Source organism: Nitratidesulfovibrio termitidis HI1, from assembly GCF_000504305.1.
Lineage (GTDB): Bacteria > Desulfobacterota > Desulfovibrionia > Desulfovibrionales > Desulfovibrionaceae > Cupidesulfovibrio > Cupidesulfovibrio termitidis.
Map to the genome: position 1 here is coordinate 803,760 of NZ_KI632512.1, position 57,671 is coordinate 861,430.

A 57,671-nucleotide genomic window follows, 5' to 3' on the forward strand; every position below is an offset into this window, starting at 1 on the left:
CCACCACCAGCGTGGGGCGTCCCATCGCGTTCCACCCGTCGCGCAGTTCCTCGGCGGCGGCAGCGGCCAGGTCGTCGCGCCCGGCCCACAGCGCGGGCGCGCCGCAACAGCGCAGGGCAATGCCCGTGCCGCCGGGCAACCGGTCGTCCAACAAGGACCACGCCTGCGCGACTCTGTCCGGGGCGGACGCCGCAAGCTGGCAGCCGGGCAGGAACAGCCAGGCGCAGGTCGTGGCCCCCGCCGGGGCGCGCAGCAGCGCGGCATGCGGCCCGTTGCTGAAGGCCATGTCGTCCAGCGCGAATTCGTGGGTGGACGGGGGCATCTTGCCGTCATGCACCAGGGTGCGCCGCGCCTCGTGGCACAGCGGAGCCATGTCGAACCCGGTGGGGCACACCGTGCCGCACAGCCCGCACAGGCTGCACGAATTGATGAACCGGTTGGCCTGATGCACGCCCTTGACGATGGCCAGGTTGTTGTAGATGCGCCGGGCGTGCTTCTTGGGGTAGTCACCGTACTTTTCCAGATACGGGCACACCTTGACGCATTCCAGACACTGGCATTGCAGACAGCGGGCCGCTTCGGCCCTGTATGGGGTGTCAGCGGCGACGGCATCGGGCGCAAGATTGCCCCCGCCGTTGCCGTTACCTGTCGCCACCCCCTCTCCTGCGGACGGCAGCGCGGGCAATGCCACGGGCGGCATGGCCTCCACACCTTCAAGGCTGGTGAACAAGCGCGTTTCGAACGGCCCCTGCCGTTCGCGGGCCGCCGCGAGCGACACGCCGGTCAGGTGACGGTCCATGGATGTGGCGGCATGACGGCCATCGGCGGCCTCGTCGATGCAGCGCGGTACACCTTCCACGGGCCAGCCGCCGCAGAACACGCCGGGCAGATCGGGGTGGGCCAGGGTCAGCGCATCGCACCGGTCGCGGTCCGGCAGGCCCAACGCGCTGGCAGCAGCCGGGCTCCACGCCAGAAACACCGCCCCGTGCGCGGCGCGCATCTCTTCCAGCACCGCCGCCGTGGGGGCCACGGGCGCGGCAAAGCGCACCTTGAGCCCGGCCAGCCGGTCCAGTTCCCTGCGCAGGGCATCCGGCGGCAGCACGTCCTGGGGGATGGCTGCAAGACGGCCAGCAGCGGCCATCCTGGCGGCACCTTCCGCACCACCTTCGCCCCCACGCTCTCCTCCGTCATCCAGCCACCCGGCCAGGGTCACCGCGTGGCCCTTCTTCGCCAGATCCCAGGCCACGGTCAGCGCGGCCAGCCCGCCGCCCAGCACGGCGGCGCGCAGCCCCCGCCCCGGCAAGGGGCGTGGGTCTGCCGCCGGAACGGTCAGCGCGGCGCAGGCCCGCTCCAGCGCGCCCACGGCAATGGTTCCACCCGCTTCATCACGCAGGCAGGCCGCCTGACAGGGGGCCTCGCACAGCCGGGCCAGCACGCCGGGCAGGGGCATGGTGCGTTCCAGCACGCCGCGCGCCTCGCGCCAGCGGCCTTGCGCCACATGGTCCAGAAAGGCACGCGCATCTACATGCAGCGGGCACGCCGCCTGACAGCGGGGCGGTTCTTCCTGTATGCAGCGCGACTCCCAGTCGCGTAACGGAGTCTGGTCCATGCCATACCTCCCCTTTCCGGCCCTGTCGGCAAACCGGACGGAGCGTACGGCACAACCCCACGCCCCGAAAAATGATGCCCCGGGGCGGAGCGCGTCCACCCCGGGGCCGTGTTCATCGTCTTACGCGCCCTTCAGGCCCGCCAGCACCTTTTCAGGCAGGGCGGGCAGGTGGCGGATGCGCACGCCGCAGGCGTGATAGATGCCGTTGATGATGGACGCGTGCGGCGCGCTGAGCGGCAGCTCGCCCACGCCCGACGCGCCGAACGGACCGTCGCCGCGCGGCGTTTCCACGTAGATCAGTTCGATGTTGTCGGGAATGTCCTTGATGTACGGAACGCCCGCGCCCGCCATGGTGGCGTGCTTCTTGAGGTCCTCGTAATCTTCGGACAGGGCCAGGCCCACGCCCTGGGCCAGGCCGCCGTACAACTGGCCGTCGGTGACCAGCTTGTTGCAGACCTTGCCGATGTCGGCCACCAGGGTCAGCTTGTCCACCGTGGTCTTGCCGGTGGCCAGTTCCACGGCCACTTCAGCCATGAACACGCCGTACATGTACGAGGTGAAGGGCTTGCCCTGCCCGTTCTCGTCGCAGTGGGTGCCCGCCGCCGTCCACGCGCCGCGATGCTTGGTGGCGATCTTTTCGTCCACCATCTCCTGGTAGGTGCGGAAGCCGCCGGGCTTGCGCATGGCTTCCACCAGGTTCTCGCAGGCCACGCGCACGGCGTTGCCGGTGACGTACTGCGACCGGCTGCCGCCCGCCGGACCGCTGTTGGGGGCCTTGCTGGTGTCGTTGAGCACCAGGCGGATGTTCTGCGGGGCGATGCCCAGCGGGCGCAGCGCCTCGTGGGCGGTGCCCAGCGAACCCATGTCTGCGCCCTGGCCGTGGTCTTCCCAGCAGTTGTAGATGGTCACGGTGCCGTCGGGATTCAGTTCGGCGTCGGCTTCCGAGGTGTCCGGCCCGTCAAGGCCGCAGCCGTACACGCCCACGGCAACGCCCACGCCCTTCTTGACCGCCGCCGTGGAACCGGCCTTGGCCGCATCCAGCGCCGCCTTGTACTTGGGCCGCAGGATATCGATCATTTCCGGCAGGCTGTACACTTCCGGGTCCTGCCCGGTGGGGTTGGTGTCGCCCTTGCGGTACACGTTGATGTAGCGCAGTTCCAGCGGGTCCATGCCCATCTTTTCGGCCAGTTCGTCCATCAGCACTTCGGTCGGGAACTCGATTTCCGGCGCGCCGTAGCCCCGGAAGGCGGCCCCCCAGGCGTGGTTGGTGCACACCGTGCGGCCCTGGCCCCGGATGTTGGCGATGCCGTAGCCCGCGCCGCCGAACTGTGCGCCGCGCAGGGTCAGCAGGTCGCCGAACTCGGAATACGGGCCGTGGTCCACGGTCCAGTCGGTTTCCAAGGCCATGATCTTGCCGGTCTTGTCGGCGGCGTAGCGCGCGTTGACGAAGAACGGCGAACGCTTGCCGGTGTAGTTCTGCTGCTGGCGGTAGTTGTAGCGCAGGTGCACCGGACGGCCGGTGGCCATGGCCGCCACGCCCACCAGGGCTTCCATGGTGGGGCTGAACTTGTAGCCGAAGGTGCCGCCCGCGGGGTTCTGCACCATGACGATCTTTTCCGGCTCAAGGCCAAGGCCGGGGGCGATCATGTACAGGTGCAGGTGCAGGCCGATGGACTTGGAGTGGATGACCAGACGCCCTTCGCCGTCGGTGTAGGCGAAGCCCACGTCCGGCTCGATGGGCAGGTGCGGCTGGCGGCTCACGTAGTAGTCGCCTTCCACCACCACGTCGGCGCCGTCGAAGATGGGCTTGGTGTCCGCGCCCTTGGCGATGTTCTGGGTGAAGTACACATTGGGCGTGCCGGGATGGATCTCGATGGCGTCCTCGGCCATGGCCGCCGGGGCGCTCATGTAGGCGGGCAGTTCTTCCAGCTGCACCTTCACCTTTTCGGCGGCGGCGCGGGCGTTCTTTTCGCTGTCGGCGCAGACGATGGCGATGGCGTCACCGTACTGGAACACCTTCTCGTCGCACAGGATGGGCCGGTCCCAGCCGTCACCCTTGTTGGAGGGGAAGGTGATCAGGCCGGTGATGCGGTTCTTGCCCTTGACGTCCTTGTGGGTAAGCACGCTGTGCACGCCGGGCATCTTCAACGCTTCTGCGGTGTCGATGGACAGGATGTTCGCATGCGACACTTCCGCCTGCACCAACGCAAGGTGCAGCGCATTGGAGGGCATCTTCAGGCCCAGGTCCGCACCGTAGTCGCAGGTGCCCGTTACCTTGGCAATGGCGGAGGGGCGGGGGTACTTCGATCCCCAGATGCGGCCATCGGCGGGGATCTTGAAGCAGAGTTCGTCGGCGCTCATTTCGCCGCGCAGCACCTTGGCGGCATCCATCACGGCATCGACCAGAGGCTTGTAGCCGGTGCAGCGGCAGACGTTGCGGTGTTTCTGGAACCAGTCGCGCACATCGCTGCGGCTGGGGTTCTTGTTTTCTTCCAGCAACTGCCTGGCCGAGACGATGAACCCGGGCGTGCAGAAGCCGCACTGCGCACCGCCGTGGGCCGTCCACGCCAGTTGCAGCGGGTGCAGGCAGTCGGGGCTGCCCACGCCCTCGATGGTGGTCACCGAAGCCCCGTCGGGCAGACGGCGCATCTTGTACGCGCACGAACGCACCACCTTGCCGTCAAGGATGACGCTGCACGCGCCGCACTGGCCTTCGCCGCAGCCCACCTTGACGCCGGTGAGCAGCAGTTGTTCGCGCAGCACGTCCGCCAGCGTCGCTTCCGGATCGACGACAAGGTTGCGGGGTATGCCGTTGACGATGAAATGCTTGTTGATCATGAGCCTGGCCTCCGTGGATCTGTCCGTTGCATGTTGCGCGGGCGGGCATGCCGCCCTTTCCGTCGCGGGCGGATGATTCGCCCTTTCCTGCACGGGCGGCGTGCGCCGCCCCTCCCGTTATGCCGGCCCGGCTGGGCTACGCGCCCTTGCCGAACGGGCAGGCGGGATACCGGCATTCCTGGCAGCCGAGGCACAGGCCGCCATGACCGAGCGCGGTGATGTCCTCCCGCGTGACGGCAAGCCCGGCCAGCAGCCGGGGCGCCACGAGGTCGAATATCGACGCCCGGTGATACATGACACACCCGGGAAGCCCCATGACGGGCACTTCGCCGAGATACGCCAGCATGAACATGGAGCCCGGCAGCACCGGAGCCCCGTATGCGACGACGCGCGCCCCCGCGGCCCTGATGCCCGCCGGGGTCTGGTCGTCCGGGTCCACGGACATGCCGCCGGTGACGACGATCATGTCCGCCCCTTCGTCCACCAGTTCGCGGATGGCCCGTGCCGTGGCGTCACGGTCGTCGGCCACCAGCACCTGGCGCACCACCTCGCTGCCGAGGTCGGCGAACTTGCGGCGCACCACCGGGCCGAACTTGTCCTGGATGCGGCCGTGGAACACCTCGCTGCCCGTGGTCACCATGCCAACACGGGCATGGCGGAAGGGCAGCACGGAGACCACCGGCGCGCCGTCAAGGGCGCGTTCGGCCTGGTGCAGCAGTTGTTCGTGAACGATGAGGGGGATGACGCGCATGCCCGCCACCATCTGGCCCGTGCGCACCGCGCTCAGGCCGTGCAGCGTGGACACGGCGAGTTCGCCCAGGCCGTTCAGGCGGCCAAGGGCGGGAACATCGACGTGCAACAGCCCGTCGTGTTCGGCGACAAGGTTGACCCGCCCCTCGCACCTGGCTTCCGGGGCCACGCCCGCACCGCCGACGGCGCGCGCCAGACGCATGGCGGCATCGTCTTCGTGCAGTTGGCCCGCGCCAAGGCGCAGGGCGTAGACATGCTCCTTCCCCATTTGCAGAAGGAGGGGGATGTCCGCGGGGGCGATGATGTGCCCCTTGCGAAACCCCGGCCCCTTTTCGACGCCGGGGATGATGCGCGTCATGTCGTGACACAGCATCATGCCCACGGCTTCGTGGACCGGGACGATCGAAAGACCGTGCTCGTGACCTTGCATGTGCTTCTGCTCCCGTGAAGGGACAGGCAGCATTCCGGCGTTGCCGCAGTCATGTGTGGTGCCCTCTCGGACGCAAAGAGAAGGGCATGGCCGGACTGGGTATGCAGGCACTCCTAGTGTGCATATGTATCAGCCCCGACAGGTCACGGTCAACGTACAACGCGTGTTAATTCAAGCATGACGCCATGTTACAATGAGTGCTCGCTCAACCCGCCACCAACAGTACGAAGTGAATGCGTATTTTTACGGGGCATTCGCTCATGGAAAGATATTTGCTGGTAATCATTGGGTCTGCCACACCCTGATTTGGGACAAGAACCAACCAGAACATGCCAAACATGATGATTTTCGACTTAAAAATTACCATAAGCGACCATAACAAACAGCCACATATTCCCCCCTGTGACAAAGCCCACCTATATGCTTCATTTAACCTACCGTTTTCTATTGATAAATTCTTGCATGCGCCACAAACTGTGCTACTATGCCATGAAAGACATGATGGTTGCTGGCCCCTGCGCCAGTTCCCCGCAGCCCCAGGGTCGTACCGGGCGCGCGGCGCCAGCAGGCGCCCGTGTCCGCCCAACTGCCTGCGGAGCCGCGACGGCGCCCATTCCCGCGCACGCCCGGCGGCATCGTGTCGTTTCTCCTTCCCGCAGCGAAGGGGGCGCGCACCGCGCGCATGGTTTCGCGGGTACAGAACAAGGTCCACAGGACTTCCGGTCCTGTGAAGGGCTTTAACAAGGAGTGGAACATGAAAACTACGCGGCGGAGTTTTCTCAAGCTCATGGGCGTGAGCGCTGTCGGCCTCTCGCTCTGTCAGCTTGGGTTCGATCTTGAAGAAGCGCAGGCGTATGCCAGCAAGCTCAAGATCGAGGGCGCGAAGGAAGTGGGCAGCGTCTGCCCCTTCTGTTCCGTCTGTTGTCAGGTCATCGCCTACGTGCGCAACGGCAAGCTCGTTTCGACCGAAGGCGACCCCGACTTTCCGGTCAACGAAGGCGCCCTGTGCGCCAAGGGCGCGGCCCTGTTCTCCATGTACACCAACCCGCACCGCCTGACGAAGCCGCTGTACCGCGCTCCGCACAGCGACAAGTGGGTGGAAAAGGACTGGGACTGGACCCTGAACCAGATCGCGCGCCGCGTTAAGGACGCCCGCGACAAGGACATGATCCTCAAGAACGCCAAGGGTCAGACCGTCAACCGATTCGAATCCATTTTCATGATGGGCACCTCGCACGCCTCCAACGAGGAATGCGCCGTCATCCATCAAGCCATGCGCGGCCTGGGTGTTGTCCATATGGACCACCAGGCCCGGGTCTGACACAGTCCCACTGTTGCGGCTCTGGCAGAGTCGTTCGGTCGAGGGGCTATGACGAACCACTGGATTGATATCAAGAATACCAATGCAGTGCTCATTATCGGCAGCAATGCCGCAGAACACCATCCTGTCGCCTTCAAGTGGATCATGCGGGCCAAGGACAACGGCGCGGCCCTCATGCATGTGGACCCCAAGTTCTCCCGCACGTCCGCCCGCTGCGACTTCCACGTGCCCCTGCGTTCGGGCACGGACATCGCCTTCCTGGGCGGCATGGTGAAGCACATCCTTGATAACGAACTCTACTTCAAGGATTACGTCTTCAACTACACCAACGCCGCCTTTGTCGTCGGCAAGGATTACGCCTTCAACGACGGCATCTTCAGCGGGTACGACCCCAAGACCCGCAAGTACGACCAGTCCAAGTGGGCCTTCGAGAAGGGTCCCGACGGCGGCCCGGTCATCGACGAAACCCTCAAGAACGAGCGGTGCGTCTTCAACCTGATGAAGAAGCACTACGACCGCTACTCGCTGAAGAACGTCTCCGACGTCACCGGCGTGACCGAAGACAACCTGCGGCGCGTCTACGACATCTTCTGCGCCACCGGCACCCCGGACAAGGCGGGCACCATCCTGTACGCACTGGGCTGGACCCAGCACACCGTGGGCGTGCAGAACATCCGCACCTCCACGCTCATCCAGCTGCTGCTGGGCAACATCGGCGTGGCGGGCGGCGGCATCAACGCCCTGCGCGGCGAACCCAACGTGCAGGGTTCCACCGACCACGCGCTGCTGTACCACATCCTGCCCGGCTACAACCCCATGCCGTCGGCGCCGCTGCAGACCCTGGCCGAGTACCAGAAGGCCAACACCCCGGTCACCACGCTGAAAAACAGCGCCAACTGGTGGAGCAACCGCCCCAAGTACGTGGTCAGCCAGCTGAAGGGCTGGTACGGCGATGCCGCCACGCCGGAAAACGACTTCTGCTACGAATACCTGCCGAAGCTCGAACCCGGCGAGGACTACTCGTACATGTACGCCATGGACCGCATGTACCAGGGCAAGCTCAAGGGCGGGTTCATCTTCGGGGTCAACCCGATGAACAGCTTCCCCAACACCAACAAGATGCGCGCGGCGCTGGACAACCTGGACTGGCTGGTCTGCTCCGAGTTGCACAACTCCGAGACCACCGACAACTGGAAGCGCCCCGGCGTCGATCCCAAGACCAAGAAGACCGAGGTCTTCCTGCTGCCGTCCGCCCACCGTATCGAAAAGGCGGGCACCATCAGCAACAGCGGTCGCTGGTTGCAGTGGTTCGACAAGGCGGTGGAGCCGGGCGGACAGGCCCGCAACTTCGCCGACATCTTCGTGCCGCTGGTCAACAAGATCCGCGACCTGTACCGGAAGGAAGGCGGCACCCTGCCCGATCCCGTCCTGAAGCTGCACTGGACCGAGAAGTTCGATGCAGAAGAATGGACCCGCCGCATCAACGGCTTCTTCTGGGCCGACACCAAGGTGGGCGACAAGGAATACAAGCGCGGCCAGATGGTGCCCGCGTTCGCCCAACTGAAGGACGACGGCTCCACCTCGTCGCTGAACTGGCTGTACACCGGCAGCTTCACCGAAGAAGCCGGCAACAAGTCCAAGAAGCGCGACGCCAGCCAGACGCCCATGCAGGCCGCCATCGGCCTGTTCCCCAACTGGTCGTGGTGCTGGCCGGTGAACCGCCGCATCCTGTACAACCGCGCCTCGGTGGACCTGAACGGCAAGCCCTTCAATCCCAAGAAGGCCGTCATCGAATGGGACGGCTCCAAGTGGATAGGCGACGTGCCGGACGGTCCGTGGCCGCCCATGGCCGACAAGGAAAAGGGCAAGCTGCCCTTCATCATGAACAAGGACGGCTACGCCCAGTTCTACGGAACGGGCAGGCTGGACGGTCCCTTCCCCGAGCACTACGAACCTGCGGAAACCCCGCTGGACAGCCACCCGTTCTCCAAGCAGCTGTCCAGCCCGGTCTACAAGTTCCACACCTCGGACATGGACCAGATGGCCAAGGCGGCCGACCCCGACTACCCGTACGTGCTCACCACCTACAGCCTGACGGAACACTGGTGCGGCGGCGGCGAAACGCGCAACGTGCCCAACCTGCTGGAAACCGAGCCTCAGCTCTACATAGAGATGAGTCCCGAACTGGCCAAGGAAAAGGGCATCAACAACGGCGACGGCGTGATCGTGGAAAGTGCGCGCGGGCGCGTGGAGGCCATTGCCATGGTCACCGTGCGCATCCGGCCCTTCACGGTCATGGGCAAGACGGTGCACCTCGTGGGCATGCCGTTTGCCTATGGCTGGACCACGCCCAAGTGCGGTGACTCCACCAACCGCCTTACCGTTGGCGCGTACGACCCGAACACCACCATTCCCGAAAGCAAGGCCTGTCTCGTCAACTTGCGCAAGGCCGACAAGCTGACCGAAATAGCCTAACCGGAACAGGGCGCGCCCCGCCGCGGGGCGCGCCCCCTCCAAGGAGCACTACGATGCCCAAGGCATTTTTAGTCGATACAACCCGATGCACGGCATGTCGCGGCTGTCAGCTGGCCTGCAAGGAATGGCATGACCTGCCCGCCAATGAGACCAAGCAGCGCGGTTCGCACCAGAACCCGCCGGACCTCAACCCCAACAACCTCAAAATCGTCCGCTTCAACGAGCGGATGACCAAGGAAGGCGTTGTGGTCTGGAACTTCTTCCCCGACCAGTGCCGCCACTGCATGACCCCGGTGTGCGTGGACGTGGCGGACATGGCCGTACCCGGCGCCATGATCAAGGACAAGAAGACCGGCGCAGTGCTGGCCACCGAAAAATCGGCCAAGCTCAGCCCGGCCGACGCCAAGGCGGTTGCCGAGGCCTGTCCGTACAACATCCCCCGCATCGATCCCAAGACCAGGCGCATCACCAAGTGCGACATGTGCTTCGACCGCGTGTCCGCAGGCATGCAGCCCATCTGCGTGAAGACCTGCCCCACCGGCACCATGGTCTTCGGCGAGCGCGAGGAGATACTGGCCGTGGCGCAGAAGCGCCTTGCGGTGGCCAAGGAACGCTTCCCCAAGGCCCATCTGGTGGACATGGAGGACGTGAGCGTCATCTACCTGCTGGCGGAAGAAAAAGAGCATTACTACGAGTACGCCGGTTTCATGTAGCAGGCCTGCGGGCGCCTTGCGCGCCGCGTTCACCCTCTGAAGGAGGCCCCGGCCTCCGGTTCTCGTGGAGCATTCATGGCCGCCAAACGCCAAAGTGTCGCGGATACGCTGGCTGATGTCACCGCCCGTCGTCCTGTCCTTGAACCCGTGCTGCGGGTCTTCGAACCCCTGCTTTCCGCTGGCGACGCGCTGGCCGGAAAGCTGGCGGAGACCGTGCGCAAGGCGGGCCTGCGCCTGCCGGAACTCCAGTGGGATCGTGCCCAGCAGGGGGTATCCCTGCTGGCGGGCGTTTCCCTGACCGGAGCGGCTGCCCCCATGCGCCAGGCGGCAGAAGAACTGCTGCCGCTTCTGACCACCATAGAAGCGGTGGCGCCGCACGCGGACGCCCTGCGGGCGTTCTTCCTGCGTCCGACCGAAGCCGATGACCCTCGCGATGCCCTGGCCGAGGCCGTGGTGGCGGGTCGGTCCATCGAATCCATCGCCAGGGATGGCGGCGTGGAGCCGGACGTGCTTGCGTTCGTCACCGGCTTCGTGCTGTCCCCGGTACTGCATGCCATGGTCGCCAATGCCCTGCCCGAAGACGGGGAAGCCCCCTGGGACAAGGACGGGGCATGGCAACAGGGCTACTGCCCGGTATGCGGCGCCTTTCCCACCATCGCCTGGCTGGACAAGCCCATGCTGGACGAAAAGAACGCCTATCTGGCCGGTGGCGGGGGCAAGAAGCACCTGCACTGTTCCCTGTGCGGCACCGGCTGGAAGTTCCTGCGGGGGGCCTGCCCCTCGTGCGGAAAGGAGGCCAGCGGCACCATGGAAATGCTGCGCGAAACCGAGGCCGCCCGAGGCGAACGGCTGGACTGGTGCACCAAGTGCAACAGCTATTGTCCCACCGTGGACCTGCGGGAACGCGAGGCCGTCCCCAACCTGGACGCCCTGGCCCTTGGCATGATGCATCTGGACATGGTCGCGGCACGCAAGAAGTTGCGCCCGCTCAGACCTTCCTTCTGGAATATGTATTGAACAGGAGCACCTTGATGAAATACCTGGTCATCTCCCTGTTTGCACTGACCTTGCTCGTGGCCGGTACGGCCCTGGCGGCTGACGCCGGGGATGCCGCCAAGGCCCCGAAGAAGGCCATTGAAATGAAGCACGGCACCTCCAAGCGGATGCACGTGATGTTCAACCACGCCACCCACAAGGACGTGGCGTGCGACCACTGTCACCACGACACGCCCGATCCCAAGAAACCCTACGCCACCTGCACCAACGACGACTGCCATGCCACGCCCGGCCCGCGCGAGCGTGACACCATGAGCATGTTCGTGGCGTACCATGCCAAGGACACCGACCGGTCCTGCTACGGCTGCCACAAGCAGATGGCCAAGGACCACCCCGAATTCTCGGGTTGCCGTCCCTGCCACATGAGCCCTCAGGCCAGGAAGGAAGCCGCCGCCAAGAAGAAGTAGCCTTCGCGGCGCACGCGCACCGTACGGCCCGCACCGTATGGTCACCACTGCCCACAAGCGCCGACCGGCCATCCGGTCGGCGCTTTCCGTGGTGGGCAGGGACTGCCGCCGGGCGGCGGACGAGCCTGCACGACGCATCACCGGCGACCAGGACAACGGAGCTCTGGCGGGATTCTGGCGGAACACTGGCGAGACCTCGACTGGGGGGCGACGGAACATTGGTGGGATATCGGCGAGCCATCGACTGCGCGGGCGAGCAGCGGAGCAAACGCCGGGGGCGGTCGTCAGGAACGCAAATCGGACCGGGGAAGCCGGTTTTCATTGCCCCTCGATTATGTCATTATGAACAGGTATGCTCGGATCAGCACATACCCTCGCCAGTCACGCGAACCACACAGACCGTGACCTGTCCGAAGGGCCCGCACCCTATTGGCCGCACCGGCGGCGGTTTCACCACCTACACGGAACACGCGCATGAGCACCACTCCGCTTCGCCCTGCCCCAGCCGCCGCCCCACGATCCACCGTCCGCCTGCACCTGTGGCTGGAAGAGGATGGCGAAATGGTGTTCGGCATGGGCCGGGCCATGCTGCTGCTGGCCATCGACGAACATGGTTCGCTGAAAAAGGCGGCGGAGGCCCTGGGCATGTCGTACCGCGCCGCATGGGGCAAGCTGAAGCAGACCGAAACCGCCCTGGGCCTGCGCCTGGTGGAGAAGGCGGGCAGCAACCGCGAAGGCTATAGGCTGACCGCCGCCGGGCGCGAGGCCATGGACCGCTTCCGCGCGTGGTTCGCCACCGTGGAACGATGTGCCGTGGAAAGCGCCGCCACGGTGCTGCCGTGGCCGGTCCGCCAGTTCGAAGACAAGGTGCGGGACGACAAATAGCCGTCCGAACGCCCTTCCGCTCCCGCCATTCGACCTTCCCTTTCCGGCACGCCGCTGCCCTGCGGTCCCGCTGCCGGGCTTGACGATGCCCCCTTGCTGTCGCACCTATGGGAAAGGGTCGCCGTGCCGGTCATGGTTGGCCCTGAATAGTCGTGCCCAACGGCGCCCGACGGTGTCCTCACGCCCTCTCCGGGCAGCCCCGCAGCAAGGAGCCCCATGCAGCAGTTCGTCCCCCGTGCCCTGTTCCTGTTCGCGGCAGTTTTGTGCGTCAGCCTGTTCGTGTTCATCGGCGGGCAGGTGCTGACCCTGTCCGACATGGCCGCGCGCGTCCATCCGCTGCTGGGCCACGCGGTGTTCTGGGGCGGCATGGGCGCCTACCTTGCCGCGCTGGGCTGGCTGGGGGCCAGCTGGTTTCTGCGTCCCCGCCCCCTGCTCCTGCCGCAGGACGCCACGCCCGAAGAACTACGCGACTACCTGCGCCGTCTGACCGCACGGCTGCGGAGCAATCCGCACCTGCGCGAAGGCGGCGTTGCCCATGCCACGCCCCAGGCGGCTTCCGTGGCAGCGGGGAACAGTCGTGTTTCGGGCGCTTCACCAAAGATGGCGAACGTGGCGGAAGCGTCCGAGGCCGCCGCCCTGTTGCGCGCGCTGGACGCCGCCGCCCTGCGCGAAACCAAGCGCACCGCCTCGCGCATTTTCCTTTCCACGGCGGTGGCCCGCAACGGCAGGCTGGACACCCTCATCGTGCTGGCATTGCTGGCGCGGCTGGTGTGGCGCGTCTCGTCCATTTACGACCAGCGGCCCCACCCGCGCGACATGGTGCGCCTGTACATCAACGTGGCGGGCACGGCGCTGGCGGCGGGCGCGCTGGAAGAGGCGGGGCTGGAGGAACACGTCCACGCCCTGCTCGGCCCGCTGCTCACGGCATCGCCGCTGGCCTCGGTGCCGGGGGCCTCGCACGTGGGCACCCTGCTGGCCGCCGCGCTGGTGGACGGCTCCGCCAATGCCCTGCTGGCCCTGCGGGTGGGCATCGTCACCCGCAACATGCTCTCTCCGGTGCTGCCCGGCTGTCCGGCGCGCCAGAATCCCTACCGCGAATCGGCGGCCCTGCTGGGCCGCATGACCGCCGGACTGGTGCGCGCCGTGGTCAAGGCGGCCATGAGCGGCGTGGCCCTGGGCATCCGCTCCGGCCTGGAAGGCACCGCCCGGCGCACCGCCGACGCGGTACGCAAAGGCGCGCGGGCCACCGCGCACGGGGTGGGCGGCGTGGTCCACAAGGCCGGGGACATGGCCACCTCCATGGCCAGGGCCATGCCCTTCCGGGACGATGCCCATCCGGACGACACCGAACGCGGCGACGCGATCATCCCGCCGTGCACCGGCATTCCGTCGCGCGCCCATGCCCGCCGCCCGGACGAGTCATCCGGCACCCCGGACGGCACAGCCACGCCTTCCGCCCGCAGCCGCATCCCCAATCCCCTGCGCCTGTTTCGCAAGAAAGGGGCCTGACGCCCCGCAGCAGCGCCCCCCCTTCCCCGCCCTTACTGGCCGCCCGCATCGGTTTGGCCATCGGCATCCCGCCGCCCTTCCAACGCACGGCGGCCCGCAGCGTGTGCCACGGGCCGCCCACTGTCGGAAGGGAAGACAGCGCAATGTCGTCGACGGGAATCAGAACGGAGGCAGCGGCCTGCCGGTGGGCTGCTGCTGGGTAATGCAGTGGATGCCGCCCCCGCCCCGGAAGATGTCCAGTGAGTGCACCTGCACCACCTCACGCCCGGGAAAGACCCGGCGCAGGGTTTCAAAGGCGGCCCTGTCCTGCGCATTCGGCTCGCCCGGCCCGCCGAAGGCGGACATGACGATGCCCCCGTTGGCCACGTAGAAGTTGATGTACGACAGGTCCATCCGCCTGCCGCCGTGGTCCACCCGGCTGGGCTGGTCGATGGGGATGATCTCGAACGGCCTGCCGCAGGCGTCGGTGGTCAGTTCCAGTCGGCGCAGGTTATCCTGGTACACCGAGTGGTTGTGGTCATCCGGATCGTCGCAGCGGTGCAGCAGCACCACGCCGGGCCGGGCAAAGCTGGCCACGATGTCCACGTGCCCGTGGGTGTCGTCGCCCTCCAGCCCTTCTCCCAGCCAGACCACCTTGCGCACGCCGAGGTACGCGGCAAACAGTTCCTCGAAGTCGGCCTTGGTCATGCCCGCGTTGCGGCGCGGGTCCAGCAGGCACTGCTCGGTGGTGATCAGGGTGCCCTGCCCGTCCACATGGATGGACCCGCCCTCCAGGATGAACGGCGCGGCATAGCGCCGCATGCCGAGACGTGACAGGATCAGTTGCGCCACCCCGTCGTCATGGGTGGGTTCGTCGTAGGTATGCCCCCAGGCGTTGAACAGCCAGTGCACCCCGGCAACTCCCCCCGCCCCGTCCACCAGAAAGGTGGGGCCGAAGTCGCGCATCCAGGCATCCTCGATGGGCGCGGGCAGGACGTTCACGGTGGGGCCGCACAGGGCGGCGGCAGCCTGGGCGTCTTCCGGACGGGCCAGCATGGTCACCGGCTCGAACCGGGCAATGGCCCGCGCCACGTTGGCATACGAGGCCCGCGCCGGTTCCAGGGCGTCCAGCCACAGCGGGCCGGGGCACGGCCAGGCCATCCAGCAGCCCGCGTGCGGCTCCCATTCGGCGGGCATGTGCAGCCCGTCGCAGGCGGGGGCACGCACCGGCAGCCGCATCGGCGCGAATCTTGGCGGCGTGAGTGCGGTGCGCCTCACGTCGGTATCCTCCTGTGTCATGAACATGGGCTACCCCTGATTGATCATGACGTGCTTGGTGATCTGGTAGTCGCCCACCGCCTCGCTGGACAGGTCCTTGCCGAAGCCGGACTGCTTGAAGCCGCCGTGGGGCGTTTCCGAGGTCAGCGGCAGGTGGTCGTTGATCCACACGGTGCCGAATTCCAGCGCGGCGGACACGCGCATGGCGCGGCCCACGTCGCTGGTGAAAACCGACGAGGCAAGACCGTAGACCACGTCGTTGGCAAGGCGCACGGCGTCTTCCTCGGTATCGAAGGGCAGCACGGTCAGCACCGGGCCGAACACCTCTTCCTGCACGATCTCGGCCTTCTGGTCCGCATCCACGATCACCGTGGGCTCGTAGTAGTAGCCGGCCCCCGTGGCCACGCTGGCGGGCTTGCCGCCGCACAGCACCTTGGCCCCGGCGGCGCGGGCGCGGTCCACGAAGCCGCCGACCGACGCTAGGTGCCCGGCGGACACCAGCGGGCCCATCTGGGTGGCCCCGTCAAACGGATCGCCCACCACCACGCCCTGCATGGCCGCCACCAACGCGTCGGTGACCTGCGCCAGCTTGTCGCGCTGCACGTAGACGCGGGTGGCCGCCGTGCAGTCCTGGCCGGTGTTGCAGAACGAGGCCAGCGAGGCCTTGGCGGCCACCAGGTCCACGTCGGCATCGCCGAACACCACCAGCGGGGCCTTGCCGCCCAGTTCCAGATGCACGCGCTTCAGGGTGTCCGCCGCGGTGCGCATGACCGAGCGGCCCGTTTCCGTGGCCCCGGTCAGGCTGACCATGCGGATGTCGGGATGCCTGACCAGCAGTTCACCCACGTTGCCGGTGATCACGTTGACCACCCCGTCGGGAATGCCCGCCTGCGCGGTCAGTTCCGCCAGCATCAGCGCGGTGCGCGGTGTGATGGTTGCGGGTTTCAGCACTGCCGTGCATCCGGCGGCCAGGGCGGGCCCCAGCTTCCACACCGCCATGAGCAAGGGGTAGTTCCACGGGGCGATCTGGCCCACCACCCCCACCGGCTCGCGCCGGTAGATGGAAGTGTAGCCGGACATGTATTCACCGGCATGGTGGCCGTGCGTATCGCGCACGGCGGCGGCGAAGAAGCGCAGGTTGTCCACGCAGAACGGCAGGTCGCCCCCCAGGCTGAGGAATTCGTACGGCTTGCCGGTGTCTTCCGATTCCACGCGGGCGAAGGCCTCCATGTTGGCCTCCAGCAGGTCCGCCAGCTTCCACAGCGCCTTGGAGCGCGCGCCGGGCGACAGGCGCGACCAGCGCCCGTCGTAAAAGGCGGCCTTGGCGGCGGCCACGGCCTTGTCCACGTCCGCCGCCGTGGCGGCGATGACGGTGCCCACCGTTTCGCGGGTGGCGGGGTTTTCCACGGGCAGGGTGCGCCCTTCGGCGCCTTCGGTCCACGCGCCGTCGATCCAGAGCTTCATGTCCATTGCTGGCCTCCTTTGGCGGCGTGCGTGAACCTACGCACGGATGTGGCGGAGAACGTCCTCCAGCCGGTTCAGTACCTCATCCAGAAGTTCCATGGGCGTGTTCAGGGCGGGCTCGATGCGGATGCATTCCGAGTTGGTCAGGGTGCCCGCCGTCAGCACGTTGCGGGCGAACAGCCCGGCAGCCACCTTGTAGCCCGTCTCGCCATCCAGGAAGTCCATGCCGATGAGCAGGCCCTTGCCGCGAATCTCGCGAAAGATGCCGGGGTAGCGTTCCTGCAGGTCGTGCAGCCGTTCCAGCATGTATTCGCCCTTGGCCTTGGACTGGCCGGGCAGGTCCTCGTCCAGCATCACCTCTATGCCTGCCAGGGCGGATGCGCAGGCCAGCGGGTTGCCGCCGGTGGTGGTGGTGTGCATGAACGGGTTGGGCTCCATGACCTTCCAGATTTCCGGCGTGGCCATGAACGCGGACAGGGGCACCACGCCGCCGCCAAGGGCCTTGCCGAAGCACATGATGTCCGGCTCCACGCCCCAGTGGTCCACGCCGAACACGGTGCCGGTACGCCCGAAGCCGGTCTGCACTTCGTCGGCGATCAGCAGCACGCCGTACCGGGTGCAGATCTCGCGCAGGCGGGGCCAGAAATCGTCGGGCGGCACCACGGCGCCCGCCTCGCCCTGGATGGGTTCGGCGATGACGGCGGCAATGCCCGTGCCCACGGCCTGGGCCGAGGCCAGGATGCGCTCCACCGCGTCGGCGTCGCCGAACGGCGCAAACTGCACGCCGCCCAGCAGGGGCAGCAGGGGTTCGCGGAACACCGACTTGCCCATCACCGAAAGCGCCCCCAGCGTCTTGCCGTGAAAGCCCTTGAGCATGGACACGAAGCCCGACTTGCCGGTGTAGAACTTGGCCAGCTTCAGCGCGCCCTCGATGGCCTCGGTGCCGCTGTTGGCGAAGAACCCGTACTGGATGTCGCCGGGGGTCAGCGCGGCCAGCACCTTGGCCAGTTGCGCCCGCAGGGGGTCCAGCATTTCCTGGCTGTACTGGGGCGACCGGTCGAGTTGGGCCTTCACCGCCTCGACGATGCGCGGATGGCGGATGCCGTGGCTGTACAGGCCGAAGCCGCCCAGCATGTCGATGTATTCGCGGTCCAGCGCGTCACGCAGGATGGACCCGCTGCCAACCCATTCGGTAACCGCGAAGCCGCCCGATTCCGTGACGGACTTGCGGTACTGCAGGAAGCCCTTGTTGATGTGGTTGGCGAAATTTTCCGCGGTGTCGCGGGCTATGCGTTCGCGCTCCTCACGGGTGATGGCGTCCGCCGGGCGGCGGACAATGTCCAGAATGCGGGTTGCTTCCTGCTTTGCGAGAGCGATGTCGCGGCTCATACGGCCTTCCTGTGTTGGAGTGATGGGGGCGGGGTTGCCTGATGGTCTGACGCCTCCGGCGGGCAGGGGGCCGTAGCCCCCTGCTCCCCCCTTTCGGGGTCCGCTGCGGAGCCGGAGGGACGCGCCCCCGGAAAATCGAAGTCTGTGTTGATGCGGTCTGTCGCGCGCCTTGCCGTCGTGGCGAGGGGGCCGCGTGTTGCTCCTGCCCGCGCTTGCCGTGCGGCACGCGGAGACGGAGCGTGCTGCCTACCGGGTCTTGATCATGGTCCACAACTCGTCATACAGACGGTTTTCCTTGCCCAGGTCGCGCAGCAGCTGCAGCTTGTTGATGTAGTCCTTGGGCGGATAGATGGCCGGGTTGGCGAGGTCGTCGGGGGTGATGAATTCCATGGCCGCCTTGTTGGGCGTGGGGTACTGCGTCCAGTTGGACAGGTGCGCGCCGTTCTTGGCGTCGAGCACGTAGTTGATGAACTTGTACGCCGCTTCCATGTTGGGGGCCTTGGCGGGAATGCACAGGTTGTCCACCCACATCACCGCGCCTTCGGCGGGGTTGGCGAAGCCGGAGGTGGGGTCTTCGGCCACGGCGCGCAGACCGTCGCCGTTGTAGACGATGGCGGCCACGGCGGTGCCGGCAACGACCTTGCTGCGCGCGCCAGTGCCCACTTCAAATCCTTGGAAGTACTTGCTCTTCTTCACATCCAGCATCATGTCGGCCAGGGCCTTCAGGTCTGCCGGGTCGGTGGTGTTCACGTCCTTGCCCATGTAGACAAGGGCGCTGCCCAGCATTTCACGCACCGAATCGATGAGCACGAAGGGACCGGTCTGTTTCTTCTCGTCGAACATCACGGCCCACGAGGGCGGATTGCCCGGCACCTTGGCCTTCTTGTACATCATGCCCAGGGTGCCCCACTGGTAGGCCACGCTGTAGGTGTTGCCGGCGTCGTACTTGGGGTTCACGAACAACGGGTCAAGATTCTTGATGTTCGGCACCTTGGCGTGGTCGAGCTTGGCCAGCAGGCCCAGGTTGACCATGGTGGGCAGCAGGTAGTCCGAAGGCACCACGATGTCGTACTGCGAAACGCCGCCCGCCTGGAGCTTGGCGATCATCTCTTCCATGGACTCATAGTAGTCCACGCGCACGTCGATGCCGGTTTCCTTTTCGAAATTGGGGACGAAGTCCTCCGGCATGTACTCGGACCAGATGAAGATGCGGAGTTCCTTGTCCGCGGCCATAGCCATGTTTGCGGCGAGCAGGACCATCGCCAGCGCCATGAAGAGAATCTTGCGCATGGATCACTCCTTGTTGGTTTTGCGGGTTACCCGTTCCGAGATCATGACCAGGATGACGGTGACGCAGAGCGCCAGCGTCGAAAGCGCGTGGATGTCCGGGGTCACGCCGCGCCGCACGGTGGCGTAGATGTACAGCGGCAGGGTGACCGAGGTGGGACCGGCGGTGAAGAAGCTGATGACGAAGTCGTCCAGCGAAAGGGTGAAGGCCAGCATGGCCCCGCCCACGATGCCCGGCTTCAGCAGCGGCAGCATGACGTGGCGCATGATGTAGGCGTTGTCGGCGTACAGGTCGCGCGCGGCTTCCTCTATGTCGGTGGAAATGGAGGCCAGGCGCGCGCCCACCACCAGCGCCACGAAGGACACCTGGAAGGTCACGTGGCCGATGATCATGTTCAGCATGCCCGGCTCGAACACCGAAAAGACCATGCGCAACAGGCCGAAGGCTACGGCCAGCGCGGCGGCGAAGACGATTTCCGGCGTCACCACCGGCAGGTGCAGGTTGATGTCCAGCAGGGTGTACACCCGGCGCGACCAGGGGTAGCGCTTCAGCCCGATGGCCAGCACCGTGCCCAGCACCGTGGCGATGATGGTGGACACCCCGGCCAGGAACAGGGTGTTCCACGCGGCTTCCAGAATCTGCTCGTTGGCGAACAGACGCTGGTACCACTTCAGGGTAAAGCCCTGCCAGGTCAGGCCAAAGCGCGAGGCGTTCACCGAAAACACGGCCACGGCCAGCAGCGGCACGTACAGGAACACCAGCGAGCCCACGGCGGTGAAGGGAACGATCCAGTGGAAGCGTCTCATGCCGCGCCCCCTTCCCCGCTGTGCTTGCGCTGCACGTGCAGGCCCACTAGGGTCAGCACCATCAGCGCAAGGCTTACCGCCGCGCCGAAGGGCCAGTCGCGGCTGGTGCCGAACTGCTGCTGGATCAGGTTGCCCACCAGCATGTACTTGGCCCCGCCCAACAGGTCGGGCACCACGAACATGCCCATGGCCGGTATGAAGGTAAGCGTGATGCCCACGGAAAGGCCGGGCACCGTCTGCGGCCAGATGGCATGCCAGAAGATGCGCGCGCGCCCGGCGTACAGATCTTTCGCGGCCTCCACCAGCGCCCAGTCCAGCTTTTCGACGTTGGCGTACAGCGGCATGGCCACGAAGGGCAGGAAGGTGGCCACCATGCCGAGGTACACGGCCAACGCGCTGGGATACAGGGGCGAACCGTCCGGAATGATGCCGAGCACGGCGGCGAATTTGGCGAAGGGCAGTTGCGGGGCCAGCACCAGCAGCCACGCGTAGGCCCGGATGACCAGGTTGGTCCAGAACGGAATGATGATCAGGGTCAGCCAGAAATAGCGTTTTTCCGGCGCGCGGTTGGCGATGTGAAAGCACAGCGGGTAGGCCAGCAGCACGCAGATCAGCGTGGTCCAGAAGGCCACCCACACGCTGCGGAAGAGAATCCACAGATAGTCGGCCGACCAGCCGTAGCTGCTGAAGCCCAGAAGCCGGGTGAAGTTGTCCAGCGAGAACACCCACTCGATCTGCCCGTAGTCACCGCGCGTGGTCATGCTGACCACGATCAGCAACAGGCTGGGCAGCGCGAGAAAGAGCAGTATCCACAGCATGCCCGGCGCCGCCAGGTACATGCCGCGCCGGATCAGCCGCATGCGGGTGGTGAGCTCGCCGTTCCAGACGAGATGGCGTTGGCTACTCATGCAGGGGCACCAGCGCGCCGGGCAGAAGTTCGATCCAGATCTCGTCGCCCTTGGCAATGCCCCTGCGCGGCGCGGCGCTCATGCGCAGGTTGCCGGGTTCGAGCCACACCTCCATCCTGTCACCCCGGTAGAAGGCCTCGGTCACGCGGGCGCGCAGGCCGTTCACCGCCGGGCGTTCGGGGTGGAACACGATGTTCTCGGGCCGGATGGCCAGTTCGCCCTGTGTCCACTCCGGCGGGGTATCCAGCCGCAGCAGGCCCAGTTCCGTTTCCACGCCGCCCTCGGCGCGCCGCCCGGCAATGATGTTGGCCTTGCCCAGAAAGTCGGCCACGTAGCGGTTCACCGGGCGCTCGTACAGTTCGCGCGCGGGCGCGCACTGCACCACCCTGCCCTGGCGCATCACCGCGATGCGGTCGGACACGGTCAGCGCCTCTTCCTGGTCATGGGTGACGAGGATGAAGGTCTTGCCCAGCTTCTGCTGCAACTGGCGCAGCTCGGCCTGCACGGCGTGGCGCAGCTTGGCGTCCAGCGCGGACATGGGCTCGTCAAGCAACAGCACCTCCGGCTCGTTGACCAGGGCGCGGGCCAGTGCCACGCGCTGCTTCTGGCCGCCGGAAAGCTGGCTGGGCAGGCGATCCTTCTTGTCCTCCATGTGCACCATGGCCAAGGCGGCCATGACCTTTTCCGTCACCACCGCGCCGGTCATGCGGCGCGAACGCATGCCGAAGGCCACGTTCTCGAACAGGGTCAGGTGCGGGAACAGCGCATAGCTCTGGAACACCGTGTTCACGTTGCGCTCGTTGGCGGGCAGCGTGGTCACGTTGCTGCCGGTCAGCATCACCGTGCCGGAGTCGGGCAGTTCCAGTCCGGCGACGATCCGCAACAGGGTGGTCTTGCCGCAGCCGGACGGCCCCAGCAGGGTAAAGAATTCGCCGCGCCGGGTGACCAGGTCCACGTTGTGCAGAGCTTCCACCTCGCCGTAATTCTTGTAGATGGCGTATGCCTCAAGACTCATGCGTGCTCCTTGGGTGCGGCCCATGCCGTGAGGCCATGGGAACCGTGGGAGGCCGTGGGGGGCCGTGGGGGGCCGTTCCGAACTGCGTCTTTCTCTCGTCTCCGGTCAGCCCGTGGCCGTGGCGCAAGCGGGCAGGGCCTGCCGACAGCAGAGCCCTGCCAGTTTTGCTAGCCCTTGCGGCCGAAGGCTTCGACCATGGCATCGTGCAGGATGGCCAGGCCGCGCGCCAGTTCGTCCTGCCCGATGACCAGGGGCATCAACATGCGCAGCACGTTGCCGTGGTGCCCGCAGGACAGGATGAGCAGGCCGCGTTCCGCGCAACGCGCCACGATGGCCTTGGCCTCCGCCCCGGCGGGTTCGCGGGTGGCGCGGTCGCGCACCAATTCCAGCGCCAGCATGGGGCCCATGCCGCGAATGTCGCCGATGCAGTCCATCTCGTCCGCCCACGCGGCGAAGGTGGCCCGCAAAGATTCGCCCAGGGCGCGGCCCGTTTCCAGCAGCCGCTCCTTTTCGAACACGTCCAGCACGGCCAGCCCCGCGGCGCAGGACACCGGGTTGCCGCCATAGGTGCCGCCAAGGCCGCCGGGGTCGGGTGCGTCCATCAGTTCGGCGCGACCCACCACGGCGGAAAGGGGCATGCCGCCGCCAAGGCTTTTGGCCACCAGGGTGATGTCCGCCGCCACGCCGTGCTGCTCCATGGCGAACATGGTGCCGGTGCGGCCCACCCCGGTCTGGATTTCGTCGGCGATGAACACGATGGAGTGCTTGTGGCAGATTTCCATGAGCCGCGCGAAATAGCCGGGCGGCGGCACGATGAAGCCGCCTTCGCCGGTCAGCGGTTCCACGATCAGGCAGGCCACCTGATCGGGGGAAACGTGGTCGATGAAGAAGTTTTCGAGATGGTCGGCGCAGGCCAGACCGCAATCGGGATGGGTGCGGCCCATGGGGCAGCGGTAGCAGTACGCGTACGGCATGCGGTACACTTCCGGAGCGAAGGGACCGAAGCCGCGCTTGTAGTTGTTGACCTTGCTGGTCAGGCTCATGGCCAGCAGGGTGCGGCCATGGAAACCCGTTTCGAAGGCGATGACGCCCTGCCGCCCGGTGGCGCGCCGGGCGATCTTGACGGCGTTTTCCACGGCCTCGGCGCCGCTGTTCAGGAACAGGGTCTTCTTGGGAAAGTCGCCGGGGGTCAGCGCGGCCAGCCGCTCGGCAAGGGCCACGTACGGCTCGTACATGGCGATGTGGAAGCAGGAATGCAGCAGCTTTCCGGCCTGGTCGCGCACGGCGGCCACCACGTCCGGATGGCAGTGCCCCACGTTGTTGACGCCGATGCCGCCAACGAAATCGATGTATTCACGGCCTTCAACGTCGCGGATGACCGCACCCGACGCGGATGCGGCGAAACAGTCGCAGAGGTTCCCGACCCCACGCGGGACAGCGGTGCGACGGCGTTCCAGAAGAGAAGAGGATGAGGACATGGATGGTTGCCGCCTGTTTCGCAGGATTGCCCCCGGCCAGTGCAAGGGGAATGACGCTGGAAAAGCAAGCGGCGGACCAACAAAAGAATTTCATTACACCACAGGGAGTTAGGAGAAACTAAAAATGGCGCGCAGAAGATGTTGATTCAATATTGAATTATCAAACACGCTAACAATATGTAATTAAACAATTTTTGTATGATTTAATTATGAATCAAAAAATCGCGAATACAAAAACGTAATTCCCTAGCTGCTCCATGAAATTCTGGCGTATGCTCACACGAAAAGGAGCAGAGGCCGCAACAGACTGCGATCGGATATGGTATGATTTCATGATATTAAGCGCTAAATACGAAAAATGACAAAATTGATACTTGTAGCCGGGCGATGATCTGGAAATCCAAAACAAATCGTCATCAACCCGTATCAAAAACTCGAACCATAAATAAAACTAGAAAATCCGAGCTATTATGTATGACACATTTTAAACAAAAACGTTATTTTCGCAACACGCGCACGCCAGGCCTTGCCTTGTCATGCTCTGGCAGGTGCACCCCGTGCCGGGCCATCTTGCGCACTACCGTGGGCTGGCTGACCCCCAGATAGTCCGCCATCTGGCGCGTGGTACGACAGCGCGCCGCAGCCCGCAGCAGGATTTCCCGTTCCACCGCCGCCAGTTCCTCTTCCAGCCCGGTTTCTCCGCCGATGAATGCAGGGCGAGTGCCCAGGGATTCGGCCAGCGCCGCATCCAGATGGTCCCCTTCCGCGATGATCACCGCCTTCTTGAGCAGATTGGACAGTTCGCGCACGTTGCCGGGAAAGGGATGCGATTGCAGCAGGCTCATGGACACGGGCGTCAGCCGCTTGGTGACGCGGAACTCGCCATTCAGACGATCCAACTCGCGCTGGGCGAGGGCAAGCATGTCTTCCGGCCGTTCGCGCAGCGGGGGAATGCGCACCATATAGGTCGACAGCCGGTAGTACAGGTCCTGCCGAAAGCGCCGCCCGGCGGCGTCGCGTTCCAGGTCGCGGTTGGTGGCGGTGACGATGGCGCAGTCCACGGCGCGCGGCTCGCGTCCGCCAAGGGGATAGTATTCACGCGCATCCAGGCATTGCAGCAGCTTGGCCTGAACCTCCTGAGGCATGTCGCCCACTTCGTCCAGAAAGAAGGTGCCGCCGCGCGCCAGTTCCAGCAGCCCAGCCCGCGCCTCTTGCGCACCGCTGAACGCACCGCGCTCGTAGCCGAACAGTTCCGCCTCGAACAACGCGGGCGGCAGCGCGGCGCAGTTTACCTGGATGAACGGCCCCTCGGCGCGGGGGCCATGACGGTGCAGGAACTTGGCCAGCAATCCCTTGCCGGTGCCCGACTCACCCAGAATGAGCACCTCGGGCGCGTCAAGCCGGGCCAGCTTCAGGCAGGTGGCCAGCAATTGGCGCATCTGCTTGCTTTCGGCCACGATGTCCCGGTCGGCCAGTTCCAGCAGCTTGAGTTCGGTCAGTTCCTCCTCGGCCTTGCGGAAGGCGCGGCGGGTTTCTTCCATGGTGTCGCGCATGTTGCGCAGATCGGTCACGTCGCGCTCGTGCACCACCACCAGTTCGATTTCGCCGCTATCGCCGAACACGGGCACCCCGGTGACGAACAGGTGCCGCCCGGTGCGGCCCGCCTGCTGCACGAACCCCACCTGCCGCCGGTGCTGTAACACTTCCATGCTGGCCGAGCGGTCCACGATGCCCAATCCCACGATGGCCCGCACGTCCAGCCCCAGCACTTCTTCCGCGCGGATGCGGTTCAGCGCCAGCGAGGTCTTGTTCACGTCCAGCACGGTGCCGTCGCCCGCCGTGATCCAGATGCCGTCGCTGGCGGAATCGAAGGCCGCGCGCAGGCGGCGCAGTTCTTCGCGGCAGGCGGCCAGGGCCGGGGAATCCTGCGGGCCGGAAGGGGCGGCAAGGTCAGGCTTGTGGCCGGGGGCCACGCCTGCGGGTGTGCGGGACGATCTGGTCATGACGGCTCCGGGGATGGCTGCTCCGGGAATGGAATGACTGTCACGAAGGTGCTGCGAACTGCGGGCATCAGGGTGATTCCTTGCACGGACGCCCTTGAGGCGACCTCAGTCGGTAACGAGCGTGCATGCCGCCCGACTCCCGCTTCTAGCGCACCCGCCGCCGTGCGGGCAACGCCGGTTGATGTCGCACAACACCGCGCTGCGCATTCCGGACTCCGATCCACGCTCCGGATTACGAAAATTGTAAACAGCGATACCCCCTTTTATTCCAGCGGGATGTGGCCACGTTTCACCCCACCTCCCGCCAGTTTCCCGTCCTTTCCCCCAAAATTTTCATTTGAAGGCTTGGGGGCACGGGTCTAGGTTCGGGCCTTCGACCCCACGGCGCGCCATGGACACACAACGAACCACCCCATAGCCGCGCCACAGCTTGCGCCACAGTTTGCGCCAGACACCGCCGGAGGATCGCATGGCCGAAGTCATCGTCGCCGCCACCCAGATGGCCTGCACCGACAACGAATCCCGCAACATCGACCGGGTCTGCGAACTGGTGCGCGAGGCCGCCGCCATGGGCGCGCACATCGTGCTGCCGCAGGAGCTGTTTTCCGGCCCGTACTTCTGCAAGGACGAACTGCCGGAGCACTTCGCGCTGGCCCGCACGCTGGACGAAAGCCCGGCCGTGCGCCGCATGTCGGCCCTGGCCGCCGAACTGGGCGTGGTCATTCCCGTGAGCTTCTTCGAGCGTTCCAACCAGGCCTACTACAACTCGCTGGCCATGATCGACGCCGACGGCAGGGTGATGGGGCTGTACCGCAAGTCGCACATTCCGCAGGGGCCCGGCTACGAGGAGAAGTTCTACTTCAGCCAGGGCGACACCGGCTTTCGCGTGTGGCGCACCCGGTACGGCGCCGTGGGCGTGGGGGTGTGCTGGGACCAGTGGTTTCCGGAATGCGCGCGTTCCATGGCCCTGCTGGGCGCGGACGTGCTGCTCTACCCCACGGCCATCGGCTCCGAACCCGCCGACCCGGCCTGCGATTCGTCCGGCCACTGGACCCGCACCATGCAGGGCCACGCCGCCGCCAACATGATGCCGCTCGTGGCGTCCAACCGGGTAGGCGAGGAGTTCGGCAAGGGCTTTTCCATGACCTTCTACGGTTCGTCGTTCATCGCCGGGCCGCAGGGCGAGATCGTGCAGCAGGCGGACCGCACCGGGGAATGCGTGCTGACGGCGGCCTTCGACTTCGAGGCCATCCGCGTGCAGCGCGCCGGGTGGGGACTGTTCCGCGACCGCAGGCCCGACCTGTACCACCCCCTGCTGACCTTTGACGGGCTGGACGGCCTGCCCGGCGAAGGTGACGATGACAGTTGCGGGGACGGCTGCGGGTGCGGTGAGGGATGCGGCTGCGGAGGGGAGGCCTAGCCATGGCCGATGCACGCCCGTTCGGCAACGGCGCCGCGCACGCCGGTGCGCGCCTGCTGGTCAATGCCCGTTTCCGCGACCCGCTGGCCCCCGCCGCCCACCATGGCGCGGCCCTGCCGGACGCCATGGCCGTGGAGGCTGGCCGCATCGTGGCCGTGGGCCGCGCGGCGGAACTGGCCCCCTTCGCCGACCGGGGGTTCGTCCGCACCGACATGGGCGGGGCCACGGTGCTGCCCGGCTTCATCGACTGCCATTCGCACCTGCTGCTGACCGGCATCATGGACCTGGGCATGGACCTTTCCGTGGCCGAAACCCTGGGTGACGTGCTGGACATGGTGGCCGACGCGGCGCGCACCGAGCCTGCCGGAGGCTTCATACGCGGCTTCCGGCTGGAAGAACTGGACCTGGCCGAACGGCGCATGCCGACACGACAGGAATTGGACCACGCCGCGCCGGGCCGGGCCGTGCTGCTGATGCACGCCACCTGCCACCGCTGCGTCATGAATTCGCTGGCGCTGCAACAGCTGGCCGTGCCGCGCGGGCTGCCCGGCGCGGATACCGAGGGCGGGCGCGGCGCCGCGCCCTTCACCGGCGTGGTGCGCGACCCCGGCATTCTCACCTGGGTCTTTCCGGCCATGCTGCGCTCCATGGACCGCGCCCATCTGGACGCCGCCGCCCTGGTGGCCGCCCGGTCGGCCCTGCGGGTAGGCATCACCACCGTGCATTCCATGGAAGGGGGAGAGCTGACCCCCGGCGGATCGCCCGTACTGCTGGACAACGCGGCGCGCCTGCCGTTGCGCGTGGTGTGCTGGAACCAGAGCATGGACCTTGCCGAGGTGGAGCAACTGGCATTGCCGCGCGTGGGCGGGTGCATCTGCGCCGACGGAGAGCTCGACGCCCGCACCGCCGCGCTGTTCGAACCTTACAGCGACGAGCCAGACAACGACGGCACCCTGCTGTACACCCAGCAGGAAATGGACGACTTCGTGCTGTCCGCCCATGCGCGCGGGTTGCAGGTTGCGGTGCACTGCGAGTCGGAGCGGGCCATCGACCAGGTGCTGCGGGCCATCGAGCGCGCCCAGCGGCTGGAACCGCGCGACGACTGCCGCCATCGCATCGAACACTTCGAACTGCCCACGTGGGACCAGATCGACCGCATGGCCGCCGCCGGGGTGGTGGCCTCCATGCAGCCCGCCTTCGTGGAATCGTTCATCGCCGGGCACCGCCTGGACCACTGCACCCGGCTGTTCGGGCCGCACCGGGTGCGCCGCCTGCACCCCTACCGGGCCATACTGGATGCGGGCATCCGGGTGTGCGGCGGTTCCGACAGCCCGGTCACCAACTATGCCCCGCTGCGCGGCATGGCCGCCGCCGTGAACCACCCCTTTGCCGAGCAGTCGGCCACCCTGGCCGAGGCCCTGCGCATGTTCACCACCGAGGCGGCGTTTTCGGCCTTTGAAGAAGCGGACAAGGGCCGCCTGCTGCCCGGCATGCTGGCCGACCTGGTGGTGCTGGGGCGCGACCCGCTGGGCCCGCCTGACCCGCAGGATGCGCCTGATCCGCAGGATGCGCCTGATCCACAGGATGCGCCTGACCCGTCAGACGCGCGGAATGCCCCGGCGAACGCATCCTCCGTTGCGGACATCCCCGTGCTGGGCACCTGGGTGGACGGACAGCCGACGACCACGGAAGACTGACGCGGGCTGCCCACGACAGCGAAACGGAGCGACGGCCCATCACCGATGGGCGCATGCGCTGCCGGGCGTCAGCCATCGGGCACGAAGCCGCACACGGCCCGCACCACCGGTTCGAACAGATCCCCCTCGCGCCGGTTGTAGCGCAGTTCCTGTTCCTTGAGGTGCAGCGGGAACTGGGCCGGGGTCACGCCGCGCAGCCGGGCCAGTCGCTGCCGGGCAAAGCCCCAAAATCCAGCGGCCTCGGCGGCAAGTTTCTTGTCGTCGTGCCGCACCAGGCGGCTGGGCCACAACGAATCCCCACAGCAGACCAGCGTGCGATACTGCCGGTACGGCGCGGTGTACACCACGCGCCCCAGCGCCGCCGTGCGCAGGCCAAAATTGAACTTGAACGACAGCAGGGTATTGGGCGTCACCTCCGGCAGCACGTCGCACACAGCCATGCCGTTCAGGTCGATGATGCCGAACACCGGGGAATCCGGCGCATTTCCTTGCGGTCGGGCCACGCCGGGGCCGGGCCATATCCCGGCGCGGTACAGTGCCGGGGCGTCCAGCGCCTGCGCCAGCACCGCCCTGCGGGCAATGTCCTGCGCCTTCAGCACCGTGGCGTAGGTTATGCCAAGCTGCGCAGCCATGTCCGCCGGGGCAACGCCCAATTCGAACAGCTTCAGGAACCACAGCCACCGGCGGGCGTCGAACGCGCAGCCGTTCAGGAAACGACGGCTGAAATCGTGAAAGGTGTACCCGCACCGGGCGCACCGCCGCCTGTCGCCCCCGTCCACGGGGTATAACTTGCGCTCGCGGCATTTGGGACAAAACCGCTGATGGTTTTTCCAGCAGAATCCCAAAATGTAGCGCCGGGCTCTGGTTTCGGAAGAAACCAATTCATTGAAGGCAAGTAGGTCCATGTTCGGCGTGCCTGCCCCGTTTCTGCGTGTCCACGGCGTGAAATGGCCACGCCCATCGTATCGGCCTCTTCTATGCCCTGAATGTCACGCGCCTGTCACTATTCGTGGCAAAATACCATATGCAGTCAACGTAGCCCGCATGCGCTCCAGCCTGCCCGCCCAGCCTGCCCCCAGAAACCCGTTGTCCCGCAAGCCATCCCGCCCCCGGCGCGCAGCACGTCCGGCTCATGCATGTCCCCGCATGCCATATGGCGGACCCGTTGCGGCGCATTGCCAGACCGCCGCATTGAAGCCCCCGTGCCGTTTGCGGCCCCTGCCTTGCCACCTTAGGCTTGTGGTATAACAACACGCCCGGTCTCCCTCGGCCTCACGCCGCCTGACGGCAAGGCCCGGGCACTGCCGCCCGCCCGTGCGCGCCCTGCCAGGCCGGGCAAAGGAGGTTGGCCCATGTCCCGACATGCCACGGTCCGGTTGCACCTGTGGCTGGAAAACGGCGAATCCATGGTCTTCGGCCTTGGCCGGGTGCACCTGCTGGACATGATCGAACGGCACGGCTCGCTCCGCAAGGCGGCGCAGGCCCTGGGCATGTCGTACCGGGCCGCGTGGTGCAAGCTGCGCGCGACGGAACGCGCACTCGGCGTCCCACTGGTTGAAGCCGCAAGGCACAAGCGCGACGGATGTCGCCTGACCCCCCACGGCGAGGCCCTGCGCGCCTCGTTCCGCCAGTGGTTCGAAGAGGTGGAGCGCTACGCCCTGGAACGGGCCGACGGCCTGTTCCCCTGGCCGGTCACGCCCTTTGCCGGGCTTGGCGAAGGATTCGCGCCCTGTCTGGCCTGTACCCTGCCACCACCCAAACTTGCATCCTGAACCGTTCCCCGGTTCCTGGTACGGGAACCCCAAGCCACGACGCCAATGTCGGCGCTGCACGACCCGGATCATTCCGGGTCGTGTCATTTTTTGCATCAATAGGCTTTGACACGTGCCATTCCAAAAGACCATCCCTGCGGATATGTATTGCAAAAAATACATATAACTATTTGAAAATTTTGAATTTAAATATTGACGCCAGCACATTGTGCGGCATACCAATGGCTCCACCACCCCCACACGGGATTGCCCGGAACGCACGGGACGACATGCCGCACAGGTTGCGGACAACACGCTCCGCGCGCCGGCATACGGCTGTCGGCTTCACGCAATGTCTTGCTGGACGGCATGTCCCACGGGGGCACATCGCGCGCATTGATCGCACAGGTCGCATTGATCGCATCGGGCGCATCGGGCGCATCGGGCGCGCATCCACAACAAGGAGGCTGCCATGGGACTGTCACGCAGAGGATTCCTGAAACTGACCAGCGCCGGGGCCGCGGGGCTCGCACTGGGGCGGTTCGGGATCGACCTTGGGCCTATCTCGGCCCACGCCGCCGGGCTCAAGATCGAGGGGGCCAAGGAGTTCATCTCCATCTGTCCCTTCTGTTCCTGCGGGTGCAACACGCTGGTGCACGTCAAGGACGGCAAGATCGTCAACATCGAGGGTGACCCCGACTACCCGGTCAGCGGCGGCGGGCTGTGCGCCAAGGGCGCTGCCCTGCGTTCGCTGCACGTGAACGAGAACCGCCTGTCCAAGCCCCTGTACCGCGCCCCCGGCGGCGACAAGTGGGAAGAAAAGGACTGGGACTGGATGCTCGACCGCATCGCCCGCAAGGTGAAGGAACAGCGCGACAGGGACTTCCGGGCCAAGAACGACGCCGGGCAGGTGATCAACCGGGTTGATTCGCTCTTCCATCTCGGCACCTCGCAGGTTTCCAACGAGGAAGCCGCCGTGCTGCACCAGATGGTCCGCGGCCTCGGCATCGTCCACTTCGACCACCAGGCCCGCATCTGCCACAGCTCCACGGTGCCCGCACTGGCCGAATCGTTCGGGCGCGGCGCCATGACCAACCATTACAACGACATCCAGAACGCCGACGCCGTGCTGATCATGGGCAGCAACGCCGCCGAGCACCACCCCATGACCTTCAAGTGGGTGATCAAGGCCAAGGAAAAGGGCGCCGTGGTCATGCACGTGGACCCCAAGTTCTCGCGCACCTCGGCCCGCAGCGATTTTCACGTGCCGATCCGTTCGGGCACGGACATCGCCTTCCTGGGCGGCATGGTGAAGTACATCCTCGACAACAAGAAGTACTTCGAGGAATACGTCATGGAGTACACCAACGCCGCGTTCATCGTGGGCGAAAAGTTCTCCTTCAATGACGGCGTGTTCTCCGGCTACGACGCCAACACGCGCAAGTACGACAAGGGCGCCTGGGCCTTCGAAAAGGACGAGGCGGGCCTGCCCAGGCGCGACCCCAGCCTGGCCAACCCCCGTTGCGTGCTGAACCTGTTGAAGAAGCACTACGATCGCTACACCATGGAGCGCGTCTCTTCGGTGACCGGCGTTTCGCAGGCGGACATCAAGCGGGTGTACGAGGCCTTCACCGCCACCGGCCGCCCGGACAAGGCGGGCACGGTCATCTACGCGCTGGGCTGGACGCAACACACCGTGGGCGTGCAGAACATCCGCCTGTCGGCCATGGTGCAGCTGCTGCTGGGCAACATCGGCATCGCCGGGGGCGGCATCAACGCCCTGCGCGGCGAACCCAACGTGCAGGGCACCACGGACCACGCCCTGCTCTACGGGTACCTGCCGGGCTACCATTCCATGTTCACGGCCAACTACACCACGCTCGCCGACTACCTGAAGGCGTACACCCCCGTCAGCAAGGACCCCAAGAGCGTCAACTGGTGGAGCAACCGGCCCAAGTACATGGTCAGCCTGCTGAAGGCCTGGTACGGCGACAACGCCACGCCTGAAAACGAGTTCGGCTACCAGCTGCTGCCCAAGATGGACCCGGGCATGGACTGCTCGCACCTGTTCATCTTCGACCGCATGTACAAGGGCGCCATCAAGGGCGGGTTCATCTTCGGGCACAACCCTGCCCAGAGCATCCCGAACATCCACAAGGTGCGCAAGGCGCTGGACAACCTGGACTGGCTGGTCATGGCAGAGGTGTTCCACAACGAGACCACCGAAAACTGGCATCGGCCCGGCATAGACCCCAAGAAGGTCAAGACCGAGATGTTCCTGCTGCCCTCGGCCTACCGGGCCGAGAAGGAAGGCACCATCTCCAACAGCGGCCGCTGGCACATGTGGCACTACAAGGCCGTGGAACCCCACGGACAAAGCCGCAACATGGGCGAGATGTGCACGGCCATCATGAGCCGGGTGCGCGCCCTGTACGCCAAGGAAGGCGGCGCGCTGCCCGAGGCCCTGCTGCAGATGGACTACCCGGAAACCTTCGACGCCGACGCCGTGGCCCGCAAGTGCAACGGCTGGTTCACCCGCGACGTGAAGATCGGCGACAAGGAATACAAGAAGGGGCAGCAGGTGCCCGGCTTCGCCAACCTGCGCGACGACGGCTCCACCGTCAGCCTGAACTGGCTGTACTGCGGCGGCTACACCGACTCGGGCAACCTGGCCAAGCGGCGCGACCTGACCCAGACGCCCATGCAGGCCAGGATCGGCATGTTCCCCGGTTTCGCGTGGGCCTGGCCCATGAACCGGCGGGTGCTGTACAACCGCGCCTCGGTGAACCCGCAGGGCAAGCCGTACAACCCCGATCGCGTGGTCATAGAATGGCAGGACGGCAAGTGGGTGGGCGATGTGCCCGACGGCGGTGCGCCGCCCATGGCCATGGAAAAGGGCACCTACCCCTTCATCATGACCACCGAGGGCCGTTCGCAGATCTACGGCCCCGGCCGCGAGGATGGTCCCTTCCCCGAACACTACGAGCCTGCCGAAACGCCGCTGAAGACCAACCCCTTCTCCAGGCAGATGAACAACCCCTGCATGAAGATGACCATCAGCGACATCGACAAGCTGGCCGCCCACGGCGACCCCAAATACCCCATCGTGCTGACCACCTACAGCCTGACCGAGCACTGGTGCTCCGGCTCCGAGACGCGCAACGCGCCGCCCCTGCTGGAGGCGGAACCGCAGCAGTACATCGAGATGAGCCACGAACTGGCCAAGGAAAAGGGCATCAAGAACGGCGACGTGGTCGAGGTGGAAAGCATCCGCGGCGTGGTGCAGGCGGTGGCCATGGTCACCATCCGCATCCGGCCCTTCAAGGTGGAAGGCAAGACGCTGCACCTCGTGGGCATGCCCTTCTGCTTCGGCTGGACCAAGCCCAAGTGCGGGGACTCGGTGAACCGCCTCACCCCTTCGGTGGGCGACCCCAACACCACCATCCCCGAATACAAGGCCAGCCTCGTCAACCTGCGCAAGGCCGCCAAGGTGACCGAACTGTAGCCGTCCCCGCCGGGGTGCGGAGCGCACGACGCCCCGTACCCTGGCCGGACGCCATGGCGCGAAGCCAAGGAGAACCGAAATGCCCAAGGCGTTTCTGATAGATACCACGCGGTGCACGGCCTGCCGGGGTTGCCAGGTGGCCTGCAAGGAATGGAAGAACCTGCCCCCGGTGCCCACCAAGCAGACCGGCACCCACCAGAACCCGCCGGACCTGAACCCGTACAACTTCAAGCTGGTACGCTTCAGCGAGCACATGGTGAACGGCGCCGTGCAATGGTACTTCTTCCCGGACCAGTGCAGGCATTGCGTGGATGCGCCGTGCATGCTGGTGGCCTCTAACCCAGAAGCCATCATCCAGGACGCGGATACCGGCGCTGTCATCTACACCGAGCTGACGGCCAAGGAAAACATCGACGACATCCGGGGGGCCTGCCCGTACGACATCCCCCGCAAGGACCCGGCCACCGGGCGCATCGTCAAGTGCGACATGTGCATCGACCGCGTGCGCGCCAACATGCTGCCCATGTGCGTGAAAAGCTGCGCCATGGGGGCCATGAACTTCGGCGACCGCGCGGCCATGCTGCAACTGGCCGAAGAACGGCTGGCCGCGGTGAAGAAGACCTTCCCGGCGGCGCAACTGCTGAACGTGAAGGACGTTTCCGTGATCTTCCTGGTGGCCGATGACCCCAAGAAGTACCACACCCACGCCGTGGCCGATGCGGCCCCCCGCCAGATGACCCGCAAGCAGTTCGTGGCCCGTCTGGCCGCCCCGCTGCGGGGGCTGGCCGACACCACCAACAGCTGATCATGACATCCCCCGTGCGGCGCCCACTGCGGGCTGCCGCACGGGGTCATTCGCACCGCATCCGCAAGGGAGCCACGCATGCATGCCGCCACGCCCGACACACCCGTAGCACCGATAACCGCCACGCCCGTGCCCGATGGGGAAACGCCTGACGCGACCCACGGCCCCCTGCCGGATGCCCCCACCCGCCTGCTTCAGGACGCCGCACGCCTTGTGCACGAGGTGCCCCCCCTGCGCCCGCTGCTGGATGCCTTCGTCCCCCTGCTGGAAGCCCGCGCCACGTTGCGCGATGCCGCCCCCGGCTGGATCGGCCCCCTGCCTGCCCCGGCGCAGGACGCATCCGTAAAGGGCATCCCCCTGCTGTCGGGCATCGGCTTTCAGGACGTGACGGAGCACCTGCCCGCCGCCCTCGAACAACTGTTGCCGGTAATGGAAGAGGCGTTCCCCGCCCTTGCGCCGGAGCTGGCAGCCCTGCGGCAAGCTCTGGCCAGCGGCGATATCGACGCCTCGGCGCTGTCCGCCGTGGCTGGCGGGCGCACCATCACCCTGCCCTCCGGCATCTCCGCCGAGGTGCTGTCCTTCGTGGCGAGTGAAGCAGTGCGACCGTTCATCGAACGTCAGGCCCGTGACCTGGTGCCCGTCCTGCGAGCCATGCCCTGGGCACGACCGGTGTGCCCGACATGCGGCGGGGCACCCGGCTTTTCGCGCCTGCAACGCGAACGGGACGACAACGAATTCATCACCGGTCACGGTGGCGTGCGGTTTCTGCATTGCGCCACCTGCGCCACCGAATGGCGGTACAAGCGGGTTTCCTGCCCCGGTTGCGGCAACGAGGAGCCGGAGCAACTGGGCCTGCTGGCGACGCGGGAACGACCCTTCGAACGGGCCGACACCTGCGATGCCTGCAAGCGCTACATCCTGTGCCAGGATGCCACGGAATTCATCAACCTGCCCGATGCGACCATTTCGGTGCTGGCCATGCTGCCACTGGAACTGCAAGCCCGGCAGGCCGGATACCTGCCGCTGGTGCCCCAGCCGTGGAGTGCCGGGTAAACGCCCCACGGCGCACGGCGCGTCTTCACATCCATAGCGGGCAGTCCCGCGCCCGCCCTCTTGCCCGCCCTCCCTCTCGCGCAGCCCCCGCCACCAGCGGGGGCTGCGGTTTTGAAGCAGTAACGCTGGTCACACCATCACTGCCAACGTCACCAATACGCCACCCCGCCGTCACCATAACGAGCCGCATGGCTGTTTAACCATACAATTTCAGGATGTTGACGCAAAACCGTAAATGTGTGCAACATATCCTGCCCATAATCGTGCCGCTTTTCCGGCTGTTCACGCGGTTGCATGTAACGCCCGGCATATTTGCCGCAATCGCCAGATCGGCCCACGCCATACGTACCCAACCCCAAGCGACAGGGGGTCGCATTGTCCGCCATTCAACTTCTGAACGTCAGCAGGCACTGGGGCGACGTCCGCGCCGTGGACGACGTCTCCTTCGAGGTGGAACAGGGCGCCATGCTGGTGCTGCTGGGGCCTTCGGGCTGCGGCAAGTCCACAACCCTGCGGCTCATCGCGGGTCTGGAATCCGTCACCTCTGGCCGGATCATGATCGGCGAGCGCGACGTCACCAACCTGCCCCCGGCCCAGCGCCAGCTGGCCATGGTCTTCCAGTCGTACGCGCTGTTCCCGCACCTGACGGTGCGCGAGAACATCCTGTTCGGGCTTACCGTACGCAAGGTGCCCGAGCCCGAGCGCGAAAAACGCCTGACCCGCGCCGTGGACATCCTGGGGCTGGGCGCCCTGCTGCAACGCAAGCCGGGCGAACTTTCCGGCGGGCAGCAGCAGCGCGTGGCCCTGGGCCGCGCCCTGGTGGCCGAGGCCGCCGTGTGCCTGATGGACGAGCCGCTCTCCAACCTTGACGCCAAGCTGCGCCACGAAATGCGGCGTGAAATCCGCGCCTTGCAGCAGACCCTGGGCATGACCATGGTCTACGTCACCCACGACCAGACCGAGGCCATGAGCATGGCCGACCGGATCATCCTGATGCAGGGCGGGCGCATCGTGCAGAACGCCACGCCGTCCGAGCTGTATTCCCTCCCGGCAACCACCTTTGCGGGCAACTTCATCGGCACGCCGCCCATGAACCTGGTGCGGCTGGACGATGCGCGCGGCAGCGTGTGCGTGGCGGGCAGCCGGTCCGGCACGGTGAGCGTGGTGGACAGTGCGGACTATGTGCTGGGCATCCGGCCGGAACATGTGCGCATCGTGCCGGATGGCTGGCGCGCCGTGGTGGAAAGCGTGGAATATCTGGGGTCCAGTTCCGTGCTGGGGTGCCGCGTGGGGGGCGAGGAACTTTCCGTGGTGGTGGACGGCGTGTCGGACATTGCCGTGGGGGCCGAAATCTACCTGCACTGCCCGGACGAGCACATCCACGTCTTTGACGCACAAACCGGCGAACGGCGCGGCACCTGCCGCTGACACAGACCCGCGACACAACAGACACATTCGCACCGTATTGGTGATTCCGGCGGTTTACGACCCACATCCCAACGCAACATCGCAGGAGGCATCACAATGACCGGTTTCAGGAAAGCGTGCACCCTGGCGGCGGCGGCACTGCTGTCGCTGACCCTGCTGGCGGGCACCGCACTGGCGGAAAAGGTGAATCTTACCTTCTACTTCCCCGTATCCGTCGGCGGTCCCATCACCAAGATCGTGGAGGGCATGACCGAGCAGTTCATGAAGGAACACCCGGACATCCAGGTCACCCCGGTGTACGCGGGCATCTACCGCGAAACCCTCACCAAGGCCCTTACCGCCCTGCGCGGGGGCGAGCCGCCGCATGTGGCCGTGCTGCTGTCCACCGACATGTACACCCTCATCGACGAGGACGCGGTGGTCGCTTACGACGACATCCTGAAGCCGGAGGAAATGGGCTTCACCAAGGCGTTCTTCCCCGGTTTCATGCGCAACAGCCAGACCGGCGGCAAGACCTGGGGCATTCCCTTCCAGCGTTCCACCATCGTGATGTACTGGAACAAGGAGGCCTTCAAGGCCGCCGGGCTGGACCCCGAAAAGGGCCCCGCCACCTGGAAGGAACTGGTGGAAATGGGCAAGAAGCTGACCGTGCGTGACGCCTCTGGCAAGGTCACCCAGTGGGGCGTGGCCATTCCCTCCACCGGGTACGCCTACTGGATGTTCCAGGCGCTGGCCATCCAGAACGGCGTTGAACTGATGAACGCGGAAGGCACCAAGACCTACTTCGATGCGCCCAAGGCCGTAGAGGCGCTGCAATTCCTGGTGGACCTGGCCTACAAGCACGAAGTGTCGCCCAAGGGCACCATCGACTGGGCCACCACCCCGCGCGATTTCTTCGAGCGCAAGTCCGCCATCATGTGGACCACCACCGGCAACCTGACCAACGTGCGCACCAACGCGCCCTTCCCCTTCGGCGTGGGCATGCTGCCCGCCAGCGCCCGCCCCGGCTCGCCCACGGGCGGCGGCAACTTCTACATCTTCAAGAAGGCCACCCCCGCCGAGCGCAAGGCCGCCGTCACTTTCGTGCAGTGGATGACCAGCGCGGAACGTGCCGCCCAGTGGGGCATCGACACCGGCTACGTGGCCGTGCGCCCCGACGCGTGGGAAACCCCGGCCATGAAGGACTACGTGGCCAAGTTCCCCGTGGCTGCCGTGGCCCGCGACCAGTTGGCCCACGCCGTGCCCGAACTGTCCACCCACGACAACCAGCGCGTGACCAAGGCGCTGGACGACGCCATCCAGGCCGCCGTGACCGGCTCCAAGAAGCCCGCCGACGCCCTGAAGGACGCCCAGAAGGAAGCGGAACGCATCCTGCGCCGTTACGGCAAGTAGGACTGCGCATTCGCTCGTGGCCGACGGGCCGGGCGATTGAATGCATTGATGACTGGATGAATGCCCCGGCCGGGGCGGGACAATGCGCTCCACCCCGGCCGGGGATATCCGCATCGCACGGGCGGCACGCGGCATCTGCCGTTGGCTGCCATTCCGGAGGTCCACACGTGCCCCCAGCCTTCCGCAGCCCCGCCACCACGCGCACCATCCACGCCTGGCTCCTGCTGCTGCCCGCCCTGGCGTTCATCGCCGCGTTCACCCACTATCCGGCGGTGAACACCTTCATCCACAGCTTCTTTCTGGATGGACGGGGCGGCGCGCCCGCGCAGTTCGTGGGGCTGGAACACTACCAGTACCTGCTGGAGGACGAGGTGTTCCGCAAGGCGCTGGTGAACAACCTGCTGTTCGCCAGCGGCACCATTCCGCTGTCCATCGGGCTGGCCATGGCCATGGCCTTTCTGGTCAACGCGGGGCTGGCCGGGCAGTCGGTGCTGCGGCTGTGCTACTTCGTGCCCACGGTGCTGCCCATGATCGCGGTGGCCAACATCTGGCTGTTCTTCTACACGCCGGAATACGGCCTGCTGGAACAGATTCGCGGGGCGCTGGGCCTCGCCGGGATGAACTGGCTGGGCAGCGAATCCACGGCGCTGCCGTGCGTCATCGCCGTGGCGGTGTGGAAGGATGCGGGCTTCTTCATGATCTTCTACCTTGCGGCGTTGCAGCAGATACCGCCTTCACTGGCCGAGGCGGCCATGCTGGAGGGGGCGTCGCGCCTGTACTACTACCGCAGGGTAGTCATACCGCTGCTGATGCCCACCACCCTGTTCGTGCTGGTGAACGCCACCATCAACGCCTTCCGCATGGTGGACCACCTGTTCGTGCTCACCCAGGGCGGCCCCAACAACGCCAGTTCGCTGCTGCTCTACTACATCTACGAAGTCAGCTTCAAATACTGGGATACCGGCTACGGCGCGGCGCTGACCATGGTGCTGCTGGGCTTTCTGGCGCTGGCCTCCATCGGCCAGTTCGGCTTTCTCGACCGCAAGGTGCACTACAGATGAGCCAGACCAACATCTACGACAGCCGGGGCCTGGCCCGCGTGCTGGACACCGCCGCCGCGTGGACACTGGCCGTGCTGTGGGCGCTGCCGCTGCTGTACGCCGTATGGACGGCCTTTCACCCCTCGGAATTTTCCACCCGCTTCACCCTGGCCGCGCCGCTGACGCTGGACAACTTCCGCGCGGCGTGGGACGCGGCGCCCTTTGCCCGCTACCTGGTCAACACCGTGCTGCTGGTCACCCTGGTGCTGTCCGGGCAACTGGTGCTGTGCACGCTGGCGGCCTATGCCTTCGCCAAGTACGACTTCCCCGGCAAGGGCATATTGTTCGCGCTGGTACTGATGCAACTGATGATCATGCCCGATGTGCTGGTGGTGGAGAACTACCGCACCATGGCGACCATCGGCGTGCTGGATTCCACGCTGGCCATCGGCCTGCCGTACATGGCGTCGGCCTTCGGCATCTTTCTGCTGCGCCAGACCTTCAAGAGCATACCGAAGGAACTGGACGAGGCCGCCGCCGTGGAAGGCGCCAGCACCCTGCAGATTCTCTGGAAGGTCTACGTGCCGCTGGGCAAACCGGTGTACCTGGCCTATGCGCTGGTGTCGGTCAGCTACCACTGGAACAACTTCCTGTGGCCGCTCATCGTCACCAACACCACCAATTCGCGCCCGCTCACCGTGGGCTTGCAGGTGTTCTCGTCCACCGAGCAGGGGGTGGACTGGTCGATCATCACGGCGGCCACGCTGATGACATCCGGCCCGCTGCTGATCGGATTCCTGCTGTTCCAGCGGCAGTTCGTGCAGTCGTTCATGCGGGCGGGGATCAAGTAGGGAGCGGGACCGGGCGGGAGAGAAGCCGCCAGCAAATGCAGACACGATGGCGTGGAGAGCATCCGACCGGGAACCGCCATCAGGACACAGCCATGCCGCAACTCGACATCATTCCCCCGCACGAACTGTCCATACTTGCCCGCTTTCAGGGAGAACCCGCACTGGCCGCCATCCGCCGCGAATTCGTGCCAGCCGTGACCAACCCGGTGTGGCGCGGGCTGGTGGAAGAATTCATGGAACTGGACGAACCGCTGACGCCCTATGCCCACCCCCGATTCGCGGCGTGGAGCTTTGCGGCATCGCCCGGATCGGGCGCGCACCACGGGCACATCGGCGGGCTGGCCCTGCATGTGCTGCAAGACCTGCGCAACGCCCGCGCCCTGGGCGACGCGCACGAGACGCGGGGCCTGCCCCTGGACCGGGACCTGCTATATGCCGCCATCCTGCTGCACGACTGCCTGAAGCGCTTCGTGTACGCCTTTGATGCGGACTATGCCCTGCACAAGTCCGAGGACCCGTTCATCGCCCGCAACGAAGACCACCACTCATGGGTGCTGCGCGAACTGACCGCACGCGGGGCGGACGAAGAAATCATCCTGGCCACTGCCGCCATGCACGGACTGGACGACGTGAGCCTGGCCGAAGGGGTGAAGCCGCTAGCTGTGGTCAACCACTATCTGGATATCGGTCTGACCGGCCTGACCATGCGGCCCGAGGACGTACGGGCAGAGCACACCATCGGCTTTCTGGCCGATTCCGACTGGCCCTGGAGCGGTCGCGCCCAGCAACGCACCCGCGAACTGGCCGAGGCCATGGCCCCCCACTGCGGCGTGCCCGCCGGGTACATGCACCTGTACCTTGGCTCGCGGTTCAGTTTCGAACACGTCGACGGGCTGTTGCAGGACATGGGACGGGAACTGGCCATGGCGCGGTTGCTGGAAAGGATTGAGAAGGAAACGTAGGAATCGGCCCCTTGTTTGGAAGCCCGTCCGGAAAGACAAAACCCCACAGGCGTAAACCTGTGGGGTTCGATATTCTGGTTGCGGGGGCCGGATTTGAACCGACGACCTTCGGGTTATGAGTTTATTAGTCCACGATATTCCTCACCTTTCCCGATCCACCCCAAGCAATCACATTTAAACTATAAAAACAGAATATTGAAGAGAAATATTTAGCTCGAAAGCCCCCTAAACCTTCCCGCGATTTCGCGTTGTCACCCCGCATGAGGTGGGGCTATAGTGGGGCTGGCAACCTCTTCGTGAAACATGCCCATCCCCGCGAGATACCCATGACCACGACGACCTCCACCAGCTACCGCGGCGTTCGTTACCGCGAAAGCCAGACCCGCAAGCACGGCTCGAAGCCTGATCGCTATTTCTTCATCCGGTACAAATCCGATGGTAAACCGAAGGAAGAAGGTGCCGGATGGGCATCCGAAGGCATGACCATCCAGAAGGCATCTCAACTGCGTGCCAGGATCACGGAGAATATCAGGCTGGGGCGACGCCCGCAGTCTCTCGCCGAAATGCGCGAGATGATGCGCGAGGCCCGCGAACAGGCCGCTGTTGAAGAGCGCCGTGCAGCCCATGCGGCCACAACTTTGGACGAATTCTGGGAGAGGCACTACCTGCCCTCTTCTACCCTGCACAAGACGCCACAGACAATGAGGACGGAATCTGGTTACTACGCCAAATGGATCAAGCCGGTACTCGGCAACTCCCCACTCAGCGCCCTTACCCCACCACTCATTGAACAGGTTGCCAGCAGCGCCATGACCGCCGGGCGGAGTGCGGCCACCATCCGCCATCTGCTGGCCATTATCTCCCAAGTCTGGGGCATGGCCCGGAATCATGAAATCGTGAGCGGAGAGTGCCCCTGCACGCGGATCAAGAAACCTCGCAAGGACAACAGGCGGATGCGCTTCCTGACGGAATCCGAAGCAAGCACCCTACTCGCGGAACTCAAAAAAAGATCACAGGACACCCACGACAGCGCCCTACTCTCCCTATTTTGCGGCCTCAGAGCAGGCGAAATCCATGCGCTCACCTGGACGGACCTCAACTTCACTGCAGGGACCATCTACATCCGCGACCCCAAGAACAAACACAGCAGGCATGCGTACATGACCGACGAGGTCCGGGCGATGCTCACGGAGCGCTCCCAAGTCCCGAACGGCACAGAGTACGTCTTCCCGGCCCAGAACGGCGCCAAACGCAACTGGGTATCCGACACCTTCGAGCGCGTCGTCGAGCAACTCGGCCTCAACGAAGGAATCAGCGACACCAGGCAACGCGTGGTCTTCCATACCCTGCGCCACACGTTCGCCAGTTGGCTCGTGCAAAGCGGCACACCGCTGTATACCGTCGCCGAGCTCATGGGGCATACCACGCTTGAGATGACCAAGCGTTACTCGCACCTCAGCCCCGACACTGTCAGGGCCGCAGCGATGAGCCTGCAGGGCAGACTCAGCCAATAGCCCCCCTCCTCGATTTGCCCGTGCATCTACCTGCCAAACACTAGAGCCTTCCCCTAAAGGGGAAGGCTCTAGCTAGACACACCAAAAACTCCCAAGACATTGTTTTTATTAAAAAAACAGAAGAAGCACTCAAACCCATAACGCCAAGCCCTGTCAAGACGTCTAACACACTGAAATTACAGTTACAGCCAACAGCACCCACGAATCGTCAAGCCAACTTACCAAGCCTCGACGCCGTCAACTCGTCGGTCAAACTTGGCAACATGGCATCACCTGCGGACCACACACCTCCGGTCCTTTGCCCCCCCCCAATTGCTTGTCCGCCTCCCCACAGGCAAGACAGGGGCAAGTGAGTGCCCTCCGCACACTCAGTGAGAGGCACTTCCCCCTTCACCCCTTCAAATTTGAAGCACCAACGGCGTGTAACTTGAGAGTACCGAATCGCCGGTAATCAGCCGCATGGGTTCGGCCATGGCCTGGGAGACCAGCATATGGTCAAAGGGGTCATTGTGGTGCCTCGGAAGGGTCGCGAGCATCTCTGCATGCGCACCAAGAAGGGGAAGCTCAAGGAAACCACTCTCCTGCGCTGCAGCACGAAGCACGGACAACTCGGCATCAAGCTTGCCGATGCGTGTCTTGATGGCGATCTCCCACCAAGACACGGAACTGACAAAGACCTCGTTCTCATCAGCAAGCAGCAGTTCCCGAACAGGCGCAATGCGCGGGGAATCGGTCAGCGCCCAGAGAAGCGCGTTGGTGTCCAGCAGCAGTCTCATTCTTCGCTCCCTTCAAACGCCGCAAGAAGTTCCGGCGGCAGAGGAGCGTCGAAATCGTCGGGAACCTTCAGTTTGCCCTTCAGAAGACCAAGACGCTTTTTCGGCTTAGCACTTGCGGCCGACTTAAGGACGGCCTCTGCTCGACCATAGCTGCCGATGAAAATGGTTTCACCACCTGCCGCACGTTTTACCAGCTGCGACAGAGAGCTCTTGGCCTGGTGCATGGGGACGATATTCATAGCCACCTCCATATGCCACTCCTTTCCTATTCAGCCTTAGCTAGAGCTTAGCCCGAAGTCAAGGAGAGCGCTTCCGGCACCGGACGAGTAGCAAACCCAAAATAGTTATCGGCTGACCGGCGTGTGTGGTGGGGTACGCTAAGCACGGCAGTGTCAAGTAAATACTATTTCTGTGCACACTGTCGAAATAAGTATGACATAATATTATGCGCAACAGTTCAAGAACATCACATTTGAACACAAAAAAAGACACAAAATACACAACCAATCAACACATGCTAAAATAGTAATATCAAATCAATCAAAAATATAAAATCAAACCAGTAGACTGACAAGCAATCAAAACATAACAAACCAACAAACAAACTTCAATAACACAACCTACTCCCACCTAAAAACAAGTTGCCCTCCAAAGCTACGCACAATACAACATAACGAACAATAACAAAACGAAACATAATAAAATCAATGCTATATATCACCCTTTCCCAAGCCAGTACACACAAGTGCTGGCTTATTTTTCGAGCAACAACCAGTCACAACAGGAAAGAACATCATGCACATCGAAGAAAACATCTACAGAAATTACCAGATACAAGCGTACCCAACCATGCCATGTCGCACCGACATCCTTGATGCCATCATCGACCGCATTGAGCACATGACCCAACGCTTCAGCAGAGTACTCTTCATCCGATTCGATTTACGCCTCCCTAGGTGGTATGCATGCCCTACCACAAAAAACCCACTCACCATCTTTTTCAATAGCTTCGGACAACACCTGCGTCGCAAGGACATCGCCTTCCAGTACGTCTGGGTACGTGAACAATCCAGAGAAAAACACCAACATTACCACGTGATGCTCCTCCTAAATGGCAACCTCACATGCCACAGTTGGAACCACACTGAAAAGGCTGAACACCTCTGGCAAAAAGCCCTTGGGATAAAACAGGAAGGATTACTGCAACGATGTGACACCGCCAGAAACGGCAGCCACCACCCGGATTTCATCCATATGAATCGTCATGATCAGAGCTACGAGCGGGATATCGAGAGATGCGTGGAGTGGGCCAGCTACCTGGCCAAGACGAAGACGAAAGGCTATGCGCCGTTACGTGCAAGAGAATGGGGAGCGAGAATATTTCCCAAACCATTCTGAAACGTTGAGTTACGTTCGCCCCCCCCACTAGGGAATGACGTTGCAACCTGATGGGGGGGGGTTATGTCACAGCGGAACTTTATGACGTATAGCAAGGAATTTAAGGAGGCTGCGGTCAAGCTCTATCTTGAGGGCAATAAGGGCTACCAGCAGTTAACCAATGAATTGGGATTGAAGGACAAGAAGACATTGCGCACTTGGGTTGCAAAATTCCAGCGTGGTGAATCTCTTGAAGATGGCCGAGGCAGGCAAGGAGAGCGCTGCGGTCGACCGCGTACAAAGTTTGCTTCCGCTGAAGAGGAGCTCAAATACGTCAAGGCGGAGCTTGAATTCGTAAAAAAGTTGTATCGCTCTCGGTTCGGCCACGAATGGGGAGCGCACAAAAAGGGTGGAATTTCTTGATAGTCGACGAACTGCGGAGTCGTTACCCACTCGCAGTTCTTCTGAAGCATGCAGGAATATCCAGGTCTGGATTTTACAAGTGGAAGATCACATCCTTTCAACATCGTGAGAACTGCACTGTCGAGATGCATATCACAGCAATTCACTCGATTCGTCCGTATTATGGATATCTCAGGATGTCCGTTGCGCTCAATCGAGAAGGATTGCTTGTGAATCACAAGCGCGTGTACCGACTGATGCGTAAACTTGGCACTCAATCCACCATTCGCAAGAAACGGAAATTATTTGGAAGGGTGGTGAGCAGTCTTTTTCCGAACCTGCTGAAGCGGGATTTTTCAAGCATGCAGCCTGGCAGAAAGCTCGTGACAGACATTACATATATCCCCGTCAAGAGTGGATTTATGTATTTGTCAGTCATCCAAGACCTGCACAATAACGAAATCATTTCCCACAACATGTCAAATCAGAACAATCTTGATCTCGTCTTTGCCACTCTGCGTGCCCTTCCCAGGCACGAGGACAAGGCTATTCTACACTCTGACCAAGGGTTTCAATATACGCACAAGACATACGCGGACAGGCTTACGGAAATGAACTTACGCGGCAGCCATTCCAGAAAAGGCAACTGCCTTGACAACGCTGTCGTTGAGTCATTTTTCTCGCACTTGAAAACCGCAATATTTGCTACCCAAAATGTCCTACCTGCTGCCGAGACTATGATCTTGGTAGAAGAGTACATCCGCTTCTACAATGCGGAACGTTTCCAAAAGAGGCTTGGCCAACTTTCCCCTGCGGAATACAGGGAAAAGCTGGCCGCCTGAATGATGCCCCCAGGGGGCTTTTTTCACTGTCTACTTGACGGGGGTCAGACCAAAAACAGGGGGGGGCCACAATGATGAAAGCGAGTTTGGTCAAGACAGCGCCTGGGCCGCCTGAACCCAAAAAAGCCATGGAGGAGACGCCCAAGGCCAGTGCCCAAGACATGCGACACAGTTGCTCAGCATCCACCAGACTGGTGCTGGATTGCGCAACCAAGCCAGCTACAGGCCACCGTCAAGGAGAAATTGCACCTGAAATCGCCGCGCATTCCGACGACTGACGAGGTCATGGGGGGGACTCAATGTCGGTTACGAAAAGCGTTCTTGCACCAATAGCGCCAAATACTTTGCCACCAACAATGTTCCTATCTGTAGGAAGAATTTTTTACACCTCCATCGACAGTGACTCAAGTGATCAATGGGATGAAAAAACGTTTTCGCGTTGCATGCCTCCGGGATGTAAAAACGCCATAACAGCCCGCCCCACCCTGCCGAGCTGAAGTGATCGTATAAAACCTGACGGCCTGAACCTGTCGCCTCGATTCCGAGCAGGCACTCCGACACGTCCTGCCCGGCGCTCTTGCACGTCTGGCAAGAGAATTGTCAGCCACATTGTTTTACGAAGGGTGCAATGAGACAAAGAGGGAGACAACATCAAGGCAACCCCGGAGGCCTCTCGTGACGGATATCCTGAAGGCGTTATGCTGGATCTTTATCAGCCTGATTGTGCTTGGTCTTCTCATGAAGGCAGCGCCACTCCCTCCTGCCCGGCAAAATGCACCAGATCAGATAAGTGGCGCGCCAGAAGGACTGACCGCGCCAACAGCCACAAGACATCAAGACAGCCAGAGTGCTGTTGGGGGAAGAAAGTCCGCCGCCACCCTGTGGAAAGAATACCAGACGAATGAAGTTGCGGCAAAGACGCAGTACCAGGGCAAGTATGTCACCATCTCCGGAACGGTATACGCAACAGACAGAGCGCCGAATGGAAATCCGAGAATATCTTTCGCTGTGGGGCATGAAGGGCTCCAGGCCATAATAATGGAGTTTGACACCAGCGAACGCGACAACACTGCACGACTAATACATGGGAATAAAGTAAATGTAATTGGACGGATAAAGACATACATATTGCATAGCACGCTTTACCTGGACGACTGCCACCTGATGAAACAGGAGGACTGATGAACAGGATCACTATCACCAGCCGCCAAGTTGGCAATGACGAAGTGGTGGATGTGCGCATGCCGGAACGCATTTACTCGGTTACGCTGGATGCGATGGATAGAGAGCTGTTCGCGTCGCGAACAAATCGAACGCTGTTGATTGCGTGCAGGGTTGCCGTGACCGTTGAGGCGAATGTGCGCGAAGCCGTTCAGGCACAGCAGCGGAACTAGCCCCGGCGGCACCGGATACGCAAGCAAGCCGTACCACCGGCATCCTCATCTCACCCCCATGCCTGACGGATTGGGCCATGCGCCCGCTGGCTATTCCTGTGGGCGCAATGATCAAAGTACAGCCCCTCTCTGCAGTCGGGTCACACACAAGGAACGCGCAATGGCCAAGTCCATCTACATCCTCACCACGCTCACCGACCAAGGCATGCACCGCGCAACGGTCACGCAGTTTCGGGGGCGCGACGGATTCGCGGCGTACGCCAACAAGGTGCTTTCCCGCACGAACACACACATCCCATCCGACGCCACTGTCGAGGAAATTTGCGATGCCCTGTATAATACGGGACCTGGCCTTCAAGGCGCACGCTCCCATCGCCGCATTTCCCGCCGGGAGTCGGAACAGGCAATTCGTGACGGCGCCCGGAATGACACCCAACTCATGATGGCCTGATACTGACGCCCGCCGGACTGGAGACCATCCGGGCATCCCCCCCTTACGATTCCGGGGGGGGGGGGGGGAGCATACGCATGTGCGCTGGCAGCCGACTGGATGCCGGAAGCCTAGCCGGGGCGTGACGCCTGACTAGGCAGCGAGGACACTGCGCCGTATCGACGGGGCGGTTCGGACAGTGGAAGATGCCCGGAGCAGCGGTACTGCGCATTCCCACCAACCCGCCAATACTAACGGTGGCGAGGATACAATTCTGCCAACGTAAGAATGCAGTCAGGTGCCTTGCGGTAGTCGTGGGCGATACCCCTCACTCAGGAGCGCATATGAACGATACCGCGAACAAGGCCTTTCGTGAGCTTGCCGCCGCAAGCAAGGCCACCGTCATCGAAGAACTGTATCTGTCCTTCATGGACGATGGCGCGGCAACCCTGCTGGAGGCCAGCGATTCTGGAGAGTATGCCAGGATGGCCCTGCCCACGTCCCAGGTGCCCCAACTTGCCGCCACGCTGCTGCGGCACTGGCAGCAATCCGACCAGACAACCGCCCGGCAGGGGCAGGTCCCAAGCGTGACCAGCCTCTCGCAAGAAATGGAAAGCTTCGGACTCGAAGTCAGCGGCATCAAGGCCCATGCCCTGTCCGGCGACCGGGTTCGCCTCGGCTTCATCATCAACGGCGCCACGCTGTACCTTGACCTTCCGGCACGACTGGCCGTTGCCTTGACGTGCAACATTCTGGCATCTCTGGAATGCGACCCGCCTGCCAGTAGCCCCAGGCAATAACGACTCGAATCCGACCTCAAGCATGGACACCGGAACAAAAGTGGAATCCCCATACCAAAGGAGATGGTATGGGGATTCCTGGGGGGGGGGAGTTGCGCTACAGGCGATGCCTTGGATCGGGGGCTGCATCGCCAGAGCGAGACACTCCCCCTCCATAAGCCACATCTTCATGCAAAACGCAACAGTTTTACATGCAAGAGAAATGTAAGAATATAGCCGACGCACATGCTCTGCCAAGAAAGATGAATGTCTTCATCTCCTCCCTATGCCGCGTGGAGTTGTTCATGGCGACATGCGGCATCATGTACGTGGACGGTTGTGTCCCGCTTCGCCGTGATTACAGTCAGTTCAGTCTGATGAATATACGCTTGGCGGCTGCAAGGTCGGCACAGCGTTGCCCCCCTTGGGCAACGCCCTGTATTGGCAGAAATTTTTTATCCCCCGGATGGTGCCGCGCCATTACATCTGGTAAGTTGCCAAGTATCTGATGAGTGCATGGAGCAGCGGAACCGACGGCGACAGCGCGCGGTAGCCGTAGCTTGGCAGGCGACGCTGGGTCAGTATGGGAACGGCCTGTCCACCTGTTCCTCTCCGGCCCGGTCGTACCGAATTGGCGATGTGGTCGGGCTTTTATCGCGTTATAATTGTCCTGGACTACAATGCGGCAACTCTCCGGGCGCAAGGGAGACAGCAAAAACCCACCCGCTATGCAGGCGTTTTTTTGCTTCTGCCACTTCGCCCCCCCCAGTCGGCTGAGGCCATACACAGGGAAAGCCCCCGAAAGGGGGCTTTCCGCCAACGGAGGGAACCATCACCAGACGGCGCGTATACACCGCCATGTTTTACAATTACACAACGGGCCTGACTTTTTCCTGTCTCCTGACCGCTCCGACCACCCCTCCGTCACGAAAGGTGCGTTCTCCGTACCCTCGCCCCCCCCCTGCCCTGCCCCGGAAAGCCAAGAGCACTGACCGGATACACGCGACGGAGTTGACCATGCGCCCCGCATCTCCTCCACAGGCGCCCTCATGATCGCCCCCCCTCCGAACCGCCACCCCTCATCGCGATCACCCCGAAGTGAGATATTTGTCAGTCATGAAGGTACACAAAGAGGCAAACACCTCGCCATGAGGAGGACTATGCCCATGCGCATAATATTCGGGTTGTTTTTTGTCACGCTCTTGGCGTGCGCTGCCGCGTTTCTATCTGCTTCGACACAGTCGCAAGCCTGTTTCGCCAAACAGCTTTCTGCTCAGCCACGGCCTGACGACGTACTACTTGCGGTTCCTGAGGATCCCGCCACAGCGCAAACCTCTCTTCCGGCGCTCGACATGAAAATCGGAGATTTCCACAAGATATTCAACCGGGCCGCCCAGAAACTGAAACTCGGCCTCGCTCTGCCTGCCTTGGATATTGAAGATGGAGAAGAGACGATTATTGGCTCGGCTTCACTTACCGATGCGATTACATTGGTTGTCACGGCGGATTCCAGAAACGGTCGGGTACACGAAATCATGATGGTGGCGGATACCGGCGAAGGCGGCATCGTAACTCCGAACGTGACGAGTTGTATGTTCACGTTGATCGCGGCGGTAAACCCGGAGTACGAGGCAAGCCAGCAGCACCAAGTGTTGCTGGACTTGGGCATCACGGATGCCTACATCGTTCCCGAGGCCGCCGAAATACGACGCGGCAAGGTTGTCTATTGGGGTGGTTGGCCCAAGGGATTGCCCCTGTTCTTTGGTGCTGAGGTCGTCGAAAACTGACCCCACCGACTCGCCCACCCGGTGATGGAAAGACCGTATTTTTCCTGCTTGGTGCAATTTCCACAGGTTGCCATACCGGCGACGACGTCAAGCTCCTGGTGCAACGCCCAGAAAGGAGAAGGCCCCCAACGGGGCCTTCTTGCTCCACGCTTGCCGACCGTGGGGCTGCCTAGCCAGGCGGAACCGCCCGGCACCATCAATCTCAAAATACATATCGGGGCGTACAAGCACAACCACGAGTTCTGACGTTTCCCTGTCTCCGCTCCTTTCAGCACTATCCCCCCAGCCGACGCAGTCCAAAGCCGTCCGCGCCCTCCGGCTTCGCACCGCTTGGCTTGGTGTGAGCCCCCCCGACATCCCTGCGGCGTACAACCTATCCAGGGACATGCGACATCTCAGCTGCGCCGTCCACGGGAAGACCGTCCTTCTCGTTGCCCCTCTGCCAAAACCTGTCGCCCGGAAAGAAAAATGTCAGCGCTAGCGGATACTCTAGCCCACAGGAAGCCCCGCCAACCGGGGCAAATTAGCGAACTGCGGGAGCCGGTATGCAGAAACTTTTCGGAGTTGCCGTAATTCTAGCCATGCTCGGAATGCCGTCGCTCATGTACGGTGAAGACAAGATAGTCGGAACCGTCCAATGGTGGTTAGCCCTGCCGGAAGACAACAGGCTGTACTATCTTGCCGGTGTCCTTAATGGGCTTGATGTGGCGAACTCAGTGGTAAACTCCATCGCGGAGAATACTTCCGCCAACCATAAATATACAGACCTGTTTTTTGAAAACAGACAAAAAAACCAAGTTACGTATGCACAATGCTTGGGCATAGTTGAGCGGTACGCCCATGACCACCCCGAGAATGCGCTTAGCCCTGCCCCAGCGCTCATATACACAACTATACGTGATGCGCTTAGACATATCGAGGCCCAGCCACGGGAAAAGGAGTGACACGAACGCTGCGGCACGGGACTGATCCACCGCAGAGGAGCCTCCACGGTCCCCTCTCAAGCCCTGGGTACCGGGAATTCTGCTGGGCCTGAATACGCCAAGCGCTTCGCAAGCTTGCCCAAAGGCTCATAGCGATGCGCGGACACGCATTGAGAGGGGCGGGATTTCTCCGGCCCTCTCATTTGGTTCCCGCCTGTCGCACTGAAGGAAGTTCCCTTTTCCCCGCACGCCCTTCACTGAAACGATACCAGACCGCATAGGTCAATCAGTCCTCGGCGCCACGAAAATCACAGCCGCCGAGCCTACCCCCATGTCCCATGCAGAAGAAAAGGAAGAACAGTCATGCTCCTCACTGTCCAGCAAGCGGTCGAGCGCTCGGGACGCTCTGCCGCAGCTGTCTACTCGGCAATCTCCCAAGGCAGGCTAAAAGCTCACCCCTCAAACGCCAAAAAAGTACTTATCGACCCCGCCGATCTTGAGGCCTGGGCTGCTACCACCCGGACGACCCGATCACGCAAGAAAATCTCGGCATAGGACAAAACTGTCCCAACATCCTCAGCGCTCTGGAGTCGCCATGAAAGATATTTTTCTATGTTACGTAGTGTCCGTTGGCATGCTCATGCTCGTCACAGCCGGGTGCGATCGCTCAACGGAAACCCCGCCCAGCGCGGCGGCGTTGTCCTGGAGCCAGTTGGCGCGCAGCGATTTTCTGCTTTCCAGCTATAACGGCACTGCGTTTTGGAGCAATAAACCGCCCACACTGTCGTTCCACAGCAATAACAAAGTGAGCGGCAGCATTTGCAACCGTTTCACCGGCCTTGGGCATTTCGAAAACAACCAACTCACCATCACGCCCCTGCTTCTCATCAACGTGTCCTGCGCAGATCCAGAACTCGACGCGTTGGAAAGCGCATTCCGCACAGCCATCACGAAAGGCGTTCGCATCACTCTTGAGAATGATGAACTCCACCTGCAAGGTGATGAACTCGACCTTGTCTACATGCGCAAATGGCCAAGGCCAGCACAACCGTAGAGGCGCTCGTTACCCCGCTGTACTTGTCAACTGGAGATACTGGCTTTGTTCCAAGCGAACAGTACCGGCCCCCTTGCCCCTACCAACGCGCCTTTTCATGATGCGGAGCAGGAGACCGCTCGGTTCAGGAAGCAGGTGCCCCATTGACCGCCCCCAGTGGCAATGGCCCAGAACGCGCGCGGGCCTAGGTGTCCACACCCCGCGAGGGGCAACAACACCCACTACGGCGGTAGCCAAGCTTCCGCACCAGCATCCCGCAACGGCATGCTGTTGGCCGGACGAGTGCGGGCAATTCTCCACCTCCATTGCCCATGCCCGCATGTAATCCCGGACAAACAGCCGACGACATGGCGCCCGGATGCTCCGGGCCCTGGGCATTTGCGCACCACCGAACTCACCGTCTCTACAAAGACAGAAAATTGCAAGATTATCCGTACGATTACCATCGCCACGCCCACAACCGGCCCTGTAGCCCACCCTTTAACCAACACGCATCATTCGCCCGACAGGAGGGAGCATGAGTGAAAAACCGTCTGGGGAAACGGTGACCATCCGCGAACTTGCCGCCATGGTGGGCATCAGCCCCCGGGCCATCGCCAACCGTATCAACCGAGGCACGCTCACGCCCAGTGGCAAACAAAACGGCGTCTACATCTTCGACATCGACCTTGCCGCGAAGGTCGCCGAGGAAGGGCGGAGGTCTGGCGGACGCCCCAAGGGCTCGCGAAACATCAGGACCGCTACGTATCCGGACTGTCAAAAATGCGGGAGCAAAATGCGTCGGCACGGCTTTACTGCCGGGCGGCGCCGCTATCGTTGCCCCGCATGCGGAAAATCTCAAACGATCAACAGTCGCTAAGGCTGTGTTCGATCACAAGGATGGGGTATGGTCACTGCGGCAGACGCTGTTTGAGGATACAGCACCACAATCAGGCTATATCAAAGTGTGAGCGCACACCGGAGCACTCACCTCTTCCATGAAACGCTGCCGAAAAACTATAGCCATGAACCAAGAGCGGCAATACATCGGCTCGCCGCCTCATGAAGACTACTAAATTTTCAGACAGTTTCTGTGAATACATACTGCCGCGAAGACTGCTTTTGAAACAGATATCGCCAAGGCGTCAAACTCGAAAATACGTGTCCTTCGCGCTTTCTCATGTCTGGGTTTTCCTGTTACAGGTCGGCCTAGATAAATATTGTCAGCTTTTAAAAGAGGGACAAAGGCATGAGTATTGCGCATCCATCGCTACACGTTGCAAAGCATACGAATTCGGGCGAAGAATCAATTTACCACCCTCTTCTCGCTCACTGTGCTGATGTCAGTGCCGTTGCCGAGTGCATCCTTACCGCAACGACCTTGGGCAACCGCCTGGCGCAGGGGGCTCAACAACCGCTGTGCTCCGGACAAATCCAACGACTGGCGGCCATTGCGACATTGCACGATCTTGGCAAGTATGCGCCCTGTTTCCAGACCAAAATCCGACAGCTAGGCAAAGGATGCGGGCACATCGAGGTGTTGAACGGCCTGTTCCGCCTTGAGAAGGCCGTAACCAGGCTGTCAGCCCTCATGCCGTGGCTCACGCAGTGGGACACGTCGGGCGGCATGACCGTGGGGCGGCTGCTCGACGCCGCATTTTCGCACCACGGCACCCCACGCGGCTTCGTGTTCAGCAGGCAAAGCGCTTCGGACGGTTGGGAACAGCAGTGGACGACTGCCCACGGGGGCGCTTTCGATGGCATCACTGCTCTAGCCAACGCCCTCCCTGGCTGGTTTCCCAAGGCCTTTGCGCCAGACACGCCGCCCTTGCCCGATACACCAAGCCTGACGCACCTCTTTGCCGGACTGGTGATGCTGGCCGACTGGCTTGGATCAGACACGCGCTTCTTTCCGTATTGCGGTCACGGTGGCCGCCCCGGCCCGGATAACGATCCCATGCCATACGCCCGGCAGGCTGCCGCCAGAGCCCTGCGCGACACCGGGCTGGACGTCTCTGCCTTGCAGGCTCAACACCTTCCGGCTTTTGAGCGACAGTTCCCGTTCCCCCCGCGCGGGATGCAGCGGGATATCGAAGATATTCCCCTGCTCCACGAGGGCAGTCTTACCATCCTTGAAGCCGAGACCGGCTCAGGCAAGACCGAAGCGGCATTCCGCCTCTTCAGCCGTCTCTTTCACGCGGGCTTGGTCGATTCTCTTTACTTCGCCTGCCCACTGCGCTTTGCGGCCACACAACTACATGGACGCGCAGTTTCGTGCATGGCCCGCACGTACGACACACCGCCCCCGGTCGTGCTGGCCGTGCCCGGATACCTGCGCGTAGACAAAGCCGAGGGATACCGCCTTCCCGATTTTCGCGTGCAGTGGAATGAAGTTGGCGAGTGGACGACTGCCAACAGAGGCTGGGCATGTGAGCATCCCAAACGCTACCTGTGCGCCCCTGTGGCTGTTGGCACCATTGACCAGTGCCTGCTGGCAGGCATGCGGGTGGGACATGCCCATTTGCGCGCCATTGGCTTGGCGCGTTCGCTTCTGGTCGTGGACGAGGTGCACGCCAGCGATGCCTACATGACCACGCTCACCTGCAACCTTTTGCGCTTCCTGCAAAAAGTCGGTGGACACGTACTGCTCATGTCCGCAACCTTGGGCGGGGCGGCGCGCCAACACTACCTTGATGTCTGGGAGCACGGGGCAAGGTGGCCGAACATCGCTCCTGCCTTCGACGCATGCCTTGCCGCTCCGTACCCCACGCTGTGGAGCGGTCGAAAGACACCCACAGCAAGCGACGACAGGTCAGGTCCGCCTCGACCAGATGCGGGGCGTCGCATTTTCCCCAAAATTCTCCCCCTGGGAAATGATGCCGAACTCGCGGCCAAGGCGGCCATGCTGGCCAGGGCGGGTGCCTGCGTGCTCATCGTGCGCAACAAGGTAGCGACGGCGGTCGAAACCTGCCGCGCTGTGGAGGAACAACTCGCTGACGCCCGGCATCTGCTCTTCCGGGTCAACGATGTCGCCACGCTGCACCACGGACGCTTCGGAACTGAGGACAGAAGGCTGCTGGATACGACCGTGGAAGACCGTTTCGGCAAAGCGGGCAGCCGCCACCCCGGCGTGCTGGTGGCCACGCAAACGCTGGAACAGTCTCTGGACGTGGATTTCGATGTGCTCTTCACCGACTTGTGCCCCATGGATGTACTGTTGCAGCGCATTGGCCGCCTGCACCGCCACAGCCGTAACGAAGACGCCCGACCCGCAGAATGCCGGGAGGCCGTATGTCACGTCATCTCCCCCGAAGGCGGTAAAACAGACACCCTTCTCACCCCCACAGTTCAACGTATGCTCAATGCCGGAATTGAACGTGCCTACCCCGACCTGCGCTGCCTCAAGCTGACTCTCGACTTGTTGCACAAGGCCGCGCACGATACGCAGCCGTGGTGCATCCCGCACGACAACCGGCTGCTGGTGGAATCCGCCACGCACCCGGACAGACTGCGCGCTTGTCACGCCCTTGCCCCGGAATGGGAGGCTCACGGCGTGCGTATTGAGGGGGTTCTTACCGCGCAGACCCAACAGGGGATATTCAGCCTCGTGGAGTGGGACAAGCACTTCGGCCCGGATAGCGCCGCACCGGCAAACGAGGAAGAGCGGATGTTCACCCGCCTCGGACTGAACGACCGACTTGCCGTGTTTTCCGATGCCCAGCCCGGCCCCTTCGGACACCCCGTGCGTCAGGTAAAAATTCCCGGTTGGCTGGCATCCGGCGCAGCCCCGGATGAAATTCCCACCAACATCGAGGCCCGGGACGAAACACTCCGCTTCAATTTCGCCAGCAACCGATTCCGCTATGACCGGCATGGCCTGCACAAGGAGGAACGATGACCGGAAACCTGCTTACCGAAGCCATAATCAGTGTTTTCACCACCGATGGCACATCGGTGCGCCTGACCCTGCCGGGCGTACTGGCGGCACTGCAACGAGACGAGGTGGGCAGCTTCGCGGCTGTGCAACCGCATCAGGCCCACCCCTGGCATGCATTTCTGGTGCAACTGGGAGCCATGGCACTTGAGGGAGAAGAACTGCCACTTGCAACTCCGGGCCGCGCCGACTTACCCGGCCCGGATACGGAAGCAGCATGGGCCGCGCGCCTCCGGCGGCTGACGCCGGATCACCCCGACGATGCCCCCTGGACCCTTGCGGTGGACGACCTCGCCAAGCCCGCCTTCCTTCAGCCCCCGGTACCGGAAGACACCTGGGGGAAAACCACAAAAATTGACTATTTCCCCGATGACTTGGACATCTTAATTTCAACAAAAAACCATCAGATAAAAAGCGGCAAGGCGTCAAAAGCCACTCTCGAACATTGGATGTTTGCCCTGTTGAGCCTACAGACTATGGCAGGATACTCCGGCCCGACATGGAACGGGATATCAAAAATGTTCACCGGCACCGGAGCTCGACCGGGGGTACACATACTCTCTAGGTCAACCCTTGGCGGGCAATGGGCGCGGGATGTTCGAATCGTTCTCGACAATCCGGACAACTTCAGGAAGCACGGATTACCCTTTGACCCAGTACACGGCTTGAAACTTCTGTGGGTTGCCCCCTGGGACGGCAAGAAGAGCCTTGAATTGCGCGAATTGCATCCGCTGTTCATCGAAATCTGTCGTCGTATTCGCCTTCACCACAACGCCTATGGGACATTGAGTTCCAAAAGTATTGGAACAGAGCAAGTACTCCGTATCCAGGCAAAAGAACAAAACGGTGACATGGCCGACCCCTGGACGCCTGTCCTCAAGTCAAACCACTCGGCGTTCAATCGCACTCCGGGATATCGCGCAGTGCAGGCCGTGCTCTTTCCAGCGGACACGAACAAGGAACAATACGCACCTG

General features: G+C 63.4%; 47 protein-coding genes (2 of these 47 cut by a window edge). 32 read left to right on the plus strand and 15 right to left on the minus strand.

The window, feature by feature from the left end; genetic code table 11:
• The 3 genes from DESTE_RS18610 to DESTE_RS03500 all read right to left on the minus strand — a co-directional run.
• A protein-coding gene (locus DESTE_RS18610) for a pyridine nucleotide-disulfide oxidoreductase/dicluster-binding protein (protein WP_035065080.1) crosses the window boundary here: on the minus strand, positions 1-1,609 show its 5' portion. Its footprint begins 1,130 nt before the window's first position; 1,609 of the gene's 2,739 nt are visible here — the first part of the coding sequence; its start codon is at positions 1,607-1,609; its stop codon lies beyond the left edge, outside the window.
• Positions 1,610-1,729: 120 nt separating this feature from the next.
• Positions 1,730-4,447: a molybdopterin-dependent aldehyde oxidoreductase gene (locus DESTE_RS03495; RefSeq protein WP_035065082.1), complete on the minus strand. Its 2,718-nt coding sequence runs from the start codon at positions 4,445-4,447 to the stop codon at positions 1,730-1,732.
• Between the two features lie 136 nt (positions 4,448-4,583).
• Positions 4,584-5,627, minus strand: coding sequence for a molybdopterin-binding protein (locus tag DESTE_RS03500; RefSeq protein ID WP_035065084.1), 1,044 nt, complete (start codon positions 5,625-5,627; stop codon positions 4,584-4,586).
• Between the two features lie 754 nt (positions 5,628-6,381).
• Here DESTE_RS03500 and fdnG (DESTE_RS03510) point away from each other — a divergent pair.
• From fdnG (DESTE_RS03510) to DESTE_RS03535, 6 genes are all read left to right on the plus strand, one after another.
• Positions 6,382-9,423: a formate dehydrogenase-N subunit alpha gene (gene fdnG, locus DESTE_RS03510; protein WP_156925252.1), complete on the plus strand. Its 3,042-nt coding sequence runs from the start codon at positions 6,382-6,384 to the stop codon at positions 9,421-9,423.
• A gap of 53 nt (positions 9,424-9,476) precedes the next feature.
• Positions 9,477-10,136 (plus strand): 4Fe-4S dicluster domain-containing protein, encoded by a 660-nt coding sequence (locus tag DESTE_RS03515; protein WP_035065094.1) that lies wholly within the window; start codon positions 9,477-9,479, stop codon positions 10,134-10,136.
• A 75-nt stretch (positions 10,137-10,211) separates the two neighbouring features.
• Positions 10,212-11,153, plus strand: a complete 942-nt coding sequence (locus tag DESTE_RS03520) for a formate dehydrogenase accessory protein FdhE (RefSeq protein ID WP_035065097.1) — start codon at positions 10,212-10,214, stop codon at positions 11,151-11,153.
• Between the two features lie 14 nt (positions 11,154-11,167).
• Positions 11,168-11,599, plus strand: coding sequence for a formate dehydrogenase subunit gamma cytochrome c-553 (locus DESTE_RS03525; protein ID WP_035065099.1), 432 nt, complete (start codon positions 11,168-11,170; stop codon positions 11,597-11,599).
• A 474-nt stretch (positions 11,600-12,073) separates the two neighbouring features.
• A complete protein-coding gene (locus tag DESTE_RS03530) occupies positions 12,074-12,484 on the plus strand; it encodes a winged helix-turn-helix domain-containing protein (protein WP_051384284.1) in 411 nt (136 codons plus the stop codon).
• A gap of 216 nt (positions 12,485-12,700) precedes the next feature.
• Complete coding sequence (locus DESTE_RS03535) at positions 12,701-13,993, plus strand: DUF697 domain-containing protein (protein ID WP_051384285.1); 1,293 nt, start codon at positions 12,701-12,703, stop codon at positions 13,991-13,993.
• 159 nt (positions 13,994-14,152) lie between these two features.
• Here DESTE_RS03535 and DESTE_RS03540 read toward each other — a convergent pair whose 3' ends face one another.
• The 9 genes from DESTE_RS03540 to DESTE_RS03580 all read right to left on the minus strand — a co-directional run bounded on the left by DESTE_RS03540 (position 14,153) and on the right by DESTE_RS03580 (position 25,601).
• Positions 14,153-15,277 (minus strand): agmatine deiminase family protein, encoded by a 1,125-nt coding sequence (locus tag DESTE_RS03540; protein WP_245590715.1) that lies wholly within the window; start codon positions 15,275-15,277, stop codon positions 14,153-14,155.
• Between the two features lie 3 nt (positions 15,278-15,280).
• Entirely contained in the window at positions 15,281-16,720 is a 1,440-nt protein-coding gene (locus tag DESTE_RS03545) for an aminobutyraldehyde dehydrogenase (protein WP_035065105.1), read from the minus strand.
• 30 nt (positions 16,721-16,750) lie between these two features.
• Entirely contained in the window at positions 16,751-18,103 is a 1,353-nt protein-coding gene (locus tag DESTE_RS03550) for a putrescine aminotransferase (RefSeq protein WP_035065107.1), read from the minus strand.
• A 246-nt stretch (positions 18,104-18,349) separates the two neighbouring features.
• The gene (locus DESTE_RS03555) at positions 18,350-19,393 is read right to left on the minus strand and encodes a polyamine ABC transporter substrate-binding protein (protein ID WP_035065109.1); all 1,044 of its coding nucleotides are present in this window, start codon (positions 19,391-19,393) and stop codon (positions 18,350-18,352) included.
• Between the two features lie 3 nt (positions 19,394-19,396).
• Positions 19,397-20,197: an ABC transporter permease gene (locus tag DESTE_RS03560; protein WP_035065112.1), complete on the minus strand. Its 801-nt coding sequence runs from the start codon at positions 20,195-20,197 to the stop codon at positions 19,397-19,399.
• On the minus strand, positions 20,194-21,105 hold the full coding sequence (locus DESTE_RS03565; protein ID WP_035065115.1) for an ABC transporter permease: 912 nt from the start codon (positions 21,103-21,105) through the stop codon (positions 20,194-20,196). The genes DESTE_RS03560 and DESTE_RS03565 overlap by 4 nt, the downstream gene beginning before the upstream one ends.
• Positions 21,098-22,120 carry an ABC transporter ATP-binding protein gene (locus DESTE_RS03570; RefSeq protein WP_035065118.1) on the minus strand — a complete coding sequence of 341 codons (1,023 nt, stop codon included), beginning with the start codon at positions 22,118-22,120 and terminating at the stop codon, positions 21,098-21,100. Before DESTE_RS03570 ends, DESTE_RS03565 begins: the two co-directional genes overlap by 8 nt.
• Before the next feature lie 167 nt (positions 22,121-22,287).
• On the minus strand, positions 22,288-23,598 hold the full coding sequence (gabT, locus tag DESTE_RS03575) for a 4-aminobutyrate--2-oxoglutarate transaminase (protein ID WP_035065120.1): 1,311 nt from the start codon (positions 23,596-23,598) through the stop codon (positions 22,288-22,290).
• Positions 23,599-24,095: 497 nt separating this feature from the next.
• Positions 24,096-25,601: a sigma-54 interaction domain-containing protein gene (locus tag DESTE_RS03580; protein WP_245590716.1), complete on the minus strand. Its 1,506-nt coding sequence runs from the start codon at positions 25,599-25,601 to the stop codon at positions 24,096-24,098.
• 469 nt (positions 25,602-26,070) lie between these two features.
• Between DESTE_RS03580 and aguB the strand changes: the two genes are divergently transcribed.
• On the plus strand, positions 26,071-27,021 hold the full coding sequence (gene aguB / locus DESTE_RS03585) for an N-carbamoylputrescine amidase (RefSeq protein ID WP_035065125.1): 951 nt from the start codon (positions 26,071-26,073) through the stop codon (positions 27,019-27,021).
• A gap of 2 nt (positions 27,022-27,023) precedes the next feature.
• The gene (locus DESTE_RS03590; protein WP_035065127.1) at positions 27,024-28,718 is read left to right on the plus strand and encodes an amidohydrolase; all 1,695 of its coding nucleotides are present in this window, start codon (positions 27,024-27,026) and stop codon (positions 28,716-28,718) included.
• 68 nt (positions 28,719-28,786) lie between these two features.
• On the opposite strand, the gene DESTE_RS03595 is transcribed toward DESTE_RS03590, so the two are convergent.
• Complete coding sequence (locus tag DESTE_RS03595; protein WP_035065130.1) at positions 28,787-29,623, minus strand: transposase; 837 nt, start codon at positions 29,621-29,623, stop codon at positions 28,787-28,789.
• 447 nt (positions 29,624-30,070) lie between these two features.
• Between DESTE_RS03595 and DESTE_RS03600 the strand changes: the two genes are divergently transcribed.
• From DESTE_RS03600 to DESTE_RS03645, 10 genes are all read left to right on the plus strand, one after another.
• The gene (locus DESTE_RS03600; RefSeq protein WP_051384286.1) at positions 30,071-30,490 is read left to right on the plus strand and encodes a winged helix-turn-helix domain-containing protein; all 420 of its coding nucleotides are present in this window, start codon (positions 30,071-30,073) and stop codon (positions 30,488-30,490) included.
• Between the two features lie 451 nt (positions 30,491-30,941).
• The gene (gene fdnG, locus DESTE_RS03605) at positions 30,942-33,974 is read left to right on the plus strand and encodes a formate dehydrogenase-N subunit alpha (RefSeq protein WP_035065132.1); all 3,033 of its coding nucleotides are present in this window, start codon (positions 30,942-30,944) and stop codon (positions 33,972-33,974) included.
• Between the two features lie 79 nt (positions 33,975-34,053).
• Positions 34,054-34,779 carry a 4Fe-4S dicluster domain-containing protein gene (locus DESTE_RS03610; RefSeq protein WP_035065134.1) on the plus strand — a complete coding sequence of 242 codons (726 nt, stop codon included), beginning with the start codon at positions 34,054-34,056 and terminating at the stop codon, positions 34,777-34,779.
• 78 nt (positions 34,780-34,857) lie between these two features.
• Complete coding sequence (locus DESTE_RS03615; RefSeq protein ID WP_035065137.1) at positions 34,858-35,832, plus strand: formate dehydrogenase accessory protein FdhE; 975 nt, start codon at positions 34,858-34,860, stop codon at positions 35,830-35,832.
• Between the two features lie 375 nt (positions 35,833-36,207).
• Positions 36,208-37,260: an ABC transporter ATP-binding protein gene (locus tag DESTE_RS03620; RefSeq protein WP_035065139.1), complete on the plus strand. Its 1,053-nt coding sequence runs from the start codon at positions 36,208-36,210 to the stop codon at positions 37,258-37,260.
• 96 nt (positions 37,261-37,356) lie between these two features.
• The gene (locus tag DESTE_RS03625) at positions 37,357-38,652 is read left to right on the plus strand and encodes an ABC transporter substrate-binding protein (protein WP_035065141.1); all 1,296 of its coding nucleotides are present in this window, start codon (positions 37,357-37,359) and stop codon (positions 38,650-38,652) included.
• 167 nt (positions 38,653-38,819) lie between these two features.
• Entirely contained in the window at positions 38,820-39,713 is an 894-nt protein-coding gene (locus DESTE_RS03630; RefSeq protein ID WP_051384287.1) for a carbohydrate ABC transporter permease, read from the plus strand.
• Positions 39,710-40,543, plus strand: a complete 834-nt coding sequence (locus DESTE_RS03635; protein ID WP_035065144.1) for a carbohydrate ABC transporter permease — start codon at positions 39,710-39,712, stop codon at positions 40,541-40,543. Before DESTE_RS03630 ends, DESTE_RS03635 begins: the two co-directional genes overlap by 4 nt.
• 92 nt (positions 40,544-40,635) lie before the next feature.
• Positions 40,636-41,505: an HD domain-containing protein gene (locus DESTE_RS03640; RefSeq protein ID WP_035065147.1), complete on the plus strand. Its 870-nt coding sequence runs from the start codon at positions 40,636-40,638 to the stop codon at positions 41,503-41,505.
• Between the two features lie 326 nt (positions 41,506-41,831).
• Positions 41,832-43,019, plus strand: a complete 1,188-nt coding sequence (locus DESTE_RS03645; protein WP_035069584.1) for a tyrosine-type recombinase/integrase — start codon at positions 41,832-41,834, stop codon at positions 43,017-43,019.
• A gap of 398 nt (positions 43,020-43,417) precedes the next feature.
• On the opposite strand, the gene DESTE_RS03650 is transcribed toward DESTE_RS03645, so the two are convergent.
• Both DESTE_RS03650 and DESTE_RS03655 read right to left on the minus strand, forming a co-directional pair.
• Positions 43,418-43,795, minus strand: a complete 378-nt coding sequence (locus DESTE_RS03650; RefSeq protein WP_035065149.1) for a type II toxin-antitoxin system VapC family toxin — start codon at positions 43,793-43,795, stop codon at positions 43,418-43,420.
• The gene (locus tag DESTE_RS03655; RefSeq protein ID WP_035069587.1) at positions 43,792-44,034 is read right to left on the minus strand and encodes a type II toxin-antitoxin system Phd/YefM family antitoxin; all 243 of its coding nucleotides are present in this window, start codon (positions 44,032-44,034) and stop codon (positions 43,792-43,794) included. Before DESTE_RS03655 ends, DESTE_RS03650 begins: the two co-directional genes overlap by 4 nt.
• A gap of 556 nt (positions 44,035-44,590) precedes the next feature.
• Between DESTE_RS03655 and DESTE_RS17415 the strand changes: the two genes are divergently transcribed.
• From DESTE_RS17415 to DESTE_RS17095, 14 genes are all read left to right on the plus strand, one after another.
• The gene (locus tag DESTE_RS17415; protein ID WP_245590717.1) at positions 44,591-45,193 is read left to right on the plus strand and encodes a YagK/YfjJ domain-containing protein; all 603 of its coding nucleotides are present in this window, start codon (positions 44,591-44,593) and stop codon (positions 45,191-45,193) included.
• A gap of 81 nt (positions 45,194-45,274) precedes the next feature.
• A complete protein-coding gene (locus DESTE_RS17420) occupies positions 45,275-45,595 on the plus strand; it encodes a transposase (RefSeq protein ID WP_198015311.1) in 321 nt (106 codons plus the stop codon).
• On the plus strand, positions 45,562-46,416 hold the full coding sequence (locus DESTE_RS03665; RefSeq protein ID WP_035065151.1) for an IS3 family transposase: 855 nt from the start codon (positions 45,562-45,564) through the stop codon (positions 46,414-46,416). Before DESTE_RS17420 ends, DESTE_RS03665 begins: the two co-directional genes overlap by 34 nt.
• Positions 46,417-47,091: 675 nt before the next feature.
• The gene (locus tag DESTE_RS17425) at positions 47,092-47,598 is read left to right on the plus strand and encodes an OB-fold protein (RefSeq protein WP_198015313.1); all 507 of its coding nucleotides are present in this window, start codon (positions 47,092-47,094) and stop codon (positions 47,596-47,598) included.
• The gene (locus DESTE_RS03670) at positions 47,598-47,810 is read left to right on the plus strand and encodes a hypothetical protein (RefSeq protein WP_035065154.1); all 213 of its coding nucleotides are present in this window, start codon (positions 47,598-47,600) and stop codon (positions 47,808-47,810) included. Before DESTE_RS17425 ends, DESTE_RS03670 begins: the two co-directional genes overlap by 1 nt.
• Positions 47,811-47,970: 160 nt before the next feature.
• Positions 47,971-48,261, plus strand: coding sequence for a hypothetical protein (locus tag DESTE_RS03675; RefSeq protein WP_035065156.1), 291 nt, complete (start codon positions 47,971-47,973; stop codon positions 48,259-48,261).
• Between the two features lie 323 nt (positions 48,262-48,584).
• Positions 48,585-49,040 carry a hypothetical protein gene (locus DESTE_RS03680; RefSeq protein ID WP_035065159.1) on the plus strand — a complete coding sequence of 152 codons (456 nt, stop codon included), beginning with the start codon at positions 48,585-48,587 and terminating at the stop codon, positions 49,038-49,040.
• A gap of 1,145 nt (positions 49,041-50,185) precedes the next feature.
• Positions 50,186-50,806 (plus strand): hypothetical protein, encoded by a 621-nt coding sequence (locus tag DESTE_RS03685; protein ID WP_156925253.1) that lies wholly within the window; start codon positions 50,186-50,188, stop codon positions 50,804-50,806.
• Between the two features lie 545 nt (positions 50,807-51,351).
• Positions 51,352-51,750, plus strand: a complete 399-nt coding sequence (locus DESTE_RS03690; protein WP_035065166.1) for a hypothetical protein — start codon at positions 51,352-51,354, stop codon at positions 51,748-51,750.
• A gap of 342 nt (positions 51,751-52,092) precedes the next feature.
• Entirely contained in the window at positions 52,093-52,284 is a 192-nt protein-coding gene (locus tag DESTE_RS18650) for a helix-turn-helix domain-containing protein (RefSeq protein ID WP_084559335.1), read from the plus strand.
• A 40-nt stretch (positions 52,285-52,324) separates the two neighbouring features.
• Complete coding sequence (locus tag DESTE_RS03695; protein ID WP_035065169.1) at positions 52,325-52,783, plus strand: META domain-containing protein; 459 nt, start codon at positions 52,325-52,327, stop codon at positions 52,781-52,783.
• Between the two features lie 517 nt (positions 52,784-53,300).
• On the plus strand, positions 53,301-53,642 hold the full coding sequence (locus DESTE_RS17850; protein WP_156925254.1) for an IS1/IS1595 family N-terminal zinc-binding domain-containing protein: 342 nt from the start codon (positions 53,301-53,303) through the stop codon (positions 53,640-53,642).
• Positions 53,643-54,011: 369 nt separating this feature from the next.
• On the plus strand, positions 54,012-56,660 hold the full coding sequence (locus tag DESTE_RS03700) for a CRISPR-associated helicase/endonuclease Cas3 (protein WP_035065172.1): 2,649 nt from the start codon (positions 54,012-54,014) through the stop codon (positions 56,658-56,660).
• On the plus strand, positions 56,657-57,671 hold the 5' portion of the coding sequence (locus DESTE_RS17095) for a type I-E CRISPR-associated protein Cse1/CasA (protein WP_051384290.1). 584 nt of this gene lie beyond the right edge of the window; the window shows 1,015 of its 1,599 coding nt (coding positions 1-1,015); its start codon is at positions 56,657-56,659; its stop codon lies beyond the right edge, outside the window. The genes DESTE_RS03700 and DESTE_RS17095 overlap by 4 nt, the downstream gene beginning before the upstream one ends.

Bases quoted from the DNA above. Each gene is read 5' to 3' on its own strand.
- DESTE_RS03495 (WP_035065082.1), bottom strand. From the start codon at position 4,447: ATGATCAACAAGCATTTCATCGTCAACGGCATACCCCGCAACCTTGTC.
- DESTE_RS03500 (WP_035065084.1), bottom strand. From the start codon at position 5,627: ATGCAAGGTCACGAGCACGGTCTTTCGATCGTCCCGGTCCACGAAGCC.
- DESTE_RS03515 (WP_035065094.1), top strand. From the start codon at position 9,477: ATGCCCAAGGCATTTTTAGTCGATACAACCCGATGCACGGCATGTCGC.
- DESTE_RS03520 (WP_035065097.1), top strand. From the start codon at position 10,212: ATGGCCGCCAAACGCCAAAGTGTCGCGGATACGCTGGCTGATGTCACC.
- DESTE_RS03525 (WP_035065099.1), top strand. From the start codon at position 11,168: ATGAAATACCTGGTCATCTCCCTGTTTGCACTGACCTTGCTCGTGGCC.
- DESTE_RS03530 (WP_051384284.1), top strand. From the start codon at position 12,074: ATGAGCACCACTCCGCTTCGCCCTGCCCCAGCCGCCGCCCCACGATCC.
- DESTE_RS03535 (WP_051384285.1), top strand. From the start codon at position 12,701: ATGCAGCAGTTCGTCCCCCGTGCCCTGTTCCTGTTCGCGGCAGTTTTG.
- DESTE_RS03540 (WP_245590715.1), bottom strand. From the start codon at position 15,277: ATGTTCATGACACAGGAGGATACCGACGTGAGGCGCACCGCACTCACG.
- DESTE_RS03545 (WP_035065105.1), bottom strand. From the start codon at position 16,720: ATGGACATGAAGCTCTGGATCGACGGCGCGTGGACCGAAGGCGCCGAA.
- DESTE_RS03550 (WP_035065107.1), bottom strand. From the start codon at position 18,103: ATGAGCCGCGACATCGCTCTCGCAAAGCAGGAAGCAACCCGCATTCTG.
- DESTE_RS03555 (WP_035065109.1), bottom strand. From the start codon at position 19,393: ATGCGCAAGATTCTCTTCATGGCGCTGGCGATGGTCCTGCTCGCCGCA.
- DESTE_RS03560 (WP_035065112.1), bottom strand. From the start codon at position 20,197: ATGAGACGCTTCCACTGGATCGTTCCCTTCACCGCCGTGGGCTCGCTG.
- DESTE_RS03565 (WP_035065115.1), bottom strand. From the start codon at position 21,105: ATGAGTAGCCAACGCCATCTCGTCTGGAACGGCGAGCTCACCACCCGC.
- DESTE_RS03570 (WP_035065118.1), bottom strand. From the start codon at position 22,120: ATGAGTCTTGAGGCATACGCCATCTACAAGAATTACGGCGAGGTGGAA.
- gabT (WP_035065120.1), bottom strand. From the start codon at position 23,598: ATGTCCTCATCCTCTTCTCTTCTGGAACGCCGTCGCACCGCTGTCCCG.
- DESTE_RS03580 (WP_245590716.1), bottom strand. From the start codon at position 25,601: ATGACCAGATCGTCCCGCACACCCGCAGGCGTGGCCCCCGGCCACAAG.
- aguB (WP_035065125.1), top strand. From the start codon at position 26,071: ATGGCCGAAGTCATCGTCGCCGCCACCCAGATGGCCTGCACCGACAAC.
- DESTE_RS03590 (WP_035065127.1), top strand. From the start codon at position 27,024: ATGGCCGATGCACGCCCGTTCGGCAACGGCGCCGCGCACGCCGGTGCG.
- DESTE_RS03595 (WP_035065130.1), bottom strand. From the start codon at position 29,623: ATGGACCTACTTGCCTTCAATGAATTGGTTTCTTCCGAAACCAGAGCC.
- DESTE_RS03600 (WP_051384286.1), top strand. From the start codon at position 30,071: ATGTCCCGACATGCCACGGTCCGGTTGCACCTGTGGCTGGAAAACGGC.
- fdnG (WP_035065132.1), top strand. From the start codon at position 30,942: ATGGGACTGTCACGCAGAGGATTCCTGAAACTGACCAGCGCCGGGGCC.
- DESTE_RS03610 (WP_035065134.1), top strand. From the start codon at position 34,054: ATGCCCAAGGCGTTTCTGATAGATACCACGCGGTGCACGGCCTGCCGG.
- DESTE_RS03615 (WP_035065137.1), top strand. From the start codon at position 34,858: ATGCATGCCGCCACGCCCGACACACCCGTAGCACCGATAACCGCCACG.
- DESTE_RS03625 (WP_035065141.1), top strand. From the start codon at position 37,357: ATGACCGGTTTCAGGAAAGCGTGCACCCTGGCGGCGGCGGCACTGCTG.
- DESTE_RS03635 (WP_035065144.1), top strand. From the start codon at position 39,710: ATGAGCCAGACCAACATCTACGACAGCCGGGGCCTGGCCCGCGTGCTG.
- DESTE_RS03640 (WP_035065147.1), top strand. From the start codon at position 40,636: ATGCCGCAACTCGACATCATTCCCCCGCACGAACTGTCCATACTTGCC.
- DESTE_RS03645 (WP_035069584.1), top strand. From the start codon at position 41,832: ATGACCACGACGACCTCCACCAGCTACCGCGGCGTTCGTTACCGCGAA.
- DESTE_RS03650 (WP_035065149.1), bottom strand. From the start codon at position 43,795: ATGAGACTGCTGCTGGACACCAACGCGCTTCTCTGGGCGCTGACCGAT.
- DESTE_RS03655 (WP_035069587.1), bottom strand. From the start codon at position 44,034: ATGAATATCGTCCCCATGCACCAGGCCAAGAGCTCTCTGTCGCAGCTG.
- DESTE_RS17415 (WP_245590717.1), top strand. From the start codon at position 44,591: ATGCACATCGAAGAAAACATCTACAGAAATTACCAGATACAAGCGTAC.
- DESTE_RS17420 (WP_198015311.1), top strand. From the start codon at position 45,275: ATGACGTATAGCAAGGAATTTAAGGAGGCTGCGGTCAAGCTCTATCTT.
- DESTE_RS03665 (WP_035065151.1), top strand. From the start codon at position 45,562: ATGGGGAGCGCACAAAAAGGGTGGAATTTCTTGATAGTCGACGAACTG.
- DESTE_RS03670 (WP_035065154.1), top strand. From the start codon at position 47,598: ATGAACAGGATCACTATCACCAGCCGCCAAGTTGGCAATGACGAAGTG.
- DESTE_RS03675 (WP_035065156.1), top strand. From the start codon at position 47,971: ATGGCCAAGTCCATCTACATCCTCACCACGCTCACCGACCAAGGCATG.
- DESTE_RS03680 (WP_035065159.1), top strand. From the start codon at position 48,585: ATGAACGATACCGCGAACAAGGCCTTTCGTGAGCTTGCCGCCGCAAGC.
- DESTE_RS03685 (WP_156925253.1), top strand. From the start codon at position 50,186: ATGCGCATAATATTCGGGTTGTTTTTTGTCACGCTCTTGGCGTGCGCT.
- DESTE_RS03690 (WP_035065166.1), top strand. From the start codon at position 51,352: ATGCAGAAACTTTTCGGAGTTGCCGTAATTCTAGCCATGCTCGGAATG.
- DESTE_RS18650 (WP_084559335.1), top strand. From the start codon at position 52,093: ATGCTCCTCACTGTCCAGCAAGCGGTCGAGCGCTCGGGACGCTCTGCC.
- DESTE_RS03695 (WP_035065169.1), top strand. From the start codon at position 52,325: ATGAAAGATATTTTTCTATGTTACGTAGTGTCCGTTGGCATGCTCATG.
- DESTE_RS17850 (WP_156925254.1), top strand. From the start codon at position 53,301: ATGAGTGAAAAACCGTCTGGGGAAACGGTGACCATCCGCGAACTTGCC.
- DESTE_RS03700 (WP_035065172.1), top strand. From the start codon at position 54,012: ATGAGTATTGCGCATCCATCGCTACACGTTGCAAAGCATACGAATTCG.